The sequence below is a fragment of the Dokdonella sp. genome, assembly GCF_044227025.1.
In the GTDB taxonomy this organism is placed as follows: Bacteria; Pseudomonadota; Gammaproteobacteria; order Xanthomonadales; family Rhodanobacteraceae; genus Dokdonella_A.
The window spans coordinates 681,685-738,323 of record NZ_JBGAFX010000001.1; the positions used below are offsets into that span (position 1 = coordinate 681,685).

The 56,639-nt window shown below is 68.0% G+C and carries 49 protein-coding genes (2 of these 49 only partly in view); 23 read left to right on the forward strand and 26 right to left on the reverse strand.

Translation table 11 applies throughout. The features are described 5' to 3' along the window. Together ACILRJ_RS03005 and ACILRJ_RS03010 are read left to right on the forward strand one after the other, a co-directional pair. On the forward strand, nt 1-224 hold the 3' portion of the coding sequence (locus tag ACILRJ_RS03005; RefSeq protein WP_395680239.1) for a LamG domain-containing protein. Its footprint begins 1,081 nt before the window's first position; the window shows 224 of its 1,305 coding nt (coding positions 1,082-1,305); its start codon lies beyond the left edge, outside the window; the stop codon is at nt 222-224. 29 nt (nt 225-253) lie between these two features. Continuing rightward, entirely contained in the window at nt 254-1,450 is a 1,197-nt protein-coding gene (locus ACILRJ_RS03010) for a hypothetical protein (protein ID WP_395680241.1), read from the forward strand. Between the two features lie 33 nt (nt 1,451-1,483). Here the strand turns inward: ACILRJ_RS03010 and ACILRJ_RS03015 are convergent, their stop codons facing one another. After that, entirely contained in the window at nt 1,484-2,446 is a 963-nt protein-coding gene (locus tag ACILRJ_RS03015; RefSeq protein ID WP_395680243.1) for a hypothetical protein, read from the reverse strand. A gap of 130 nt (nt 2,447-2,576) precedes the next feature. On the opposite strand from ACILRJ_RS03015, the gene ACILRJ_RS03020 reads away from it, so the two are divergent. After that, nucleotides 2,577-3,176: a DUF1579 domain-containing protein gene (locus tag ACILRJ_RS03020; RefSeq protein ID WP_395680245.1), complete on the forward strand. Its 600-nt coding sequence runs from the start codon at nt 2,577-2,579 to the stop codon at nt 3,174-3,176. A gap of 158 nt (nt 3,177-3,334) precedes the next feature. Here the strand turns inward: ACILRJ_RS03020 and ACILRJ_RS03025 are convergent, their stop codons facing one another. Further along, a complete protein-coding gene (locus tag ACILRJ_RS03025; protein ID WP_395680247.1) occupies nt 3,335-5,593 on the reverse strand; it encodes a UvrD-helicase domain-containing protein in 2,259 nt (752 codons plus the stop codon). Between the two features lie 62 nt (nt 5,594-5,655). Here ACILRJ_RS03025 and ACILRJ_RS03030 point away from each other — a divergent pair, with 62 nt between their 5' ends. Next, entirely contained in the window at nt 5,656-7,029 is a 1,374-nt protein-coding gene (locus tag ACILRJ_RS03030; RefSeq protein WP_395680249.1) for a hypothetical protein, read from the forward strand. Between the two features lie 120 nt (nt 7,030-7,149). Here the strand turns inward: ACILRJ_RS03030 and ACILRJ_RS03035 are convergent, their stop codons facing one another. Together ACILRJ_RS03035 and ACILRJ_RS03040 are read right to left on the reverse strand one after the other, a co-directional pair. Further along, nucleotides 7,150-7,644 (reverse strand): hypothetical protein, encoded by a 495-nt coding sequence (locus ACILRJ_RS03035; RefSeq protein ID WP_395680251.1) that lies wholly within the window; start codon nt 7,642-7,644, stop codon nt 7,150-7,152. Nucleotides 7,645-7,653: 9 nt separating this feature from the next. Further along, nucleotides 7,654-9,150: an AAA family ATPase gene (locus ACILRJ_RS03040; RefSeq protein WP_395680253.1), complete on the reverse strand. Its 1,497-nt coding sequence runs from the start codon at nt 9,148-9,150 to the stop codon at nt 7,654-7,656. Nucleotides 9,151-9,265: 115 nt separating this feature from the next. On the opposite strand from ACILRJ_RS03040, the gene ACILRJ_RS03045 reads away from it, so the two are divergent. Together ACILRJ_RS03045 and ACILRJ_RS03050 are read left to right on the forward strand one after the other, a co-directional pair. Further along, a complete protein-coding gene (locus ACILRJ_RS03045; protein WP_395680255.1) occupies nt 9,266-11,332 on the forward strand; it encodes a tetratricopeptide repeat protein in 2,067 nt (688 codons plus the stop codon). Nucleotides 11,333-11,413: 81 nt separating this feature from the next. Beyond that, complete coding sequence (locus ACILRJ_RS03050) at nt 11,414-12,736, forward strand: aspartyl/asparaginyl beta-hydroxylase domain-containing protein (protein WP_395680257.1); 1,323 nt, start codon at nt 11,414-11,416, stop codon at nt 12,734-12,736. A 98-nt stretch (nt 12,737-12,834) separates the two neighbouring features. On the opposite strand, the gene ACILRJ_RS03055 is transcribed toward ACILRJ_RS03050, so the two are convergent. Further along, nucleotides 12,835-13,617 carry an undecaprenyl-diphosphate phosphatase gene (locus ACILRJ_RS03055; RefSeq protein WP_395680259.1) on the reverse strand — a complete coding sequence of 261 codons (783 nt, stop codon included), beginning with the start codon at nt 13,615-13,617 and terminating at the stop codon, nt 12,835-12,837. A gap of 201 nt (nt 13,618-13,818) precedes the next feature. Between ACILRJ_RS03055 and glnA the strand changes: the two genes are divergently transcribed. Then, the gene (gene glnA / locus ACILRJ_RS03060; protein ID WP_395680261.1) at nt 13,819-15,228 is read left to right on the forward strand and encodes a type I glutamate--ammonia ligase; all 1,410 of its coding nucleotides are present in this window, start codon (nt 13,819-13,821) and stop codon (nt 15,226-15,228) included. Between the two features lie 227 nt (nt 15,229-15,455). Here glnA and ACILRJ_RS03065 read toward each other — a convergent pair whose 3' ends face one another. Together ACILRJ_RS03065 and ACILRJ_RS03070 are read right to left on the reverse strand one after the other, a co-directional pair. Further along, nucleotides 15,456-15,653 (reverse strand): CsbD family protein, encoded by a 198-nt coding sequence (locus tag ACILRJ_RS03065; RefSeq protein WP_395680263.1) that lies wholly within the window; start codon nt 15,651-15,653, stop codon nt 15,456-15,458. Nucleotides 15,654-15,693: 40 nt separating this feature from the next. Beyond that, the gene (locus ACILRJ_RS03070) at nt 15,694-16,044 is read right to left on the reverse strand and encodes a BON domain-containing protein (protein WP_395680265.1); all 351 of its coding nucleotides are present in this window, start codon (nt 16,042-16,044) and stop codon (nt 15,694-15,696) included. A gap of 225 nt (nt 16,045-16,269) precedes the next feature. On the opposite strand from ACILRJ_RS03070, the gene ACILRJ_RS03075 reads away from it, so the two are divergent. The 6 genes from ACILRJ_RS03075 to ACILRJ_RS03100 all read left to right on the forward strand — a co-directional run bounded on the left by ACILRJ_RS03075 (nt 16,270) and on the right by ACILRJ_RS03100 (nt 22,711). Continuing rightward, nucleotides 16,270-17,274: a nitrogen regulation protein NR(II) gene (locus ACILRJ_RS03075; RefSeq protein WP_395680267.1), complete on the forward strand. Its 1,005-nt coding sequence runs from the start codon at nt 16,270-16,272 to the stop codon at nt 17,272-17,274. Next, on the forward strand, nt 17,271-18,668 hold the full coding sequence (gene ntrC, locus ACILRJ_RS03080) for a nitrogen regulation protein NR(I) (protein ID WP_395680269.1): 1,398 nt from the start codon (nt 17,271-17,273) through the stop codon (nt 18,666-18,668). Before ACILRJ_RS03075 ends, ntrC begins: the two co-directional genes overlap by 4 nt. Before the next feature lie 14 nt (nt 18,669-18,682). Further along, a complete protein-coding gene (locus ACILRJ_RS03085) occupies nt 18,683-19,147 on the forward strand; it encodes a GNAT family N-acetyltransferase (RefSeq protein ID WP_395680271.1) in 465 nt (154 codons plus the stop codon). Nucleotides 19,148-19,218: 71 nt separating this feature from the next. Next, nucleotides 19,219-20,151, forward strand: a complete 933-nt coding sequence (locus ACILRJ_RS03090) for a class I SAM-dependent methyltransferase (protein ID WP_395680273.1) — start codon at nt 19,219-19,221, stop codon at nt 20,149-20,151. A 74-nt stretch (nt 20,152-20,225) separates the two neighbouring features. Next, nucleotides 20,226-21,500, forward strand: coding sequence for an acetyl-CoA C-acetyltransferase (locus ACILRJ_RS03095; RefSeq protein ID WP_395680275.1), 1,275 nt, complete (start codon nt 20,226-20,228; stop codon nt 21,498-21,500). A gap of 41 nt (nt 21,501-21,541) precedes the next feature. Then, nucleotides 21,542-22,711 carry an RDD family protein gene (locus ACILRJ_RS03100; protein WP_395680277.1) on the forward strand — a complete coding sequence of 390 codons (1,170 nt, stop codon included), beginning with the start codon at nt 21,542-21,544 and terminating at the stop codon, nt 22,709-22,711. A 47-nt stretch (nt 22,712-22,758) separates the two neighbouring features. Here ACILRJ_RS03100 and ACILRJ_RS03105 read toward each other — a convergent pair whose 3' ends face one another. The 7 genes from ACILRJ_RS03105 to ggt all read right to left on the reverse strand — a co-directional run bounded on the left by ACILRJ_RS03105 (nt 22,759) and on the right by ggt (nt 29,566). Then, on the reverse strand, nt 22,759-23,337 hold the full coding sequence (locus ACILRJ_RS03105) for a YkvA family protein (protein ID WP_395680279.1): 579 nt from the start codon (nt 23,335-23,337) through the stop codon (nt 22,759-22,761). A gap of 186 nt (nt 23,338-23,523) precedes the next feature. Further along, the gene (locus ACILRJ_RS03110) at nt 23,524-25,362 is read right to left on the reverse strand and encodes a phosphatidylserine/phosphatidylglycerophosphate/cardiolipin synthase family protein (RefSeq protein ID WP_395680281.1); all 1,839 of its coding nucleotides are present in this window, start codon (nt 25,360-25,362) and stop codon (nt 23,524-23,526) included. Next, nucleotides 25,359-25,976 carry a YceI family protein gene (locus ACILRJ_RS03115; RefSeq protein ID WP_395680283.1) on the reverse strand — a complete coding sequence of 206 codons (618 nt, stop codon included), beginning with the start codon at nt 25,974-25,976 and terminating at the stop codon, nt 25,359-25,361. Before ACILRJ_RS03115 ends, ACILRJ_RS03110 begins: the two co-directional genes overlap by 4 nt. A 13-nt stretch (nt 25,977-25,989) precedes the next feature. Then, nucleotides 25,990-26,469 carry a SixA phosphatase family protein gene (locus tag ACILRJ_RS03120; RefSeq protein WP_395680285.1) on the reverse strand — a complete coding sequence of 160 codons (480 nt, stop codon included), beginning with the start codon at nt 26,467-26,469 and terminating at the stop codon, nt 25,990-25,992. A 75-nt stretch (nt 26,470-26,544) separates the two neighbouring features. Beyond that, complete coding sequence (locus ACILRJ_RS03125; RefSeq protein ID WP_395680287.1) at nt 26,545-27,033, reverse strand: EF-hand domain-containing protein; 489 nt, start codon at nt 27,031-27,033, stop codon at nt 26,545-26,547. Between the two features lie 119 nt (nt 27,034-27,152). Beyond that, complete coding sequence (locus ACILRJ_RS03130; protein WP_395680289.1) at nt 27,153-27,785, reverse strand: P-loop NTPase; 633 nt, start codon at nt 27,783-27,785, stop codon at nt 27,153-27,155. 83 nt (nt 27,786-27,868) lie between these two features. Further along, complete coding sequence (gene ggt / locus ACILRJ_RS03135) at nt 27,869-29,566, reverse strand: gamma-glutamyltransferase (protein WP_395680291.1); 1,698 nt, start codon at nt 29,564-29,566, stop codon at nt 27,869-27,871. 157 nt (nt 29,567-29,723) lie between these two features. Between ggt and ACILRJ_RS03140 the strand changes: the two genes are divergently transcribed. Further along, on the forward strand, nt 29,724-30,416 hold the full coding sequence (locus ACILRJ_RS03140; RefSeq protein ID WP_395680293.1) for a putative 2OG-Fe(II) oxygenase: 693 nt from the start codon (nt 29,724-29,726) through the stop codon (nt 30,414-30,416). A gap of 7 nt (nt 30,417-30,423) precedes the next feature. Here the strand turns inward: ACILRJ_RS03140 and speE are convergent, their stop codons facing one another. Continuing rightward, nucleotides 30,424-31,299: a polyamine aminopropyltransferase gene (speE, locus tag ACILRJ_RS03145; protein ID WP_395680295.1), complete on the reverse strand. Its 876-nt coding sequence runs from the start codon at nt 31,297-31,299 to the stop codon at nt 30,424-30,426. 128 nt (nt 31,300-31,427) lie between these two features. On the opposite strand from speE, the gene speA reads away from it, so the two are divergent. Together speA and ACILRJ_RS03155 are read left to right on the forward strand one after the other, a co-directional pair. Beyond that, nucleotides 31,428-33,323, forward strand: a complete 1,896-nt coding sequence (speA, locus tag ACILRJ_RS03150; RefSeq protein WP_395680762.1) for a biosynthetic arginine decarboxylase — start codon at nt 31,428-31,430, stop codon at nt 33,321-33,323. An 86-nt stretch (nt 33,324-33,409) separates the two neighbouring features. Continuing rightward, nucleotides 33,410-34,276 carry an NAD(P)-dependent oxidoreductase gene (locus ACILRJ_RS03155; RefSeq protein ID WP_395680297.1) on the forward strand — a complete coding sequence of 289 codons (867 nt, stop codon included), beginning with the start codon at nt 33,410-33,412 and terminating at the stop codon, nt 34,274-34,276. Nucleotides 34,277-34,318: 42 nt separating this feature from the next. On the opposite strand, the gene ACILRJ_RS03160 is transcribed toward ACILRJ_RS03155, so the two are convergent. Both ACILRJ_RS03160 and ACILRJ_RS03165 read right to left on the reverse strand, forming a co-directional pair. Then, nucleotides 34,319-35,839: a PQQ-binding-like beta-propeller repeat protein gene (locus ACILRJ_RS03160; protein ID WP_395680299.1), complete on the reverse strand. Its 1,521-nt coding sequence runs from the start codon at nt 35,837-35,839 to the stop codon at nt 34,319-34,321. A gap of 101 nt (nt 35,840-35,940) precedes the next feature. Continuing rightward, complete coding sequence (locus ACILRJ_RS03165; RefSeq protein ID WP_395680301.1) at nt 35,941-37,527, reverse strand: PQQ-binding-like beta-propeller repeat protein; 1,587 nt, start codon at nt 37,525-37,527, stop codon at nt 35,941-35,943. A gap of 151 nt (nt 37,528-37,678) precedes the next feature. Between ACILRJ_RS03165 and ACILRJ_RS03170 the strand changes: the two genes are divergently transcribed. Together ACILRJ_RS03170 and ACILRJ_RS03175 are read left to right on the forward strand one after the other, a co-directional pair. Continuing rightward, nucleotides 37,679-39,013, forward strand: coding sequence for a PQQ-dependent sugar dehydrogenase (locus ACILRJ_RS03170; RefSeq protein WP_395680303.1), 1,335 nt, complete (start codon nt 37,679-37,681; stop codon nt 39,011-39,013). Between the two features lie 19 nt (nt 39,014-39,032). Beyond that, nucleotides 39,033-40,625, forward strand: coding sequence for a PQQ-dependent sugar dehydrogenase (locus ACILRJ_RS03175; protein ID WP_395680305.1), 1,593 nt, complete (start codon nt 39,033-39,035; stop codon nt 40,623-40,625). A 51-nt stretch (nt 40,626-40,676) separates the two neighbouring features. On the opposite strand, the gene ACILRJ_RS03180 is transcribed toward ACILRJ_RS03175, so the two are convergent. The 5 genes from ACILRJ_RS03180 to radC form a co-directional block, all read right to left on the reverse strand. Then, entirely contained in the window at nt 40,677-42,875 is a 2,199-nt protein-coding gene (locus tag ACILRJ_RS03180; RefSeq protein ID WP_395680307.1) for a PQQ-binding-like beta-propeller repeat protein, read from the reverse strand. 126 nt (nt 42,876-43,001) lie between these two features. Then, a complete protein-coding gene (locus ACILRJ_RS03185; RefSeq protein ID WP_395680309.1) occupies nt 43,002-43,613 on the reverse strand; it encodes an SPOR domain-containing protein in 612 nt (203 codons plus the stop codon). Beyond that, complete coding sequence (argS, locus tag ACILRJ_RS03190) at nt 43,613-45,298, reverse strand: arginine--tRNA ligase (protein ID WP_395680311.1); 1,686 nt, start codon at nt 45,296-45,298, stop codon at nt 43,613-43,615. The genes ACILRJ_RS03185 and argS overlap by 1 nt, the downstream gene beginning before the upstream one ends. Nucleotides 45,299-45,479: 181 nt before the next feature. Then, nucleotides 45,480-46,544 carry a hypothetical protein gene (locus ACILRJ_RS03195; protein WP_395680313.1) on the reverse strand — a complete coding sequence of 355 codons (1,065 nt, stop codon included), beginning with the start codon at nt 46,542-46,544 and terminating at the stop codon, nt 45,480-45,482. Between the two features lie 94 nt (nt 46,545-46,638). Then, a complete protein-coding gene (gene radC / locus ACILRJ_RS03200; RefSeq protein ID WP_395680315.1) occupies nt 46,639-47,301 on the reverse strand; it encodes a DNA repair protein RadC in 663 nt (220 codons plus the stop codon). Between the two features lie 212 nt (nt 47,302-47,513). On the opposite strand from radC, the gene coaBC reads away from it, so the two are divergent. The 3 genes from coaBC to ACILRJ_RS03215 are packed head-to-tail and all read left to right on the forward strand — an operon-like array spanning nt 47,514 to nt 51,705. After that, nucleotides 47,514-48,773, forward strand: a complete 1,260-nt coding sequence (gene coaBC / locus ACILRJ_RS03205; protein WP_395680317.1) for a bifunctional phosphopantothenoylcysteine decarboxylase/phosphopantothenate--cysteine ligase CoaBC — start codon at nt 47,514-47,516, stop codon at nt 48,771-48,773. Continuing rightward, the gene (dut, locus tag ACILRJ_RS03210) at nt 48,770-49,264 is read left to right on the forward strand and encodes a dUTP diphosphatase (protein WP_395680319.1); all 495 of its coding nucleotides are present in this window, start codon (nt 48,770-48,772) and stop codon (nt 49,262-49,264) included. Before coaBC ends, dut begins: the two co-directional genes overlap by 4 nt. Nucleotides 49,265-49,311: 47 nt before the next feature. Beyond that, nucleotides 49,312-51,705, forward strand: a complete 2,394-nt coding sequence (locus tag ACILRJ_RS03215) for a phosphomannomutase/phosphoglucomutase (protein ID WP_395680321.1) — start codon at nt 49,312-49,314, stop codon at nt 51,703-51,705. Between the two features lie 18 nt (nt 51,706-51,723). Here the strand turns inward: ACILRJ_RS03215 and ACILRJ_RS03220 are convergent, their stop codons facing one another. Genes ACILRJ_RS03220 through pyrE form a run of 3 tightly spaced genes read right to left on the reverse strand, consistent with a single transcriptional unit; the run spans nt 51,724 to nt 53,359 of the window. After that, nucleotides 51,724-51,960, reverse strand: a complete 237-nt coding sequence (locus ACILRJ_RS03220) for a hypothetical protein (protein WP_395680323.1) — start codon at nt 51,958-51,960, stop codon at nt 51,724-51,726. Nucleotides 51,961-51,992: 32 nt separating this feature from the next. After that, entirely contained in the window at nt 51,993-52,658 is a 666-nt protein-coding gene (locus ACILRJ_RS03225; RefSeq protein ID WP_395680325.1) for a DUF4124 domain-containing protein, read from the reverse strand. Between the two features lie 53 nt (nt 52,659-52,711). Continuing rightward, a complete protein-coding gene (gene pyrE / locus ACILRJ_RS03230; RefSeq protein ID WP_395680327.1) occupies nt 52,712-53,359 on the reverse strand; it encodes an orotate phosphoribosyltransferase in 648 nt (215 codons plus the stop codon). A 143-nt stretch (nt 53,360-53,502) separates the two neighbouring features. Here pyrE and ACILRJ_RS03235 point away from each other — a divergent pair, with 143 nt between their 5' ends. Further along, on the forward strand, nt 53,503-54,306 hold the full coding sequence (locus tag ACILRJ_RS03235; protein WP_395680329.1) for an exodeoxyribonuclease III: 804 nt from the start codon (nt 53,503-53,505) through the stop codon (nt 54,304-54,306). Nucleotides 54,307-54,322: 16 nt separating this feature from the next. Then, the gene (locus ACILRJ_RS03240; protein ID WP_395680331.1) at nt 54,323-55,603 is read left to right on the forward strand and encodes an AmpG family muropeptide MFS transporter; all 1,281 of its coding nucleotides are present in this window, start codon (nt 54,323-54,325) and stop codon (nt 55,601-55,603) included. On the opposite strand, the gene ACILRJ_RS03245 is transcribed toward ACILRJ_RS03240, so the two are convergent. Then, on the reverse strand, nt 55,570-56,639 hold the 3' portion of the coding sequence (locus ACILRJ_RS03245) for an anhydro-N-acetylmuramic acid kinase (protein WP_395680333.1). It continues 106 nt past the right edge of the window; only the last 1,070 of its 1,176 coding nucleotides appear in the window; its start codon lies beyond the right edge, outside the window — the gene reads right to left on this strand; the stop codon is at nt 55,570-55,572. The genes ACILRJ_RS03240 and ACILRJ_RS03245 overlap by 34 nt on opposite strands.

The following is a 56,639-nucleotide window of genomic DNA, read 5'->3' on the forward strand; positions in this document are numbered from 1 at the left end:
TCGTGCCGGTCTATGACAGCCCGGTGCGCACGCCCTATCCCGTCATCGGCGGCGACTATCGCCTGCATCGATGCGCGAAGGTGCGCCCGCGCGTCGCACAGGATTTCCGCGCCCAGTTCATCCAGCACGGCGAGGGGCCGTTCTTCGGGCCGCGCGTGATGGAACTCGACGGCTTCGCGCCGGACCTGATCTTCGCCGACGCGTTCGAGTCGCCCGCGCCATGAGCCCGCCTCGTCTCTTGCTGGGGAAACCGATGAACGCATCGCTCGCATGCGCACTGCTTGCAACCTCGCTGTGCTGCGCCACCGGCGCGAGCGCCGCGCAACCACCGGCCGTGCTGACGACGTTCGGCGACGGCGACATCGCGGCCGTGCTCGCCCATCCGGATGCCGGACTGCCGGCGCCGGCGCAGACGGTCGGCAGCGGTTTCGGCAGCGCGGTGGATCCGCACGGCCTCGACTTCGTGCGCGTCGACGAAGTGCTCGTCGCGGATTTCACGCTGCCGCAGCTCGCGCGCCTGCGCGTCGGCGACGCCAGCGTGCGCGGCGTGATCACGCTCTCGACGCGCACGAACGCGAACGGCACGCTCGCGGTGTCACCGAACGGGAACTATGCGCTCAGCTTCGGTGAAAGCAGCGGCGGCGTCGCCGAGTCGGCGGTGGTGAGCGGATTCGGCAGCGGTGCGATCCGCGTGCAGGCCGGAGCGCCGAACCTGCGCGTACGCCGCTTCGTCACCGCGGCGATCGACTTCGATCGGTCTGGGCGAGCCTATGTCTGCCATACCACCGGCGTCGCCGCGCTCGATCCGCCCTACGCCGCTACGCTGTTCGACGTCGCCTTGCCGACGACGACCTCGACGTCCGTGTGCCGGCTGAGTCGCGACGGCCAGCACCTGTTCGTCACGCGCGCGAGCGCCGGCATCGGCATCGCGACCGCTCCGTTCTCGGCTGCAACGATACCGACCGTGATCGCCGCACCCGCCGGTGTCGGCGCGCTCGGTGCGATCGGCGTTTCGCCGGACGGCAACGCGGTGCTGGTCGCGCAGACGAACCCGGCCAACGCAGGTGCAACCCGTGCGCGGCTGTTCCTGCTGCGCGCGCCCTATACCCCTGCGGCGACGATGCAGGAGCTGGTCTTGCCGGCGGCCGTCAGTGGCAGCACCTGCACGCCGGCCAGCGGCGGCACGTCGCAGTGCCCGGGTTTCGAGGACATCAGCGTGAGTCCGGACGGTCGCCTCGCGATCGTCACCGGCAACAGTTCGGTGCAGGACACGGGTTTCAGCGGCCGCGCTCCCCTGCTCGTGATCACCGATCCGTTCGAGGACGCCACGCGCGCGATGCATGCGGTAACGATCGGTACCGCGGCCAGCGCGAACGAGGGGCGCGGCACCGGCAGCGTGCGCATCGAACCGGCGGACCTGCGCATCTTCGCGGACGGCTTCGAGCACTGACGCGCCGGGGCGAGCCGCGCCTGCAGTCTTGCTTCATTCCGCCGCGGCGACGCGCAGGTAGATCGTCCACAGCGCGATGTCGTTGGCCTTCTCCGCCGTGCCGCCAGCGGCGGCCATCTGGCTGTCCTGCAGCGCGAGCCCGGCGTCACTCCACGCCGCGCCCTGGCTGAAATCGGTCAGCGCACGCGAGAACACGTTCACCGGCGACTCGCGTTCGAGTTGCGCCGCGCCCGTGAAGTCGACGCCGGCCTGGGCAATCAGCACGCGGCAGGCACCGCTGCGGCAATCGATGGAGATCAGCGACGGGTGGCTGTTGTCCATGTGCAGGTTCGCGAGCCAGTTGGCGAAGACGTCGTGCACGATCGCCTGCGTGGCCTTCGCGCCATCGCCGCCTTCGTCATGCGCTTCGTAGGCCTGCTGTGCGGCGACCGCACGCGCGTCCTGCGCGTCGTTGCCGTGCGGATCGTCGAGGGCTTCGATGCGCTGCGCGAACAGGTCGGCTGCACGCTCGTCGTGCGGATCGGGCTTTGTCGCCGGTGACTGCGCACCATGCGCATCCTCGCCGGGCCGCGATCCGGCATCGGCTGCGCCGGCAGGCGCGTCTGCCGACGGCGACATGCCCGCGATCTCTTCGGCCGTGGCCGGTTGTGCAGGCGCCGCATCGCGGGGCGCCGCATCGTCGGGCGCGACAGCCGGTGCGGGATCGACGGGTGTTTCATCCGCGCCGTCCTTCGCTGCATCGACTTGGGCCGGCGTCGCCATCGAGGGCGGGCGCGGGGCAGCGGCTACGGGTGCGGGCGGGGGCAATGCCGGCGCAGGCTCGGGCATCGCCGTTGCCGGCACTGCGGGGGGCGCCGACCGTGCCGGCGACGGCGACGGCAGCTGCACGAGCGGCGCGCGCGTCCCGGATGCCGGCTCGCGCGGAAGCAGGAACCAGGCCGCACAGGCGAGCAGCGCGAAAACGGCGGCGGATACGAGCAGGGTCTGGCGCTGCATGCGGGTCTCGGCGTGCGACGACGGTGGATTGTCGCCCACGCGGCGCGCGCCTGCACGCCTCGTGTGCACGCCGGCGCGTCCGGGACTACGATGGCTGCGCCATCGCCTGGCGCAACCTTGGGGATCGACCATGAAGACGACGTTTTTCGCCGCAGTCACGTTCGCGTTCGCAATCGCGGGTCCGGCCGGCGCGGAAGAGCCCGCGCAGCCGAAGATGAGCAAGGAACAGCAGGAAATGATGGCCGCGTACGAGCGCATGGGCGCGGTACGCGCCGAGCAGCACCAGCTCGAATACTTCGTCGGCGACTGGAGCACGAAGAGCACGATGTGGATGGACCCGAAGGCGCCGCCGCAGGTCAGCGAAGGCAAGTCGCACAGCGAGGCGATCTTCGGCGGCCGCTACATCGAGACGAAGTTCGAAGGCAACATGATGGGCGAATCGTTCAGCGGCCGCGGCACGATGGGTTACGACAATCTCGGTGGCCGCTTCTTCATCACCTGGATCGACAGCATGTCGACGGGGTTCTGGCTCTCGTACGGCAGCTACGACAAGGCGAGCAACAGCTACACCTATCGCGGCTCGATGCCGGATCCGATGGCACCGAAGACGAACGTCGCCGTGCGCGTGGTCGTGCGCATCATCGACCCGAGCCATTACACGTTCGAGTGGAACGAGACGCACAAGGGCAAGGAAGCGAAGACCATGCAGATCGAGTACACCAAGCTTTGACCGGCACGGAAGGATAGCGAGCAGTGCGGCCAAGCCCCGCCTTTGCGCGCGGCTTCGACGGAACGTTGTAGGGCGGTACGCGCTTTGCGCGTGCCGCCGGTTCGTTTCGACCGAAGGTCGCCGCGGCGGCGGGACTCGCGCGATGCGCTCGACCCGCCCTACAGGGACGAGAGGTTCGCGTAGGCGAGCACGAGGCGCTTGCGCCCGGCTGCGGCGAAATTCACTTCGACCAGGGTGTGCGCGCCGGCGCCCTCGTAGGCAAGCACGACGCCTTCGCCGAAGCTCGCATGGCGCACGCCCTGGCCGAGCTTGAACGGCATCGCCGTTTCCTGCAGCACGGCGCGGCCGGCAAATGCGGGGCGGCTGACCTGCACCTTCGGGCGCACCTCGTGCAACAGCTGCGGCGGGATCTCGCCGAGGAAGCGCGACGGCCGCGCGTACGACTCGACCCCGTGCAGGCGGCGCGATTCGGCGTAGGTCAGCACGAGGTTTTCGCGCGCGCGCGTGATGCCGACATAGGCGAGCCGCCGTTCCTCCTCCAGCCGCCCCGGTTCCTCGGTCGACTTCTGGCTCGGGAACAGGCCGTCTTCAAGTCCGACCAGGAACACGTGCGGGAACTCGAGGCCCTTGGCCGAATGCAGCGTCATCAACTGCACGCAGTCCTGCCACGCCTCGCCCTGTCCCTCGCCCGCTTCGAGCGCCGCGTGCGAGAGGAATGCGGCGAGTTCGGACAGGCCGGCTTCGAGATCCTCCGGCGTGCGCCGGAAGCGCGCAGCGACATTCGAGAGTTCGTCGAGGTTCTCGACGCGCGACTCGGCGCTGCCGCGGCTGTCCTTCTCGTAGAAGTCGCGCAGGCCCGAACGCGCGAGCGCGTGTTCGATCTGCTCGGACAGTGCGAGCGGTTCGTCGACGTCCGCACTTTCGTTTGCGGACGCCGGCGTCGATCCTTCCAGCAGGCGTGCACCGGCAAGCGAAAACTCCGGCGTTCGCGAGGGCGCGAGGCAGTCGCGCGCGAGGCCCTCGATCAATTGCAGGAACGCGCGCAGCGCGTTCTTCGCGCGTCCGGCGAGCTGGTCGGCGCCGAGTTCGGCCAGCGCGGCTTCCCACAGCGACGCGTCGTCGCGGCGAGCGCGCTGGCGCAGGCCGTCGAGCGTGCGGTCGCCGATGCCGCGCGGGGGCGTGTTGACCGCGCGCTCGAACGCGGCGTCGTCGTGGCGGTTCGCGACCAGGCGCAGGTAGGCGAGTGCATCCTTGACCTCGGCGCGGTCGAAGTAACGCAGGCCGCCGTACACGCGGTACGCGATCGAGTGCTGGTTCAACTGTTCCTCGAACGTGCGCGACTGCGCGTTCGAGCGATACAGGATCGCGTGGTCGGACGGTCGCGCGCCCGCGCGCAGGTGTTCGCGTACGCGCTCGACCACGTAGCGCGCCTCGTCCTGCTCGTTGTAGGACGCATACAGTTCGATCGGTGTGCCGGCTTCGCCGGCGGTCCACAGCTGCTTGCCGAGGCGGTCGGGGTTGTGTGCGATGACCGCGTTCGCGGCGGCGAGGATGTTGCCGGTCGAGCGGTAGTTCTGCTCGAGCCGGATCGTGCGCGCGCTCGGGAAATCGCGCAGGAAGTGCTGCACGTTCTCGACCCGTGCGCCGCGCCAGCCGTAGATCGCCTGGTCGTCGTCGCCGACGACGAACACCTGCCCGCTGGTTCCTGCCAATACGCGGATCCACGCGTACTGCAGCGTGTTGGTGTCCTGGAACTCGTCGATGAGCAGGTGGCGGAAGCGTTCGCGGTAGTGGCGCAGCAGCTCGTCGTTGTGCAGCCACAGCTCGTGCGCGCGCAGCAGCAGTTCGGCGAAGTCGACCAGGCCGGAGCGTCGGCACGCGTCCTCGTAGGCGCGATAGATGTCGATCAGCACGCGATGGTTCGCGTTGTAGCCGGCATCGAGCGCGTCGGGGCGCTTGCCTTCGTCCTTGGCCGCGTTGATGAACCAGCAGGCCTGGCGCGGAGGGAAGCGCGCCTCGTCGAGGCCCAGTCCCTGGATCGTGCGCTTGACCAGGCGCTGCTGGTCGTCCGAGTCGAGGATCTGGAACGTCTCCGGCAGCTTCGCCTCGCGCCAGTGGCGCCGCAGCAGGCGGTGCGCGATGCCGTGGAACGTGCCGATCGTCAGGCCGCGCGCGCCTCCTTCGACCAGCGACTCGGTACGCCCGCGCATCTCGCCGGCGGCCTTGTTGGTGAACGTCACGGCGAGCACCGACCACGGCGACGCGCGTTCGACCTGCAGCAGCCAGCCGATGCGGTGGGTCAGTACGCGCGTCTTGCCCGAGCCGGCGCCAGCCAGCACGAGATAGTGCCCGGCCGGTGCGGTCACCGCTTCGCGCTGTGCGTCGTTGAGACCGTCGAGCAGGTAGGAAACGTCCATCCGTGCGATTGTAGCGGCGGGGCGCGTGCAAGGAACCGTGCGTTTGCCCGATCATCCGTTGCATGCCGATCCTGATCGCGCTCCTGCTGCTGTTCGGTGCCACCCGCGCGGGCGCCGACGAGGCGCCGCACTACACGCTGCGCTACGACGCGAACGCGCGCACGATGGCGGTCGCGCTGTGCCTCGCGAACGCGGCGCCGGCGTTGCGCTTCTCGGGCGACGACAGTGCGCCCCGCAATGTCGAAGCACCGCTGCGCTCGAGCGGCGGCGTGCTCGAGCGTGACGGCGACGGCTGGCGCGCACGTGACTGGCGCGCCGGCGAATGCCTGCGGTACTCGGCGGACCTCGGCCGCATCGGAGATGCGCAGGCGCGTCGCAGCATGCTGCATGCGCGAGCAACCATCACCGACCCGGCCGGCTGGCTGCTGATGGTGGACGGCAGCGGCGACGCGCAGGCGCGTGTCGAGTTGCCAAAGGGCATCGCGATCTCGACGCCGTGGATACCGCTCGCGTCGAGCGACGGCGTGCGCCGCTTCCGCATTCCGCACACGCCCGCCGACTGGCTCGGGCGGGTCGCGCTCGGCGCATGCGACGAGCGCGTGATCGCGATGGGTGGGGGCCGCCTGCACGTCGCGCTCGGCGCCGGTGTCGACCTCGCGCAGCGCGACAAGCTGCTGCGCTGGCTGGAACGCGTGGGCCATGCGGCCATACCCGCCCATGGCCGCCTGCCGCTCACCGACGTGCAAGTGCTCGTGATCCCGGTCGGTCCGCAGCGCGAAGCGGTCGTGTTCGGCCAGTCCACGCGCGGCCAGGGCAACGGCCTGACCCTGTTCGTCGATCCGGCGCAGGGCGCCGGCGAGTTCGATCGCGACTGGGTCGCGGTGCACGAGTTCTCGCACCTGTTCCATCCGCACCTCGGCGCACGTGGTGCCTGGCTCGCGGAAGGCCTCGCGACCTACTGGCAGAACGTGTTGCGCGCGCGTTCCGGTTTGCTCACGCCGCGTCGCGCGTGGGAAGAGCTCGCCGACGGTTTCGTGCGCGGCGCCCGCGACACGCGCGCGCGGGCGCGGGAGCTCGAGGACGCGTCGGCAGCGATGGAGCGCGACCACGAATTCACGCGCGTCTACTGGTCGGGCACCGCCTATTGGCTCGACGCCGACCTCGCCTTGCGGCGCGCGAGCGATGGCCGCATGAGCCTCGACGAGGTCCTGCGCCGGTTCGCCAGCTGCTGCCTGCCGAGCAAACGCGCATGGGCGCCCGAGGCCTTCGTCGAAAAGCTCGATGCGCTCGCCGGCAGCGACGTGTTCGCGCGGCGCTGGCGCGAATACCGCGCACTGCGCGTCTTCCCCGCCGCACCCGACCTCGAGTCACCCGCCGATGCGGCGATCCGTGCGGCGATCATGCGGCCGCTGCCGGCGCCGAAGGTCGAAGGCTGACAGGGCATCTCGGCCGCTGTTTGGAGCCGAGCTTGCTCGGCTCATTCCGGGCCAGGTGCAGGAAGGAGCAACGGAGCAAGCTCCCCTGTGCAAAGCGAGGCCACCGCCCAATCCGCCACTTCAGTCGCGCAGCCAGCGCAGCATGTGCGGATACGGCGCCACGCCGCGGCGACGCGCGTCTTCGCCGACTGCGCACAGGCCGAGTGCGGCAAGGCCGGCGACGCCGACGTAGACGCCGAGCGAGTACGACTGTGCGAGGCCGTGCGACTGGCCGCGATAGCCACCTGCGTGGAACAGGTCGGTGAGCGGCAGCGCGAGCTGCACGCTCGCCGCGTACGACCACGCGATCGACTCGACTTCGCCGCCGTGCTCGAAGTGCTGCTCGCTGGTCAACGCGTCGTCGAGCGCGCCACGCTGCGCCGCCGGCACGAGCGCGACGTGGCCGGCCTCGTGCAGGAGATCGGCCGGCCAGGCGAGGCGCGCCGGGTCGTACACGAGTTCGCCGCGCGTGATGCGGATGCCGGGCAGGAACGTGTCGCCGTCGAGCGTCGCCGCGCGCGGCGGCAGGCCGATGCGGGCGAGGAACGGCACGATGCGTTCGAGCATGGAATCCATGTGCGGCGCTCAGTCCGCCGGCACCGTGCGACCGCGCGCCCACGAGCGCAATGCGCCGACCTTCTCCGCCATCAGCACCGACAGCGGACGCGTGTTCGCGCACTCGGCGAGCAGTTGCGCCTGGCTCGGCGCCTTGCTGCGTTCGGCCGCGGCGGCGTACAGCGCGGCGACGACGATCTGTTCGATCTCGGCGCCGGAGAAGCCGCCGCTTGCGGCGGCGAGTGCGTCGATCGCGTACTCGTCCGGGTCGAGTCCGCGCTGGGCGAGGTGCAGGCGGAACACTTCCGCGCGCGTCCCGGCGTCCGGCAGGTCGACGAAGAAGGTCTCGTCGAAGCGGCCCTTGCGCAGCAGTTCGGCCGGCAGCTGCTGCACTTCGTTCGCGGTCGCGACGAGGAACACCGGTGCCTTGCGCTCGGCCATCCACGTCAACAGGTAGCCGAGCACGCGGCGCGACACGCCTTCGTCCTCGCCCGAGGTCGACAGCGCCTTCTCGATCTCGTCGATCCACAGCACGCACGGCGCGAGCAGTTCGGCGCTCCGCAGCGCCTCGCGCAGGTTGCGCTCGGTTTCGCCGTGGTACTTGTTGTAGAGCGTGCCGAAGTCGAGCCGCACCAGCGGCACGCCGAAGCCGCCGGCGGTCGCCTTCGCGGCGAGGCTCTTGCCGCAGCCCTGCACGCCGAGCAGCAGCATGCCCTTGGGCGGGTCGACCTTGACCGAGAGTTTCTCGCCGAGGAAGGCCGGCTTGCGTTGCGCGATCCATTGTTTGAGGCGCGCGAGGCCGCCGACACGCGCGAACTGCGCGGTTTCGTATTCGAAATGCAGCAGGCCGTCGCGGTCGAGCAGGGCATGCTTGGCGCGCGCGAGTTCGGGCAGGTCGTTCGGACCGATCGCACCGTCGTCGTAGATCAGCTTGCGCGCGATGCGCCGCGCATCGTCGAGTGCGAGTCCGACCAGGTTGCGCACGATCGCGCGCGCGGCGTCGGCATCGACGGTGACGCGGCGGCCATCGTGGTCGCGCGAGTAGCGGAATGCTTCCTCTCGCAGCATCGCGGCGAGGGCTTCCTTGTCGGGCAGGGCGAACTCGAAGCGGGTCACGCTCGCCGCGAGTTCCTCCGGCAGTTCGATGCCGGCGCCGACCAGCACCAGGGTGTGTTCGGCCGAATCCTGCCGCTGCACGATCTCGCGCAGAAGGCGCAGCGTCATCGGGTAGCGCAGGTAGGGCTGGAAGTCGAGCAGCAGGTAGACGCCGGGATCGCGCGCGCGCTTGATCGCCTGCAGGCTGAGACTCGCGTCCGGTGCCTCGCGCATCGATTCGTCGTCGTCCGGGTCGAGCACGAGGTCGAGCCGCTCCAGTCCGCCGGTGATGCGCCAGCGCCAGAGCGGTCGCAAGGCCTGCGAGATCGCGTGGCGGAACCCCTCGATCACGCCGTTCTCATCGGCGGATTCGACCAGCAGCAGCGGCGTGCGGGCCCGGAGCAGGGTGGCGAGATCCTGGTTTCTGCTCACGATCGATGGCGCGCGACGCGTCGGGGAAAGCATGCAAGCCTAGCACGGGCGGATACGGCATAATTCGCGGTCCTGCGCGGCCATCGCCCGCCTCCCGCCCGTACGAAAACACGCCATGCTCAAGGAATCCATCGAACTGCAACGTCAGGGCCGCATCGACGAGGCCGAGGCCGGCTATCGCGCGCAGCTCGCCGCGCAGCCGGACGATGTCGACGCGTTGCACCTGCTCGGCATGCTGCGCTGTCAGCGCGGCGATTTCGCCGAAGGCGCGACGCTGCTGACGCGCGCGCACGAGCTTGCGCCGGACGATGCCGGGACCGAGCTCGCGCTCGCTTCGTTGAACTATTGCGCAGGCGACCACGAGGCCGCGCGGCGCGGCTTCCATCGCGCGTTGACGCTCGATCCGAATCTCGCGGGCGCCCACGCCGGCATCGGCCAGCTTGCCCTGCTGCGCGGTGACGCGGTCGAAGCGGAGCGCCATTTCCGCACCGCGTTGCGCGCCGGCGAAGAGCCGCAGGCACTGGCCGGGATCGGTGCGCTGCTGATCGCGCGCGGCGAACACGACGCGGCCCTGCGCCATATCGCGCGCGCCGCGGAACTGGCGCCGAACGATGCACTGATCCAGTTCATGCTCGGCCAGACCTTCGGGCGGCGCGGCAATGTCGCGTTCGCCGAGCAGGCGTTCCGCAACGCGCTGCGCCTGCGTCCCGACCTTGACGTGATCAAGCCGTGGCTCGGTTCTGCCCTGTTGCAGGGCGGGCGCAGCGCCGAAGCCGGCGCGGTCTACCACGAGTTGCTCGGCGCGCCCGGATTCGTGAACGCGGCGCTGATCGGCATCGCCGACGTCGCGCGCGTGGAAGGGCGTCTCGACGATGCGATCTCCGCCTACCACGACGCACTCCGGCAGCAGCCTGGCCAGGTCATGCCCGCGCTTGCGCTCGGCTGGTCGCTGGCGCAGGTCGGTCGTTTCGACGAAGCGCTCGCCGCGTACGATGCCTGCCTCGCGGTGACCCCCGACGACAACGTGCACTGCGCACGCGCGGAATTGCTGGCCGCACTGGGCAGGCTGCCGGAGGCCGCTGCGGAACTGAAGGTCGCGCTGGCGCGCAACCCGGCCAACCTGCGTGCGCACGGCGAGCTTGCGCAGATCAGCGAACGCCTCGGCGATTTCGCCTCCGCCGATGCGCATGCGAAGCTCGTGCTTGCCGCCGGCGACGAGCCGGCGATGCGGCTGCTGCATGCGCGCACGCAGTTGCGAGAGGGCGACGCGGCCGGTGCACGCGCGACCCTGGACGCGCTCGCCCGCCATCCGCTGCCGCCGCCGCTCGCGGCGCAACGCTGGAACTTGCTCGGTCGCGCGCACGATCGCGCGCGCGAATGGACCGATGCGGTGCGTTGCTTCGCCGAAGCGCAACGCGGCTTGCCGGTCGCGATGCCGGACTACACCGATCCGCCGGCACGGCTCGATGCGGTGCTGGCGGAAGCCACCGACGCGCCGTGGGCACAGGCGCCGATCCTGCTGCTCGGTCTGCCCGGCAGCCGGGTCGAGGAGGTCGCCGCGCTGTTGTCGCGCCAGGCGCAATTGAGCGTCCATCGCCAGCGTGCCGGCGTGCAGCCGCTCGATGACGACCTGGATCTGCCGGACTTCGACCAGGCGCTCGGCGAATTTTCCGCCGCGCAACGCGAGCGCGTGCGCGAGCGCTGGCTCGCTTCGCTGCGCGCGGGCGGCGTCGCGACGGATCGCCCGGTGGTCGAATGGTTGCCGCGCTGGGATGCGCGCCTGCTGGCGCTGGTGCATCGGGCGATGCCCGGAACGCGCATCGTCGTGGTCGAGCGCGACCCGCGCGACGAACTGCTGAACTGGCTCGCGTTCGGCTGGGCACCCGGTTTCCGCTGCGACGATCCGCAGGCGGCGGCGCAATGGTTGGCGCAGGCGCGTCGGCATCTGCATTGGGGTGGCGAGGGCGCCGATCCGCGACGGCTGGTCGTTTCCGCCGATGCGCTGCTGGCCGATCCCGCCGGAGCGGGCGCCGCGCTGGCGCGGTTCCTCGGCATTGCCGCACTCGAAGGCGAGCCGGTCACGCCGCGGGGCCTTGGCGGCTTGCCGCAGTCGTTCACGGCCGGACACTGGCGCGACTACGGCGACGCGCTGGCGGGCGCATTCGAGCAGCTGCGCGCCTAGAGGCATGCGCCGGGCGAGCCGGCCTTGCCGCGGAAACGACGGTGTTAGCATGCGCGTTTGCCGAAACCAGCGAGCCGATCGATGACCGAGCAGTTCCCCGCAGCGGATGCGGCCGCGTTGCGTGCATCCGCATTCGCGCTGGCCAATCAGGGCCGCATGCTGGAAGCCGAACGCGCGTTTTCGGATCTGCTGCGCGGTAGCCCCGGAGATGCCGACGCGCTGAATTTCCTCGCCGTCTGCGCGCACGGTCGCGGTCGCGCGGACGAAGCGATGGAGTTGCTGCTGCAGGCACGCCAGGCCAATCCAGGCGATGCCGCGACGCTTGTCAATCTCGGTTCGCTGCAGCGCGAGCGCGAACGCCTGGACGACGCGCAGGCCGCCTTTGCCGAAGCGGTGCGTCTCGCGCCCGATATTCCGGCGGCGCGCCTGCGTCTGGCCGAGGTGCTCGAGGCGCGGGGCTCGCTGCGCGACGCGCTGCCGATGTATTTCGGCGCGATCATGGCCGCGCAGAAGCGCAACGCGTGGCTGAGCGACGAAACCACCGAACCGGCCTTGCGCCCGCTGGTCATGCACGCGATGCGCGTGGTCGACAGCGGCCGCCGCGCGCTGTTCACCGGCCTGCTGGCTCCGCTGCGCGAAATGCACGGGGACCTGGCGCTGCGTCGCGTCGGCCGCTGTCTCGCGACGTACCTTGGCGAGTTGCGTCCCGCGTATGCGGATCCGGCGCAGCGGCCGACGTTCCTGTACATGCCGGACCTGCCGAGCACGCGCTTCTTCGAGCGCGACCTGTTCCCGTGGTACGGCGCAATGGAGGCGCAGACGGACGCGATCCGCGCCGAGATGCAGGCGGTGTTCACTGCCGACGGCAGCGGATTCGAGCCGTTCTTCGGCCACTTCGACGACAAGAACGCGCGCATCGAGGACCATCTTCGCAATGATCGCGGAGACACGCCGGTCTGGGACGCGTTCTTCTTCTATCGCCACGGCGTGCGGTATGACGCGAATGCCGTGCGTTGTCCGATCACCGCGGCGGCACTCGACGCGACGCCGCTGTGCCGCATCCGCGAACACGCGCCCGAAGTCTGCTTTTCCGTGCTGACGCCGGGTTCGCACATCCTGCCGCACCGTGGCGTCACCAATACGCGCGTGGTCACCCATCTGCCGCTGGTCGTGCCCGAGGGCGATCTCGTCCTCAATGTCAGCGGCGAACCCATGCATTGGCACGAGGGGCGATGCTTCAGCTTCGACGACACTTTCGAGCACGAGGCGTGGAATCGCAGCGACGAGACGCGCGTGGTGTTGCTGTTCGACGTCTGGAATCCCCATCTCACGCCGGTCGAACGCGATGCGCTGACCACGCTGATTGGCGGCATCGGCGATTTCAACCGCGCCGCGGGCCTGTAACCGGCCGGCAAGCAGCGTCGGTCGGCCGCGCAGGCCTATCGGAAACTGCTCGCGCGCGCGGCCGGGAGCGGATGTACCGCGCCGCTCGACGCGGTCGGCTACGTGCCGAACCCGAGCAACGCGACGCCGAGCACGATGCGGTAGATCGCGAACGGCGTGAAGCGGTGCGTGCGGATGTAGCCGAGCAGCCAGCGCACCACGACGAACGCGGTGATGGCGGAGACGACGAAGGCGAGCGCGAGTGCGCTCCAGTCCTCGTGCAGGCCGCCGCCCTTGAGCGCCTTCAGCAACTCGTAGCCGCTCGCGGCGAACATCGTCGGGATGCCGACGAGGAAGGCGAACTCGGTTGCCGCCGCGCGATTGCCCGTGCCGGCCAGCAGGGCGACGAAGATCGTCGCGGCCGAACGCGAGGTGCCGGGAAACACGCCGGCGATGACCTGCGCGAGGCCGACGAGCACGGCGACGGTCCAGGTGATTTCGACGTGCTCCGGGCGGCGCGCCGCGAACCATTCGGCGCCGAGCATCCACACGCCGCCGACGATCAGCGCCCATGCGACCGGCGTGATCGACTCGGGCAGCTTGAAGCCGAGCCGGGCCGCGGCGAATCCGAGCACGGCGGTGATCAGGAACGCGACGACGAGTTTCGCCGCGTACGCACGGTTCTCGGCCTGATGAAGACCACTGGCGAGGCGCCACAGGCGCTCGCGGTAGATCAGCAACACCGCGAGGATGGCGCCGGCCTGGATGACCACGTTGAACACATCCGAGCGCGCGCCAAGCCAGTGCTCGGCGATCAGCAGATGGCCGGTGCTCGAAACCGGCAGGAACTCGGTGATGCCTTCGATGAGGCCGAGCAGGATCGTGCTGGCGAGGTCCGTCACGGGCATTGGGAGGCAGTGGCAGGGGTCGGCATTGTAGGGCTTGAGGCGGATGCGCCAACCTGGGGATTCCCGGTCCGATTGACGCACCAAGTTGGTGCGAAAGGCCGGCTGGCCGCAGGCGCAACCGCGCAACCACGCGGATTCCGGTGCTGGCACGGGCATTGCTCTACAGGGTCGATCCCCATTTTTCGAAGGTTAGCCATGCCCGCCCAGAACGTGCTCAAGATGATCAAGGACCATGAAGTCGAGTTCGTCGACCTGCGCTTCGCCGACATGCTCGGCAAGCAGCACCACGTGACGTTCCCGGCGCATGCGGTCGACGAATCGCTGTTCGAGGACGGCAAGATGTTCGATGGCTCGTCGATCGCCGGCTGGAAGGGCATCAACGAATCGGACATGGTGCTGTTGCCGGACGCGGACGCGGTCTTCATCGACCCGTTCATGGCACACAAGACCCTGGTCCTGCAGTGCGACGTGCTCGAGCCGAGCACGATGCAGGCGTATTCGCGCGATCCGCGTTCGGTCGCCAAGCGCGCCGAGGCGTTCCTCAAGTCGACCGGGCTTGCCGATACCGCATTCTTCGGGCCGGAGCCCGAGTTCTTCATCTTCGACGGCGTGCGCTGGCAGAACGACATGCAGAAGACGTTCTTCGAGATCGAGTCCGACGAGGGCGCGTGGTCGACGAGCGCGAAGGTCGAAGGCGGCAACTCCGGCTATCGCCCGGGCGTGAAGGGCGGCTATTTCCCGGTGCCGCCGGGTGATTCGTTCCAGGACCTGCGCAGCGAGATGTGCAAGGTGCTCGAACAGGTCGGCATGACGGTCGAAGTGCATCACCACGAAGTCGCGACCGCGGGCCAGTGCGAGATCGGCACGCGCTTCAACACCCTGGTGAAGAAGGCCGATGAACTGATGGCGATGAAGTACGTCATCAAGAACGTCGCGCACCAGAACGGCAAGACCGTCACCTTCATGCCCAAGCCCATCGTCGGCGACAACGGTTCGGGCATGCATGTGCACCAGTCGCTGTCGAAGGGCGGGCAGAACCTGTTCGCCGGCGATCTCTACGGCGGCCTGTCGCAGACTGCGCTGTACTACATCGGCGGCATCTTCAAGCACGCGCGCGCGATCAACGCGTTCGCCAACGCGACCACCAACAGCTACAAGCGCCTGGTGCCGCATTTCGAGGCGCCGGTGATGCTCGCGTACTCCGCGCGCAACCGCTCGGCGAGCTGCCGCATTCCGTTCGTGCACAGCCCGAAGGCGCGTCGCATCGAGGTGCGCTTCCCCGATCCGATGCAGTCGGGCTACCTCACGTTCACCGCGCTGATGATGGCCGGCCTCGACGGCATCCTCAACAAGATCGATCCGGGCGCGCCGGCCGACAAGGACCTGTACGACCTGCCGCCGGAAGAGGAGAAGAACATCCCGACCGTGTGCCATTCGCTCGACATGGCGCTGGATGCGCTGGACAAGGACCGTGGCTTCCTCAAGGCCGGTGGCGTGTTCAGCGACGACCTCATCGATGCGTACATCGACCTGAAGATGCAGGAGGTCACGCGCTTCCGCGCCGCGACGCATCCGCTCGAATACCAGATGTACTACGCGATCTGAGGTTCGAGTCCTCCATTCAGTCCATCCCTGGACCTGCCGGAAATTGCTCCTGCATTTCCGGCATTCAGTCCATCCCTGGACCTGCCGGAAATTGCTCCTGCATTTCCGGCATTCAGTCCATCCCTGGACCTGCCGGAAATTGCTCCTGCATTTCCGGCATTCAGTCCATCCCTGGACCTCAAAAAAGGGCGGCGCATACAGCGCCGCCCTCAGGTTGCCAGAGGCAATTACAGCGTGCGATCGAATTCGTCGATCTGCCGTTTCGCCTCATCCTTGGCGACGCCGTAGCGTTCCTGGATCTTGCCGGCGAGGTACTCGCTGTTGCCCTCGGCGATCTTGAGATCATCGTCGGTCAGCTTGCCCCATTTCGCCTTGAGCTTGCCGGCGAGCTGCTTCCATTGTCCCTTGATCCTGTCATCGTTCATTCGGATTCTCCGTTGTGGGTCGTGATGGGTGGGGGCGCTATCAACCGCGTGACTTAAGGCCACTCGAGTCAACGTTCTTCACGCCCTTGATGCTCTTCGCGGCTGCGACCGCCTTCTTCACGGCGATGTCGCTGTCGAGGACGCCGGTCAGCGTGACGGTGCCATCAATCGTCTTGACGTCGATATCCATGCTCTTGACGCCATCCGTGGTCGCAAGCGTCGACTTCACCTTGGTCGTGATCCAGGTGTCGGTCACGGGCTGGTCCGACTCCGCCTTGCTATCCGTACCGTGCGACGCATCGCTCGGTGCCGCCATCACCAGGGACGACGCACCTACACTGAGCAGGGAAGCCAGGGCGACGGTCGGGATGCGGAAATTTCGCGTGTTCATGGGAACCTCCTTGCGAGACGAGCGCGCCGCCGTGGCGACGCGACGACCTGTGTGGTCGTGGGGAAACCTTCGCGCATGCCAGCCAACCCTCGGATGAACAACGGGAATTTCACCAGGGTTGCGGTTCAGCTCGCGGGCCTTCCATCGCCAAGGGGACACCACGAATCGCTCTTGCACTAAACTGGTGCAATGTCCGCACGGGTTCCTTCGACCATCGAAAACGCGATGCCGGCGAGTTGGGCGTTGTCGGAACAGTGCGCGACGCCGATGGCTGTCATCGACCGCGGGCTCGACCTGCGTGCGCTGAGTCCGGCCTTGATCGAGTGGCTGGGCGGAGCGCACGTGCGGCGCGGCGACGCGCTGGCCTTGCTCGACGCAACGCCACCGTCGTTGTGCGATGCCGCTGCGCGTGCCTTGGCGCAGGAGCGCCGCGTCTGGTTGCGCGAAGCGCGCCTGCACAGTGCGATCGGAGACCGTGTCGCCGACCTCGCCTTCACCCCGCTCGAACGTGACAGTCTGCTGCTCGAAGTGATGCCGGCGACGGAGCCGGCTGCAGGTGCGCGGCTGTCGGAATCGCTGCGCGGATTCGCCCATGAAGTGCGCGGGCCGCTCGCCGGCATGCGGGGCGCAGCGCAGTTGCTGCAGCGACGCCTCGACGCCCCCGACCTGCGCGAACTCGCCGGACTGGTCATCGGCGAGGTCGATCGCCTGAGCGGTTTGTCCGAGCGCCTCCTGCATGCAGGCGCCAAGCCGCGCCTCGCCCGCGTGAACGTGCACGAGATCGTCGAGCGTGTCGCTGCGCTCGCGTCGACCGGCGCGGACGCGCTGGAGGTACGACGCGACTACGACCCGAGCCTGCCGCCGGTGCGCATCGACGCCGATCGGGTGCTGCAGGCGTTGTTGAACCTCAGCCGCAACGCGCTTGAAGCCGGCGCGCGCGGACTTGTCCTGCGCACGCGCGTGGAGCATGCGGCGCGCATCGGCGATCAGGTCGTGCGCCTTGCCGCGCGAATCGAAGTCGTCGACGACGGCCGTGGAGTTCCAGCCTTCCTCGCCGGCACCCTGTACGAGCCGCTCGTGTCCGGTCGCGCCGACGGCAGCGGCCTCGGCCTCGCGATCGCACGCGAGATCGCGCGCGAGCACGGCGGCGAGCTAAGCCATGTCAGTCGGCCAGGCGCGACCGTGTTCAGCCTGTTGCTGCCAATCACCGACGACGGCGCGCACGCATGACCGGCATGCCGCTCGCCTGGATCGTCGACGACGACCGCGCGGTCCGCCTCGTGCTCGCCGCTGCCCTGCGCGAGGCCGGCTTCGTCGCGCGCGAATTCGCCGATGCCGAAGCGGCGCTCGCCGAACTCGCGCAATCACCGCCCGCGCTGTTGTTCACCGACGTGCGCATGCCGGGTGCGAGCGGCTTGCGCCTGCTCGAGCGCGTGGTTGCGCAGGTACCACGCCTGCCGGTGATCGTGATGAGCGCGTTCACCGACGTCGCCACGACCGCTTCGGCTTATCGTCTCGGCGCGTTCGACTACCTGCCCAAGCCGTTCGACCTCGACCAGGCGGTGGCGTCCGCGCGCCGCGCGCTGGCGCAGCATCCGGTGGTGCCGGCCGTGCCGCTCGCGGACTACGCCGAGCACGATCTGATCGGCCGCAGCCCGGCGATGCGCGAGTTGTTCCGCGCGATCGGTCGCGTTGCAGCGAGCGGCCTTGGCGCGCTGATCACCGGCGAGACCGGCACCGGCAAGGAACTCGTCGCACGCGCGTTGCATCGCGAAAGCCCGCGCGCGGCACAGCCTTTCGTCGCGCTGAACACCGCGGCGATCCCGACGGAACTGCTCGAATCGGAGCTGTTCGGCCATGAGGCTGGCGCGTTTACCGGCGCCGCGCGGCGCCATCCCGGCCGCTTCGAGCAGGCCGAGCGCGGCACGCTGTTCCTGGACGAGATCGGCGACATGCCGCTCGCGTTGCAGACGCGCCTGCTGCGCGTACTTGCCGCGGGCGAGTTCTACCGCGTTGGCGGGCGCGAACTGATCCGCGCCGACGTGCGCGTGGTCGCCGCGACCCATCAGGATCTGGATGCGAAGGTTGCGCGCGGCGAGTTCCGCGCCGACCTGCTGCACCGGCTCGATGTCGTGCGGCTCGAAGTGCCGCCATTGCGCCGGCGCGCCGAAGACGTGCCGCTGCTGGCCGAGCACTTCCTCGCGCGCGCGGTCGCGCTCGCCGGTGGCGAATCGAAATACTTCACGCCCGCCGCGCTGGGCGCGCTGCGCGGCTACGCGTGGCCCGGCAACGTGCGCCAGCTGGAGAACCTGTGTCGCCGCCTCGCGGTACTCGCGCCGGGGCGCGAGGTCGGGGTGTCCGATCTGCCGTCTCCGATCCTCGCCGACGTGGCGCCGGTGGACGCGACGGCCTGGCACGATGCCCTGCGCACCTGGGTCGAGCAACGACTTGCGGCCAATGCGACCGACATCCATCGCGAGGCGCTCGCGCAGCTCGAGCGGGTCCTGTTCGATGCCGCACTCGCGGCGCATGCCGGCCATCGGCAGAATGCCGCGCGTGCGCTCGGCCTTGGCCGCAACACGATGACGCGCAAGCTCGGCAGTTCGCGCCGGCCGCGGCGTTGACCGGAGGCGTACCGATGAACGAACCGCTGCGCATTCGTGACGCCGTCGCCACCGATGTCGCATTCCTCGCCGACTGCAACGCCGCGATGGCGCTGGAGACCGAGCACAAGGAGCTCGGACGCGATGTACTGGAACGCGGCATCGCCGCCGTGTTCGAACGGCCCGAGCGGGGCTTCTATCTGGTCGCCGAACGCAATGGCGAGCGGCTCGGTTGCCTGCTCGTCACGTTCGAATGGAGCGACTGGCGCAATGGCAACTGGTGGTGGCTGCAGAGCGTGTACGTGGTGCCGCCTGCGCGTCGCGGGGGGGTCTTCCGCGCCCTCCACGACGAGGTCTGGCGGCGCCTTCGACTGCGCCCGGATGCGGTCGGGCTGCGCCTCTACGTCGAACGCGACAACCAGCGCGCGCAGGCGACCTATGCCTCGCTCGGCATGGTGGAAACCGCCTATCGGCTGTTCGAGGCGGTCGGGCGGGCGTGACCGGGTCCTGAGCCGGGCGCGATCCATGTACCATCGTCGCCCCGCACCGCGTACGAAGCACGACGAACACGATGGAAGCGAAGAACTACAAATCATTCTGGGACAACAAGGCGAGCACGAAGATTGGCGCGTTCATCGCGGTCGATGGCAGTGCCAATGAAGACGTCGCCCGGCTGACCGGCGCGTACACCGCGCGCCAGGTCGATTGCGCGCTCGCGCTGACGGCGAGCGACCGCGTGCTCGAACTCGGTTGCGGCGTCGGTCGCATCGGCCGCGAACTCGCGCCGAAGGTGGCGCACTGGGAAGGCACGGACATCTCCGCCAACATGCTCGGTGTCGCACGCGAGCGGCTTGCCGACCACTCGAACGTCGGCTTCACGGAGCTCAAGCGCAGCAGCCTTGATGGCATCGCCACGGACAGTTTCAGCAAGGCCTATTGCGTCGCCGTGTTCATCCACATGGACAAGGAGGATTTCCTGCTCTATCTGGAGGAACTCGCGCGCGTGCTCGAGCCGGGCGGCCTGCTGTTCTTCGATACCTGGAATCTCGCCCACCCGGTCGGCTGGCGGCGTTTCGCGATTGAAGTCAGCCAATATCGCGGCGCGGATCCCGGCCAGCGCAAGGACGTCGCCCGCAACCAGTTCGCGACGCCGGAGGAGGTGCGCCTCTATCTCGAGCATTGTGGATTCGAACTGCTCGCGATGTATGCCGATTCGCCGTGGGTGCAGAGCGTTGCGATGAAGCGCGGCGGCAGTCGCGATGTCGTGGCCGAGCGCGCCCGCCTGCAACGCGATGCCGCGCGCATCGCCTACACTCCGTTGTGGACCGAATTGTTCGACATGATGGTCCGCGTGACTGGTGAAGGCCTGTCACCGCAGGCGGCGCTCGATGCGCTCGGCGACGACACGCGCGGCGAGGAGATCGCGATGTTCCGCGTCTGGTACCGCGAGCTGTGGCGTCACAACGAACAGCATTGGGGACCCTTGCCGGCAGGGCTTGCCTGAGCGTCCAAATGGGCGCACGCCGGCTTACAATCTCCGGCAATCATCGCGAGGCTTCATACACACGAGGGGCGAACTTGAAACGGGCAGGCATCATCGGCGGCGTGCGCATTCCGTTCTGCCGCAACAACACGGCGTACGCCGAGGTCGGCAACTTCGGGATGGCGGTCAAGACCCTGGGTTCGCTGGTCGAGCGCTTCGGCCTGCATGGGCAGGAGCTCGGCGAGGTCGCCTTCGGTTCGGTCATCAAGCACGCCTCCGACTGGAACCTCGCGCGCGAGGCGGGGTTGTCGTCCGGCCTCGCGCCGACCACGCCCGGCCTGACCACGGCGCGCGCCTGCGGCACCTCGCTCGACAATGCAATCCTGATCGCGCAGAAGATCGCGAGTGGACAGATCGAGGCGGGCATCGCCGGCGGCGCCGACACCACCAGCGACGTGCCGATCGTGTATTCGCGTGCGCTGCAGCAGCGCCTGCTGGCGGTCAACCGGGCGAAGACGCCGCTCGACAAGTTGAAGACCGCGTTCAAGGGCTTCTCGTTCGGTGAACTCAAGCCCTCGTTCCCGGGCGTGGCCGAGCCGCGCACCGGCAAATCGATGGGTGACCACTGCGAACTGATGGCGCGCGAGTGGCACATCGCGCGCGAAGATCAGGATCGCCTCACGCTGGCGAGCCACCAGAAGCTCGCCGCTGCCTACGCGCGCGGCTTTTTCAAGGACCTCGTGGTGCCCTTCCGCGGGGTCGAGCGCGACAACATCCTGCGCCCCGACACCACGCTCGAAAAACTCGCCGCGCTCAAGCCTGCGTTCGACAAGACCTCGGGGCAGGGCACGCTCACGGCGGGCAATTCGACCGCGTTGTCCGACGGCAGTGCGGCGGTGCTCATCGCGAGTGACGAATGGGCGGCCGCGCGCGGCCTCAAGGTGCAGGCGTACCTGACCCATGCGCAGGTGGCCGCGGTCGATTTCGTGCATGGCGAAGGCTTGCTGATGGCGCCGACCATCGCCGTGCCACGCATGCTCGCCACCGCCGGCCTCACCCTGCAGGACTTCGATTACTACGAGATCCACGAAGCGTTCGCGGCGCAGGTGCTGTGCACGCTGCGCGCGTGGGAGTCGACCGACTATTGCCGCAATCGCCTCGGCCTCGACAAACCGCTCGGTTCGATCGATCCGGCCAGGCTGAACATCAACGGGTCCAGCCTCGCGGCGGGCCATCCGTTCGCGGCGACCGGCGCGCGCATCGTCGCGACGCTGGCGAAGATGCTGGAGGAAAAAGGCTCGGGTCGCGGCCTGATCTCGATCTGCACCGCCGGCGGCATGGGTGTGACCGCGATCCTCGAACGGCCGTAGACTGCGCTGGCAGTCGCTGCGCGAACATCCCGGGAGAGTCGATGGACAACAGCCCCTATGCACTGGTCTTGACCGGCGACGTGTTGCCGGGGCATGCGGAGGAAACCGTGTGGCCGGCGCTGGCGCACTTTTTCCGCATGGATATCGACAAGCTGCGCGCACAACTCGTCGCGCGTGCGCCACTGACGATCAAGCAAGGCGACGACCTCGGCAAGCTGCAGACCCTGCAGGCGGGCATCGCCGCGGTCGGCGCCGAAGCGGAAGTGTGCGCGCCGGATGAGCATCCCAACCTGTTCGTGGTGCTCGAGAACACGCCGCGCGGGCCGATGCCGCGCGTGTTCGTGGACGACCGCATCGAGCGTGGCCTGTGGTCGGCGCGACTGTCGGTCGCCGAAGTCGGCTCCAACGTCTGGCATGCCTACGCCGAAATGAGCATGCCGCCGGTCGCTGCGGTGGCGGCGGAGCCCGCGCCGGCGTTCGATGCGAACGCGATCGCCGCGCGCGACACCGCGCGTTCCTACAAGCCGACCTCGAAAGCCGACTACGGACACAACCTCGCTGGCGTCGCGACGCCGACCGCCGCTGCACCGCAGCGTCTGCCGGCGGGGGCGGCGATCCAGGCCGGGTTCTGGCGCCGCTGCGCGGCGATGCTGATCGACGGTCTCCTGCTCGGCGTGGCGATGGCGGTGGTGCAGGTCGTGGTCGGTGCCGGCGCAATCGGTGCGTTCGCATCGTCCGGCGACTCCGGCGCGGGCCTGCTCGCGCTCGCCGGCTCGATGATGCTGCTGTTCGTGATCGCGTTCGTCGGCCAGTGGCTCTATTTCGCCCTCTTCGAAAGCGGTGCGATGCAGGCCACGCCAGGCAAGCGCGCGCTCGGCCTCAAGGTCGTCGACGACGAGGGCGAGCGCATCGGCTTCGGCCGCGCCAGCGGGCGCTTCTTCGGCAAGATCGTGTCCGGCGCGGTGCTCTACATCGGTTTCCTGATGGTCGGCTTCAGCGAGCGCAAGCAGGCGCTGCACGATATGATGGCGAACACCCTGGTCGTGTTCCGCGAAGTGCAGGCGGGCCAGCCGATGCCGACCGTGATGCCGCCGATGCCATGGTATGGCTGGCTGGTGAACATCCTCTGCCTCGGCCTGCCGCTGGCGGGATTCATCGCCGCGCTCATGTTCAGTGGCCCGTTGCTGTCGTCCCTGACCGGCATGCAATGAAAAAGGGCCGCCCAGGGCGGCCCTTTCGATCGTCGCAGCGGTTTCGCTCAGCCGCGGAACGCGAACAGCATCGGCTTCCAGCCGCTGCCGCTCTGGTAGCTCTGGCCGCGGCGCTTGCGCATGCGGTCGATCAGCTCGAGCCGACGCGCTTCCGCCCATTCGACGCGCTGCGTCTTCAGCGCGGACGGATCGACGCCGTGTGCGGCCGCTTCGCTCTTGCGATAGGTGACGAAGTCCTCGTAGGCCTCGATCTCGTGCTGCAACTCCTTCACGCACAACTCGATCATGATCGCGTCGTCGAGGAAGCCGAGCACCGGCACGCTGTCGGGAATGATGTCCTGCGGGTTCGCGAAATAGGTCAGGCACGCGAGCACGCGCTGCTTGTCTTCTTCCGGCAGTGCGAAGCCGTTGTCGTTGACCATTGCGATCATGCTGTCGAGCTTCTTCAGGCGTTCGGCGATGAACTGCGGCACCGCTACCTTGTGGCCTTCGACGAGCAGCTGCGAAGCCGCTTCGGCGACCTGCTGCGCGGAAAGATGTTTCGATTCCTCCTGCGCGCGCTTCATCGCGTCGATGAAATGCTGGAGGTCGGCATCGCCGAGCTCGATGGTGATGGCGAGCGACATGTAACGACTCCATGGAGGGCAGGCGGGACAGACTAGCCAGCCGGGCAGGGGGCGTCAATGTGTTGGTCAAGGGTCGAGGGCTCGAAGCGAGGGCGGGGCGCGGCCGTCTGCATACGCGTTCCGCTGTCCGGCTTCAGGCAGGCGCGAACGATTTGCACCGCTCCTTCTCAGGCTCGGCCGTCGGCCTCAAAGAATCCCCTCCAGCCCGGCGCCAAACGCGGTGACCATGCGCGTGTAGATCAGCTTCAGCGGCAGGTCGACTTCGGGAAAGTCGCCGACGTCGACATGGCACTCGTAAAAGCCGGGCGTGCGCGGCGGTGACGGTGCGCAGCCGGGCTTCAGCTCGAAGCTGCTGGCATAGCGGAATGGCCACAGGTCGAACAATGGCAGCCAGGTCGACAGGTCGGCGACCACGTTGTTGAGGCGCCCGATCAGGCCCGCGCGCTGGCGCTTGGCGATGATCCACGCGTTCTGCGGTTGCGCGTCGCGTTCGATCGCCGCGCGCACGCGTGCGGCCACTCGCGGGTCGTGGATGATGAAGCCCGATTCGGTGTTGTAGTCGTCCGAACGCGGATCGAAGTTGTGCGAACCGATCAGCGCGACGCGATCGTCGATCACGATCGACTTCGCGTGCAGGCCGAGGCGCACGCCACCGCGCTTGAGCGGCGCCTGGCCGTAGCGCTGGTAGCGGCCCGCATTGCCGCCGCCGGGGAGTGTTTCGTAACCAGCAACGAACGCCGGCGCGTCGGCCGGAAATGGCTTGAATTCGTGGATATCGAACCCGTAGCGCTTGAGGTAGCGCTTCTTGTACTTGTAGGAGAGCGCATAGACGTAGAACGCATCGGTTGCCGCCAGCGAGTTCGTCGACACCAGCACCTTTACCGACTGCGGGCGTTGTTGCAGTTCCTGGAACACTTCACGCGCGCGCTTGCTCAGCACGAGATAGGGGGTCTCGAACGCGATGCGCTCCCGCGCGCCGCGCAGCAGGCCGCTGATGTGCGTGGTCAGTTCGAGCAGGGCCGGGTCGTCCGGCCGCGCGGCCTTGTCCGGCGCGTCGGAGAAGTAGTCGACGCGCGCGACGCGCAAGGCGTCGTCGGCGAACTGCTGCTTGATGGTGGCGAAGTCGGTCGCGCGCGCGCGCAACACGTCGATGCGGGTGCGGTCGAGCGTGTCGGGCAGTTGCAGCGGCAGCGGGTCGCCGGCATCGGCCACGAGGCGCCGATTGACGTCGTTCAGGCGCGTCAGCGGCGCCGCGCGCGGATGCGTCCAGAAACGGTCGAAGGACGCCTGCATCTCGGCGCCGGCGGCGGGGCCGAGCACCAGCACGTCGCGGTCGCGATAGTTGAATTCCTCGTCCCAGTCGAAATAGCGGTTCTCGTAGTTGCGCCCGCCAGCGATGCCGATTTCGCCGTCTACCAGCAGCAGCTTGTTGTGCATGCGCTGGTTGAAGCGCGAGAAGCAGCACAGCAGGCTGGCGGCGAACTCGATCGGCTGGGTGACCGCATCGTCGAAGGTCGGGTTGTACAGGCGGAACTCGAAATTCATGTGCGCGCGCGCGATGCGCGCGAGCCATTCGACATCGTCGAGCGAGAACAACTGGTCGGCCAGCACGCGCACGCGCACGCCGCGGCGCGCCGCGGCCGCGAGTTCGTCGAGCACCAGCCAGCCGGCCTCGTCGTCGGCCCAGATGAAGGTCTGGATGTCGATGCTGTGGCGGGCGGCGCGGATCAGGTGCACGCGCAACAACAGCGAATCCTCGCCGCGTTCGATCACGTTGACGTAGTGCGCAGGCGCGTCGGGCCGGCTCTGCGCGCGTGCCTGTGCGGCGAGCGCCATGTACGGCGAGTCGATCGCGCAATGGTCGGCGCGCGCACATTCGATATCGTTCGGGCGCGTTTGCGCGACCAGCGCCTCGGCGCGACGCGCGAGCGGGCGGTTGACGCCGCAGCCGGAGAGCAGTGAGGCGCCGAGCGCGATGCAGGCGAGTCGTCGGGCGATGGCGCCAATGCGGGGCCGATCGCTCATCCCGGCGTCGGCGGCGCGGTGGTGCCGCGCTCGGGCGGTACTGCGTAGACGATGAAATCGAGCTCGACCGTGTCGGCGATGGTGCCGCGGTGCGAGCCCATGCCGAACATCGAACGGCGGATCTCGCCGTTGACGCGGATCGGGCAGTCGAATGCCGGGCGCTCGCAGGTCGAGGGCTGCAAGTCGAAGCGGACCGGCTGGCGAATGCCGCGCACGGTCAGTTCGCCGGACAGGTCGCCGCCAGCGCGCAGGCGTGCGCGCGGGAACGGTGCGGATGCGAACGTGATCTGCGGATGTGCGGAGGCGTCGAAGAACTCGTCCGACTTCACCCAGTCCTCGTAGGAGCGGCTGTTCATGCGCACATTGGCGACGTCGATGCGGGCGTCGACGCGCAACTGGTTGCGGAACGGGTCGACACTGACACTGCCGTCGACGCGTCCGAAACGCCCGCGCACGCCGAGCAGCCACATGACCTTCACCCTGAATCCGACTTCCGAACGCGTGGCGTCGAGTCGCACAAGCTCACCGCTCGCGGCCGGTGCGGCAAGCGCGATCGACGTCCATGCAGCCGGCAGCAGGCAGCAGGCGGTCAGCAGCAGACGAAGGGCGGGCACGACGGCGTGCCCTTCACGGCCACCAGAAGTGCCGCACCTGCGCAGTGCCGGGTTCGATCGCGCCCGCGGGCAGGCTGAGCCAGGCGACCGCGCCCGGCGGCATGCCGCGGCCGGAATCGGAAGCGCCCTCGGTCAGCAGCGCGACCAGGGTCTCGAGGCCGGGGTTGTGACCGACCAGCATGACCGTGCCGGCGTCGGCATGATCGTCGAGCACGCGGATGAGGCTGGCCGGCGTCGCGTCGTAGATGCGCGGTTCGTTGCGCATGTCGGTGTAGCCGAGCGCGGCGAGCACGCGTTCGCAGGTCTCTCGCGAGCGCGCGGCCGGCGAGCACAGCACCCGCTCGGGCGCGGCCGCGTGCTGCTTCAGCCAGGCTCCGGCTGCGTCGGCCTCGGCTTCGCCGCGCACGCTGAGGGCGCGGGCGATGTCCTCCTGACCGGGGTCGGCATTCTCCGCGTGCGCGTGGCGGAGCAGGATGATCTCGCGGGTGGCCATGGCCGTTCCTTTCGGGTCTGTGTGCCCGGATGATGCCCGAACCGGGACCGCCATGGTCAAGCCGTGTCGCGGCATTCACTGCGCGCTGGACGGGTCCCTGGCCGAATCGTGCCGGCGACCGCGGATCCCGGGCCCGCCGAGCTGGTCGGCGCCGATCGAATCGGCGCCGCTGGCGAGGCGGTCGAAGCGGGCCATCGCCTTCGCTTCGAAATCGGCTTTGCTGACCTTGCCGCTGCCGTTGGCGTCGAATCGCCGCACGAAGCGTTCCGCGCGCTTGTGGACGCGCTCGAGTGCCTGCGGCGAAGTCGCGATCTCGTCTGCGTCGATGCTGCCGTCGCGGTTGCCGTCGAGGCGCTCGAAGCGGCGATCGATCCAGGCGCGGTATTCATCGCGACCGATGCGGCCATCGTGGTTGGCATCGATCTGGTCGAACAAGCGCTGCTTCATCTCGGCGCGCCGGTTCGCGCGCGTGTCGGCGGTGGCCGGGTCGGGCGTGGCGGCGATCGCCGACAATGCCGTGCCGATGGCGGCGGCGGCGAGCAGGGCCTGGAAATGCCTGCGCATGGGGATTCCTCCGTTGCGTTCGCGGCGACGTTGCCGCAAGCGGTTGAACGCATCGGACAGTCGAACGTTGACCTTTGCGCTGCAAAGACCGCGCAAAGACACGTCAAGGACGTGCCGGATCAGGAGTGCTTCTTCAGCCAGCGCAGCAACTTGGCCCAGTCTTCCTGGTGCGATCGCACCTGCTCGGAGTGGTAGTCGAAGATGCTCTTGCCAAGCGCATTCGCGAGCACGTAGCCCTGCGTGTCGCGCAGTTCCGCGACCAGCGGAAACGGATACGCCTTGATGTCCTCGACCGCCAGTTGCGAGGCATTCGTCCATGGCTTCAGGCGATTGGCGACGAGGCCGACCGCGACCTTGCCCTTCTTCACTCGCGGCAGCGCGGCGACTTCGGCGAGGAACGGCTGGGTCGCTTCGAGGTCGATCGCGGACGGCAGCACCGGCACGATCAGCACGTCGGCCTGCTCCAGCCAATCGCCGACCTCGCCGGGGCGAATGCCGGCGGCACTGTCGATGACGACGCGCTGCGCATCGGCGGGAATCTGTTTTTCCCAGTCGCGCCGCAGGCCGGATACGCCGAGCACCGCGTTCGCATGCATCGAGCGCTTCTCGCTCCAGCGCAGGGAGGATCCCTGGCGGTCGGCATCGACCAGCACGGTGTTCTTGCCTTCGACCGCGAAATGCGCGGCCAGATTGGTCGCGATCGTGCTCTTGCCCGCGCCGCCCTTCGAACTCGCCACCAGGACCTTCAGCATGAACGCCTCCGCGGGTACGCAAAGTGGCGGGCAGGTTACACCGTCATGGCGCCCGCTCAAAACGCGGGTTCGCGAGGCTCCGTTCAGTATCCTGCCGCTTGCCCGTCCTTGCGACCCTCCGAGGCGCCGATGTAGACGCGATTCTTCGCGTCCCAGCCGATCGCCTGATAGCCGCCGTACGGACCATTCGCGTAGCGCACGCTGTGGCCCTTCTGCATCAGGCCGCGCACGGTGTCGTACGGGAACCCGGATTCGAGATCGACGAAGCCGCCGTCCGTCATCGGCTCGGCCTGGCCTTCGGGCGAGGTCGAGCCTTCGTGCTGGATGCGCGGCGCGTCGCCGGCCTCCTGCACGTTCATGTGGAAGTCGATCAGGTTCTGCACGATCTCGACGTGGCCTTGCGGCTGCATGTCGCCGCCCATCACGCCGAAGCTCAGCCACGGCGCGCCGTCCTTCGTGATGAACGCGGGGATGATCGTGTGGAACGGGCGCTTGCCGGGCGCGTACGTGTTCGCGTGGCCTTCCTTCAGCACGAACAGTTCGCCGCGATCCTGCAGGATGAAACCGAGCCCCGGCGGCGACATGCCCGAGCCCATGCCGCGGTAGTTCGACTGGATCAGCGAGACCATGTTGCCCCAGCGATCCGCGGTGGTCATGTAGATCGTGTCGCCGTCGAGCTTGTGCGTGCCGGGTTCCACCGCCTTCATCGCGCGATCGGGCGAGATCAGCTTGCGCCGCTCGGCCGCGTATTCCTTCGACACGAGCCAGTCGACGGGCGCCTGCGCGAACGCGGGATCCGCGTAGAACTTCGCGCGGTCCTCGAACGCGAGCTTCTTCGCCTCGACGAACAGGTGCACGTGCTCGGTGCTGCCGAACGGGATCTTCGAGAAGTCGTAGCCCTCGAGGATGTTGAGCATCTGCAGCGCGGCGAGGCCCTGGCCGTTCGGCGGCAGCTCCCACACGTCATAGCCGCGATAGTTCGTCGACACGGGTTCGACCCACTCGCCCTGGTGTGCCGCGAGGTCGTCGTAGGAAAGGAAGCCGCCCTGCGCCTTCATGTAGTCGGCGATCGTGCGCGCGATCGCGCCCTTGTAGAACGCGTCGCGACCGCCATTCGCGATTGCCTCGAGCGTGTGCGCGAGGTTCGGGTTCTTCCAGATCTCGCCTTTCGCGGGCGCCTTGCCTTGATGCGTGAACTGTTCGGTGAAGCCCGCGAACGTCGACAGGCGCGGTACCGACAGCGTCCAGTAGTAGGCGATCAGTTCCGTCACCGGGAAGCCTTCGCGCGCGTACCCGATCGCCGGCGCGAGCACGTCCTTCATCGACAGCTTGCCGAAGCGCTCGTGCAGCGCGAACCAGCCATCGACGCAGCCGGGCACGTTGACCGGCAGTGGGCCGAGCGGCGGGATCGCCTTGTAGTCGTGCTCCGCGAACCATTGCAGCGTGAGCGACTTCGGCGAGCGGCCGGAGCCGTTGTAGCCGTAGAGCTTCTTCGTCTTCGCATCCCATACGATCGCAAACAGGTCGCCGCCGACGCCGTTCGATACCGGCTCCATCAAGCCGAGAGCCGCGTTCGCGGCGATCGCCGCATCGACCGCGGTGCCGCCCTTCTTCAGTACGTCGAGGCCGACCTGGGTCGCGAGCGGATGCGAGGTCGCGACGATGCCGTGCTGAGCGATGACTTCCGAGCGCGTCGCGAACGCCGCGCCGGTGATGCGGTCGCCGGCTGCGGCGGTGGTGGCGAGCGTGGTGATGAAAAGCGCGAGTGCGATGCGATGCATGCGAGGTCCCCCTTGGCTCGGAAGCGCCGAGCATACGCCGCTCCTCGCGGCGCGGATGCAAGGACGTGCAAGCGCGGCGCAACGCCGCAGGTCGCCTGCTCGGCAGTTGCGCCCCGAGCAAGCATAATCAGCCACTCACGAACCCGAAGCGCCGCCCATGAAGATCTTCCCGATGTTCGCGGTCCCGTTCATGCAGACGGAACTGCCCGATTGCGCGGCGCTCAACCGCGAATTGCACGCGTTGTTCCTGCAGCGCGAGGGCGAGCCGTGGCGCAACCCGAAGCCGAGCATGTCCATCCTCCCGGGGTTGTTCGAGAGCCGCTTCGACCTGTTCTCGTGGCCGGACGCATGCGTGCAGGAGCTGCACGATTTCTGCATGGGTACGCTGTTGCGCACCGTCGCCGAACTCAACGCCTATTCGATCGACGACATGCGCCAGCTCGAGATGCAGAACCATGCCTGGTTCCACATCACCAGGCGGGGCGGGCGGTTCGGCTCGCACAACCATCCGCTCGCGTCGTGGTCGGGCGTGTATTGCGTGAGCGCGGGTCGCAGCGATGCCGGGCAGGCCGACTCCGGTGACCTGCATTTCCACAACCCGCACCAGCACGCGAACATGTTCAACGACCCCGGCAACTGCCGGCTGAATCCGTTGTATTCGCTCGAGGGACGCAGCTTCTCGCTCGTTCCGGGCCAGCTCGTGCTGTTCCCGTCGTGGGTGTTCCACGAGGTGCTGCCGTTCCACGGCGAGGGCGAGCGCGTAACGGTCGCGTTCAACTGCTGGTTCCGCCCGCGCGGCGTGGCGCAGGCGCGTCAGGGCGGCATGCCGCTGCCGCCGCCGTGGGGGTGACGCGCGGTTACTGTTCGCCGAGCGCGTCGCGCATGAACTCCGGCAGCGCCAGCGCGGCCTTGTGCATGTCGACGTTGTAGTAACGCGTGTCGAACTGCTTGGTCGACGCACCGCGCTCGCGGAAGCCGCTGAGGTCGGCGCCTTTGCGCGCCATCGTGCAGCTCCACCAGCCGGTCGGATACAGCGGCTGCGGGAAGGTCAGCGTCTTGACCGACTGGAAGTCGGCAACGCGCATCGCGCTGCGCATCGTCTTGATCAGGTCGAGATGCACCAGTGGCGACTCGCTCTGCTGCACGAGGATGCCGCTCGGGCGCAGCGCGCGCCAGCAGCTCGCGTAGAAGTCCGCATTGAACAGGCCTTCGGCCGGGCCGACCGGATCGGTCGAATCGACGATGACGAGGTCGATCGACTCGGGTTCCTGCTCGGCCATGTACTTGATGCCGTCGATGAACAGCAGCTCCGCGCGCGGATCCTTGTTCGACTCGCACAGCTCCGGGAAATACTGCTCCGCCAGGCGCGTCACGCGCTCGTCGATCTCGACCTGCACGGCGTGCTCGACTTCCTCGTGCTTGAGCACTTCGCGCAGCGTGCCGCAGTCGCCGCCGCCGATGATCACGACGCGCTTGGCGCGCGCGTGGGTGAACAGCGCCGGGTGCGACATCATCTCGTGGTAGAGGAAATTGTCGCGCGTGGACACCATCGTGCAGCCGTCGATCACCATCAGCTTGCCCCAGTCGGTGGTGTCGTAGATCTCGATCGACTGGAACGGTGACTGTTCGGCGTGCAGGCGCTCCTTCACGCGCAGTCCGAAAGACGAGCCGGAGCGGCCGTGCTGTTCGGTGAACCAGTTCTGCGAGGTGGCGTTCGGCGTGGACGCGGACATCGGTGCTTCCTGCTGGTGAGGATTCGGAACCCGGGCGACCCCGGGGTCGCGGATTGTAGCCGGTCCGCGCGGAGGCGACACACGCCGATCGCAACAGCTCGTTACACTATGAGGATTGGACGTTGTCGATGGAGCACCTGGTGAACAAGCAGCGCTGGACCACCGACGAGGCCCGCCATGCCTGGGCGGTGCCGCATTGGAGCGAGGGGTATTTCGACGTCGGCGACGGCGGCGACCTGCGGGTGCGTCCGCGTCGCGGCGACGGCCCGTCGCTGTCGTTGCCGGCAATCGTCGACGCGGCGTGCGCGCTGGGTTCGCGCCTGCCGCTGCTGGTGCGCTTCGCCGACATCCTGCAGGACCGCCGCGCGCGCCTGCAGGCCGCGTTCGCCAAGGCGATGGGCGACTGGGACTACGCCGGTGGCTACACCCTGATCTACCCGATCAAGGTCAACCAGCAGAACAACGTCGCCGGCGAACTCGCCGGCAATGCCGCGCCGGGCTTCGGCCTCGAAGCGGGTTCCAAGCCGGAACTGATGGCGGTGCTCGCGCTCGCGCGGCGCGGCAGCACGGTGATCTGCAACGGCTACAAGGATCGCGAGTACATCCGCCTCGCGCTGATCGGGCGCAAGCTCGGCCTCGACATCTTCATCGTGATCGAGAAGCCGTCCGAGCTGCGCTACGTGATCGAGGAAGCAGCGGCGCTCGGCGTCGAGCCGCTGCTTGGCGTGCGCATGCGCCTCAAAAGCCTCGGCGCGGGCAAGTGGCAGAACTCCGGCGGCGACAAGGCGAAGTTCGGCCTCACGCCGCGCCAGCTGCTGACCCTGCTCGACGAGCTGAAGGCGGCGAACCTGTCGCACACGCTCAAGCTGCTGCATTTCCACATGGGCTCGCAGATGTCGAACGTCCGCGACATCGCGACCGGCATGCGCGAGGCAGTGCGTTATTTCGTCGAGTTGTCGCGCATGGGTCTGCCGATCACCCACATGGATGTCGGCGGTGGCCTCGGCGTCGACTACGAAGGCACGCGCTCGCGTTCGGATTGCTCGATCAACTACGGCCTCGACGAATACGCTTCGGCGATCGTCGGTGCGCTCGCGGAAGCCTGCAACGCGAACGGCCTGAATGCGCCGCACGTGCTGACCGAATCCGGGCGTGCGTTGACCGCGCACCACGCGGTGCTGGTCGTCAACGTCAGCGAGATCGAGGAGGCGCCGCTCGGCGCGATCCCGCCGCCGCGCGCGGACGAGCCGGCGGTGCTGCGTCGTTTGCGCGACGTGTGGGCGGAGATCGACCAGACGCCGCCGACCGAGCTCTACCATGAAGCGCAGTATCAGCTCGCCGAAGGCTATTCGCTGTACGCGCTCGGCCAGCTGTCGCTGCAGGACCGCGCGCGCCTCGACGATTTCTACTACGCGATCGTCAACGCGGTGCGTTCGCGCCTCAAGCCGGACGAGCGTACCCACCGCCAGGTGCTCGACGATCTCGCCCAGACCCTGGTCGACAAGTATTTCGTGAATTTCTCGGTGTTCGAGTCCGCGCCCGACATCTGGGCGATCGACCAGGTGTTCCCGATCGTGCCGATCTCGCGCCTCGATGAGGCGCCGGATCGGCGCGGCGTGATCGCGGACCTCACCTGCGATTCGGACGGGCGCATCGACCATTACGTCGAGGCCGATGGCGTCGACGTCAGCCTGCCGCTGCACATGCCGCGCGCGGGAGAATCGTACCGCCTCGGCGTGTTCATGGTCGGCGCGTACCAGGAGACGCTCGGCGACATCCACAACCTGTTCGGCGACACCGATGCGGTCAGCGTCAAGCTGACCGCGGACGGCTATGCATTCAGCCATCGCCGGCGCGGCGACAGCACCGACCTCATGCTCGACTACGTCGGTTACGACCTCGCCGCGTTGCGCGCCGCGTATCGCGACAAGATCGTCGCCGCCGGGATCGGTTCCGACGAGGCGCCGCGCCTCGAAGCCGCGCTCGAACATGGCCTCACGGGTTACACGTACCTGGCGGAGTAGGCGGCATACGGCCAGACCCTGACGCATGGAGCGCCGTGTGCTCCGTGCTTCGATCTTCCAGTACCAGCGTTCCGGAGAAGCATGCGATGAATGAAATCAGGGCCGGTTTCGTCGGCCTCGGCGCGATGGGCTTGCCGATGGCCGGCCATCTCGCGCGCGCCGGTCTGCTTGCGGCGGTGTGGAACCGCTCGCACGACAAGGCCGTCGCGGCGGGGCGTGAGCTCTCCGTGGCGGCACCAGCAGACATCGTCGAACTGGTGCGATCCTGCAACGTGATCGCACTGTGCGTGCCGGCCGACGCGGATGTGCTCGAACTCGCGCGCACGATCGCGACGCATGCGCCGTCCGGGATGGTCGTGATCGATCATTCGACCGTGTCGTCGGTGACAGCGAAGGACGCGCACGCGATCCTCTCCGCGCACGGCTGCGCGTTCATCGACGCGCCGGTTTCGGGTGGCGTCGAAGGCGCGAAGAACGGCAAGCTGTCAGTGATGGTCGGCGGCGACGCGCGGGCGCTCGAGCGCGCGCGGCCAGTGCTCGACTGCTATGCGGCGAAGGTGAGCCACATGGGCGATGTCGGCGCCGGCCAGAACACCAAGGCGGTCAACCAGGTGCTCGTCGCCGGCATCGCGCAGGCCGTGTGCGAAGGTCTGGCGCTGTCCGAAAAACTGGGCCTCGATCCCGAGCGCCTGCTGCCCACGCTCGGCGCCGGCGCGGCCGGCAACTGGTTCCTCGACAAGCGCGGCGCGACCATGCTGCGCGACGAGTTCAAGGTCGGCTTCAAGCTCGCCCTGCTGCACAAGGACCTGAAGATCGTGCGCCAGCTCGCGCTCGACGCCGGCACCGATCGGTCGGTGATCGAGAAATCGCTCGCGGACTACGCCGTGCTGCTTGCGCAGGGGCATGGCGACGAGGACATCTCTGCTTTGATCCGTCTTAAGCGTCCGCGTTGAACAGCGGATGGCGGCACGCCGCCATCCGTGCTGTGCGTGCTGTCAGCCGTCGAAACCGTTCGCAAAGATCGTGTCGCTGATTGGCAGCGCGAACTTGTACAGCTTGCTGTTGCTGCTGTAGTTGGCGACGTACAGCGCGCCGTTGACGAGGATCGGGCTGCCCCACTTGAGCGACCCGATCGATGGTGACGTCCAAAGCAGCGCGCCGCTGGTCGGATTGCGCGCGAGCAGGCAGGTGCCGGCCGCGCATGAGCCGACGTGGTAGACGACGTCGTTTGCGACGACCGCCGAGGTCGCATTGGAGTTCTGCTGCCAGGTCGGTTGCAGGTGCGGCACGTTCGCGCCGGTCAGCGTGAGTTTGAGGCCGGAAATGCCGTTGCCGTTGCCGACGTAGACCCACGCAGCACCATCGCCATGTGTGTTGACCCAGACGACCGATTGCGTCTTCATCCAGAATTCGCTGATCGGCACGTCGATGACTTCGATCTCGCCGCCGACGCCACCGGGCGCGCCGATGCCGCCCATGTCGTCGAGGTCGATGAGGTGCAGCATGGAGTCCTTGCCGGTCTGCACGCCGATGTGCGCGACGGCGCTGCCAGCGGGAGCCGGAAGGATCGACAGCGAAGCCGAGCCGAGATCGATGTCGCTGCCATCGAGTTGCGCGTAGTTCGTCGGAGTATGGCTGTCGAGCGGCAGGCCCGCGCCCGCGCCAGTGCCGTCCGGATGCAGCGCGAGTACGCTGTCACCCCAGTTGTGGCCGCCCGTGTTCGCGTTGAACTCGCCATTCGCGGTCGTGATGTAGACGCGGTCCGTACCGGCATCGTAGACCGCGCCCGGACGGCCCCAGATGCCGCTCTGCGGGCTGTTGCAGCCACCCGAAGCGATCAGCGTCGTGATCGTGCTGCACATCGAATTGAACACGCGCGACGTCCCGGTCGCGAGGTCGATCGTGACGAGGTGGCCCTGGTAGTCGCCGCCGTCGCCAACATAGCCGTTGGTGACCGCGTACAGCCGCGCGACGCCGCCGGATACCGCCGTCGCGAGCGCGGACGCGCCCTTTTCGACGCCCGGCTTCAGCGTCACGGTCACCGGCCAGCCGCCCGTCGTGGTCTCGCTGCCGTTGCCGATCGCGTACTTGTGCACCTTGCCGTCGGCGCCATAGCTGTAGACATGCTGGCGGTTCGGATCGATCGCGGGCGAGCTCTCGATCGGCGTATGACCGCCTGTCGTGGTCATCGTCCAGACCACGCTGCCATCCGCCGCATCCAGTGCGGTAATGCGGCCGCTCTGCGCCGTCACGAACAAGAGATCCTTCGTGCCCGATGCGGTCACGATGCCTTGCGCGAACACCGGCGCAGCATTCGTGCGACCGGTCAGCGTCACCGCGTACTTTTGTTCGAGCTGGGCGACGTTCGCCGCGGACACCGCAGTCTCCGCGGTGTTGTTCGCGCTGTGCGCCGGATCGAAACCCCACTGCGGCCAGTCCGTGGCAATGGCCTCCGCGGTGGCCAGCGAGCCCGCGGCGAGCAGGGCGGTGTGGAGCAGGGCGTGCGAGCGCGACATGGCGAGTACTCCGTGGCGCGACGAGGCGCCTTCAGGGAAGGCGCATCCTACGCCGGGTGCGGGGTGGAACGACGTGCTGCGTGTCGAACCTGTGGAATGGATCACGTCCCCGATGGCGCGCCTCGACGGGCCGCGCCGTCGAAGCCGTTGCGGAAGATCACGTCACCGGCGGGCAGTGCAAACTTCCACAGCTTGGCATTGTTGTCCGTCACGTAAAGCGCGCCGTCGACGAGGATGGGACTCTGCCAGTGCACGTTGCCGATGTGCGGCGAACTCCACAGCACGTCGCCGCTGGGTGGATCGTGCGCCGTGACGCAGATGCCGGCGTCGGCGCAAGGGCCCGCGTGGTACAGCACGCCATTCGCGACGATCGGCGAGGTGGACGCGTTCGACGAGCCGGTGCGGTTCCAGCGCATCGCCAGCGCGGGACGGTTGCTCGCGTCGAGGCCGAGCTGCAGGCCCGACAGGCCGCTTCCATTGCCCGCGAACACCCAGGTCGAGTGGTCCGACGGATTCACCCATACCGCCGGCTGCTCGCGCATGCGATCGCCGGGAAAACCGTTGCCACCCTGCGGCACGTCGACGAGCTGGATCTCGCCGCCGACGTGCGCGGGCGCACCCTGTCCGCTCATGTTGTCGAGGTCGATCAGGCGCAGCTTGCCGTCCTTGCCCGCCTGCATGCCCAGGTGTGCGACCGTGCTGCCTGTGGGCACGGGCAGGATCGCCATCGAGACGGAACCGAGATCGGTGTCGCCGTTCTGCAGGCTCTGGAAGTTCGACGGCGTGTAGCTGTCGAGCGGCAGGCCGTTGCCGGCGCCGGTGCCGTCCGCGGCGAGCGCGAGCACGCTGTCGCCCCAGTTGAAGCCACCCGTGTTCGCGTTGAACGTGCCGTTGCCGGTAGCGATGTAGACGCGATTCGTTGCCGCCGAATACGTCGCGCCGCCGCGACCCCAGATGCCGCTCTGCCGGCCGGCGCAATCGTCGGTGCCGGGCGTACCGTTGAGCACGAAATGGATCGTCTTGTCGCTGCACATGACGTTGAACACGTGCTGCGTGCCGTTGGCGAGGTCGATCGAGACCAGGTGGCCCTGGTAGTCGCCGCCATCGCCGATGTAGCCATCCGTGACGACGACAAGATGGTGCGTGTTGCCCGAGCTCGCAATCGTCAGTCCGGAGGCGCCCTTTTCGACGCCCGTCTTCAGCGTGATCGTCTGCGGCCAGCCGCCGGTCGTGACTTCGCTGCCGCTGCCGATCGCGTACTTGTGCACCTTGCCGTCGACGCCGTAGCTGTAGACATACTGCAGGCCTGGATCGATCGCGGGCGATGCAGTGGTCGGCTGCGGCCCGCTCGTCGTCTGGTGCCACACTTCGCTGCCGTCGGCCGCGTCGATCGCCATCAGGCGTCCGTTCTTGCTGAGCAGGAACAGCAGGTTCTTCACGCCGCCGGCAGTGGTGACGCCGGACTGGTACACGGGTGCGCTGTCGACCGACGAGGCGAGCGTAGCGCCGTTCGCGTACACCGAGGCGAGCAGGGAGAGATTGGCGGCGCCAAGCGTCGTCTCGCTGGCGTTGAAACCGCTGTGCGCGGCGTCATAGCCGAACTGCGGCCAGCTCGCGGCATGCGCATGGGCGAAGCCGAGCGCGATCGCGGCGGCCGGCATGAAACGAAGAAGGGCAGCACAGTGCATGGTCGGGCTCCGGGAGATCGGTAGATCGTCCGCCGCATCGTACGTCGCCCGGTTACATCGAATGATGACGCGCGCCACGGATGCGCCCTTCACGTACGCGAACGCGCCTTCGTGGTACAAGGCGCACTCCCGTCCTTCCGGAGTGCCAACCATGCTGCGTCGGATCGGAAAATTGCTGCCCGCTCTCGTCGCCAGTGCGTCATTGCACGCGGCGATCAATCCCGCCGACCTTGCCCTCGTGCCGTGGCCGGACGCGTCGACGACCTTCTCCGAACCGGTCGGCGTGCGTGCGCCCGCCGGCGACAATCGCGTATTCGTGGTCGAGCGCTGCGACACCCCCGGCAGTTCGAACACGTCCGGGCACGTACGCATCGTGAAGAACGGCGTGGCGCTGCCGACTCCGTTTCTCGAAGTCAACGTCAGCTGCAGCAGCGAACAGGGCCTGCTCGGACTCGCATTCGATCCGCAATTCGCCAGCAACGGCACGTTCTACGTCACCTACACCGCGGTCGGCGCTGGACTTGCCGACAGCGAAGACCAGGTGCTCGCGCGCTACACGGTCTCGGCGAATCCCGATGTCGCGAATCCGAGCGGCACGGTGATCCTGCGCGTGCCGGACATCGCCGGCAATCACAATGGCGGCGACCTGCATTTCGACCATCAGGGTTATCTCAACTGGTCGATGGGTGACGGCGGCGTGCAGAACGATCCGAACGGGTTCGCGCAATGCACCGGGCGCAAGAAGGCCGACAACAATCCATCGAGTTGCCATTCGGTTTCCGGTTCCGGTCCGACGTACTACCTGCTCGGCAAGATCATCCGTCTGGATGTGCACGCGACGACCGCCTCGGCGCCGGCGAATTTTTGCGGCGCGAGCGCCGGGCAGCCAGCGCCCTATGCGATCCCGCCCGGCAATCCGTTCCGCGATGTCGGCCTGTATCCGCAGGAGTGCGCGGAAATCTTCAACTGGGGTTTCCGCAATCCGTACCGTTTCAGCTTCGACCGGCAGACCGGCGACCTGTTGATCGGCGACGTCGGGCAGAACGCATGGGAGGAAGTCAGCTTCCAGGCGGCAGGCAGCGTCGGCCAGAACTTCCAGTGGAACGCCTGCGAGGGCCTGCACACGTTTCCGGGTGGTTCACTTGGCTGCAATGGCCCGGCGGGCAGCGTGAAGCCGAAGCTCGACTACTCGCACAGCATCGGCTGCGCGGTCAGCGGCGGCTATGTCTATCGTGGCCCAATCGCACCGTTGCGCGGGCAATACGTGTTCAGCGACTACTGCTCGGGCGACATCTACGTCGTCGCGAACACGGCGACGACGCAGTGGACATACGAGACGCTCGCGGGTACGCCGTCGATGAACACCTACGGCTTCGGCGAGGACGCCGACGGCAACCTGTACGCGACCACTGGGGGCGGTACGATCTATCGCTTCGAGTCGGCGAGCGGTGGCGATCTCATCTTCGCCAACGGTTTCGATGGTTGACTGGCCACACGGAGGCGGGATGCGTCATTCGATTCGCGCGGCGGCGATTGCCCTCGCAGCAGGTACGGCGGTTCATGCACAAACGGTGCCGTCCGACCTCGCTCTCGAGGTCGTCACCAACGCGGTCACCGCGCCGATCGGCGTGCGCGCGCCGCACGACGGCAGCGGTCGGCTCTTCATCCTGAGCCAGGCCGGCACGATCCGCATCGTCAAGAACGGCGTGCTGTTGCCGACGCCGTTCCTGACCGTGCCGGTCACCTATCCCGGCTCGGGCGGAACGAGCGGGCTGCTCGGCCTCGCGTTCCATCCCAACTACGGTCACGTCGGCGCGCCGCACAACGACGAGTTCTACGTCGTGTCGATGCGACCACCCGGCTGCACGCCGGCCGGTACCTGCCTCGGCAGCGGTCCGGACGAAGTGCTCGAACGCTACACCGTGTCGGCGGACCCGGACGTCGCGAACGCCGGCGGGACCGTGGTGATGCGCTTGGCCGACAACTCGCCGCCGTCGTACCACAACGGCGGCGACATTCATTTCGGTCCGGACGGCTATCTGTACATGTCGTCCGGTGACGGCGGACAGGAAAGCGGCACGCACTGGCTGGCCGAATGCCTGTGGAAGAAGCCGAACGACACCACCTCCACCAGTTGCGGCAGCAGCGCGGCCACGCCGCAGTATTTCCTGCGCGGCAAGATGTTGCGCATCGATGTCGACACACGCGGCGCGACGGCGACCGACGAGATGTGTGGCGCCACGCCCGGCCAACTGGCCGAGTATTCGATTCCGCCAGGCAATCCGTATGTCGGCAGCAGCCAGACCTGCGACGAGATCTTCCTGTACGGCTTCCGCAATCCGTGGCGCTGGAGCTTCGACCGCGCCACGGGCGACATGTGGATCGCCGACGTCGGCCAGGTGCAACGCGAGGAAATCGACTTGCGCCTCGCCGGTTCGAGCGAGCCGCCCTACTACGGCTGGCATTGCATGGAAGGCTCGCTCGTGTTCAGGACCACCGAGGTGTGCGCGCCGCCGCTGCCGCCGCAGGTATTGCCACTGATGGAATACGGGCACAGCGGAGGACGCTGCGCGATCACCGGCGGTTATCGCTTCCGCGGACCGATCCCGGCGTTCCAGGGCATGTACGTGTTCGCCGATTCGTGTTCCAGCGAGATCTTCTTCGCCAAGCCCGACGCGCAGAACCAGTGGAGCTGGTCGGTCTGGCGCGACGACGCGAACGGTTACGGTACCTATTCGGGCTTTGGCGAGGACGAAGCCGGCAACCTCTACGTCGCCAATACCGACACCGGCGTCGTCTACCGCTTCCATTCCAGCCAGGGTGTCGTGACGCATGTGGTCACGCCGCACGCCGGCCCCGGCGGCGCGATCGCTCCGCCGACGCCGCAGACCGTCGCCGAAGGCGCCACCGCCGCGTTCGATGTGCAGGCCGCCCCCGGCTACGCGATCGCAGGCGTCGATGGCTGCGGCGGCGCATTGACCGGCAACATGTTCACGACAGCGCCGGTCGTCGCCGACTGCGACGTGACGGCGACGTTCGCGGTTGCCGATCGCATCTTCGCCGATGGCTTCGAGCCTTCGGCGAAAAGCGTGCGCTGAGCAAGATTTGGTGTAGCGACCCGCGGCAGCGCGCCGCGGGTCGTCGCCGACTCAGCGCGTGGCGGCGTCGAAACCGTTGCGGAAGATCAGGTCCGGATCCGCCACGAACGTCGCGGACACGGTGCAGTCGGTGGCGATCGGTGCAGTGGTGTAGGTCGCACCCGCAAGCACGCCGCCGCAACCTGTAACCTGGCCGATAACCTGCCCGGCATCCGGCGTCAGCGTGAAGCTCGTGCTGGTCCCTTCGTCGATCGTCTGCGGCTGGTCCGGTGCGATCGTGCCGCCCGCTCCCGCCTGCGGCGTCACGACGTGGGTGATCGGCGTGAACGCGGCAGTGACCGTGCAGTCCGCGCTGATCGCGGCGGTCGTGTAGACCTGTCCCTGGAGGCTGCCGCCGCAACCGCCGACCGTATCGATGCGGTAGTGCACATCCGGCGTCAGCGTGAAACTCGTCGTCGCGCCATCGGCGATTGTCTGCGGCGTGGACGGGGCGATGCTGCCGTTCGGGCCGGCGATGGGGGTGACGACATGGCCAACGAGAGCGAAGCTTGCGGTCACGGTGCAGTCGCCCGTGATCGGTCCGGTCCGGTACGTGGCGCCATTCAGTTGTCCATTGCAGCCGCTGACGGCATCGATCGCGTAGCCTGCATCGGCGATGATCGCGAACGGCTGGGTCGCGCCGTCGTCGACGAGTTGCGGCGTCTCCGGAACGATGCGCCCGTGCGCACCGGTGCTCGGCGAAACGCTGTGCGTCACCGGCGGATTGCCGAGGTCGAAGCGCTGCAGTCGCGTGCCCGCTGCAACATACAGCGCGCCGTTGACGAGGATCGGGCTCTGCCACTTGATGCCGCCGATCGTCGGCGACGTCCACAGCACCGAACCGTTGAGCGGGTCGCGCGCGTACAGGCAGTTGCCGCCGCTGCAGGAGCCGACGTGGTAGAGCACGTCATTGACGACGATCGTCGATGTCGCGTTGGTGCTGTTCTGCCAGGTCGGTTGCAGGTAGGGCTTGTTCGTCGTGGCGTTCAGCGTGACCTTGAGGCCCGACAGGCCGTTGCCGTTCGCGATGAACACCCAGTTGGCGCCGTCGGGTGCGATCCATGATGCCGTCTGCGTCTTCATCCACGACTGGCTGATCGGCACGTTGATGACGTCGATCGCGCCGCCGACCGCGCCCGCCGAACCGGTGCCGCCCATCCGGTCGAGATCGATCAGGTGCAGCTTGGAATCCTTGCCGGTCTGCACGCCGAGGTGCTGCACGGTGCTGCCGGCCGGCGGTTCCAGGATCGTCAGCGTCGCCGAGCCGAGGTCGATGTCCTGACTATCGAGTTGCTGATAGGTCGTCGGTGTATAGCTGTCCATCGGCATGCCGCCGCCTGCGCCGGTGCCGTCCGGTTTCAGTGCAAGCACGCTGTCGCCCCAGTTCTTGCCGCCATTGTTGGCGTTGAACGGACCGTTGCCGGTCGTGATGTAGACGCGATCGGTGCCGGCGTCGTAGACGGCACCGGGTCGGCCCCAGATGCCGTTCTGGCGTGAAGAACAGTCGTTCACTCCGTTCTGGCCGTTCAGGATCATGTGGATCGCGACATCGCTGCACAGCGTGTTGAACACGGTCTGTGCATTCGTCGATAGGTCGATCGTGGTCAGGTGGCCCTGGTAATCGCCACCGTCGCCAACGTAGCCGTTGCTGACGACGTACAGGTAGGTGGTGTTGTGCGTGATGGCGAACGCGAGCGCCGATGCGCCCTTCTCGACGCTCGGCTTCAGTGTCGCGATCTGTGGCCAACCGCCCGCCGTTATTTCGACGCCGTCGCCGATTGCGTACTTGTGCACCTTGCCGTCGACGCCATAGGCATAGACGAACTGGCGGTTCGGATCGATTGCCGGCGAGCTTTCCGTTGGCGCCGTGCCGCTGGTCGTTGCGGTCCAGACGACCGAGCCGTCGAACGCATCGTACGCAGTGGTGCGGCCGCTCTGTGCGGTCACGACGAGCAGATCCTTCGTGCCGCCTGGCGTCACGACCGCGCGTGCGAGCACCGGCGCGGCGTTCGTCGTCGCAGTCATCGTCACGTTGTAGCGCCGAGTCAGTTGCGCGACGTTGTCGCGCGTGATCGTCGCCTCGTCCGGGTTGCTGCCGCTGTGCGCGACGTCGTACCCCCATTGCAGCCAGTCCGCCGCTGCCGCGGTGCCGAAGGGAGCCGCGCAGGCGGCAGCGAGAAGGCAGGTGCGCAGCAGGGGCGTGGTTCGCATGAGCGGCGGTCTCCGGGTCGGCGCCGGGCAGGCCGCCGGGCGAGAACGCCGGATCTTACGCTGCGCGGGCGATCCATGGCGTGCGCCGCAGCGCGCTTCGCCGTCGCGCGCCAGCGACGCGCGACCCTATTGCGCCGGCTGTTCCTTCAGCGCGATCGCGTTGATGCCGTTCTCGGACAGCGAGCGCTTCGCCGCCTCGAGCTCGCTCGCGCTTGCATACGGGCCCACACGCACTCGATGCCAGGTCTTGCCGTTGATCGTGACCGGCTGCACCTGGGCGACGAATCCCGACAATGCGAGTTTCGCCTTCGCTTCGTCCGCGGCCTTCGGCTCGGGGTAGGAACCGGTCTGCAATACGTAGCGACCGCCGGTGCCAGCCGCCGACGTGGTCGTCGTGCCCGGCGTGGCGGGATTCGCGCGCGCCTGCTGCTCCGCCTTTGCCTTCGCCGACAGTTCGGCATCGGGAATCACGACTTCGGCTTCCGGCAGCACCTGGTAGAAGTCGTAGTTCTTCTTCGGTTTTGCCTCGGCGACCGGTGGTTCGCTTTCCCTCGGCGCGGTTGCCTGGGGATTGGGTTGCGGCACGTCCTTCTTGCGCAGCAGCGGCGCCCAGTCCTTGGCCAGCACCAGCAGCATCAAGCCGATGCCGAGCAGCAGTCCGATCAGCACCCACAGCCATGCGGGTTTCTGTGCGCCGTTGCCGCCACGCGTTGCCTGGCGTCCCTTCTTTGCTGCCATCACATGCTCTCCGGGGCGGATACGCCCAACAGGTCGAGGCCGTTCGCGAGCGCCTGGCGCACCGCGGCGGCGAGTGCGAGTCGTGCGTCGCGCAGGTCGGCGTCGTCGACGATGAACTGGCTGGTGTTGTACCAGCCGTGGAACGCAGCCGCGAGTTCGCGCAGCCAGTTTGCGACGAGGTGCGGTTCGAGGCTTGCGCCTGCGTTCTCGACCACTTCGCCGAAACGTGACAGCTCCACCATCACCAGTTGTTCGGCCTCGCCGTCGAGGCGCGCGAGGTTTGCCAGGCCGTTCGCGCGATCCCAGGCGAGGCCGCGCTCGCCGAGCTGGCGCATCACGCTGGCGACGCGCGCATGCGCGTACTGCACGTAGTAGACCGGGTTGTCGTTGGTCTGCGCGCGCGCGAGGTCGATGTCGAACACCAGCTGCGAATCGGACTTGCGCGCGATCAGGAACCAGCGCGTCGCGTCGCGGCCGACCTCGTCGATGAGATCGCGCAGGGTGACGTAGCTGCCGGCGCGCTTGGACAGCTTCACTTCCTCGCCGCCGCGCATGACCGTGACCATCTGGTGCAGCACGTATTCCGGCCATCCCTGCGGGATGCCGCAGTCGAGTGCCTGCAGGCCGGCCTTCACGCGCATCAGGGAACCGTGGTGGTCGGAGCCGAGTTCGGTGATCGCACGCTCGTAGCCGCGCAGCCACTTGCTGCGGTGGTAGGCGACGTCGGGCAGGAAATAGGTGAAGGTGCCGTCGGACTTGCGCATCACGCGGTCCTTGTCGTCACCGAAATCGGTGGTGCGCAGCCACAACGCGCCGCCTTCCTCGTAGGTGTGGCCGTGCGCGACCAGCTCGCGCACGGTCTCGTCCACCTTGCCGTCGGCGTAGAGCGAGCTCTCGAGGAAGTAGACGTCGAAGGCGACGCCGAACGCGGCGAGGTCGCCGTTCTGTTCGCGCCGCAGCCAGGCGACCGCGAATGCGCGGAGCGCATCGAGGTCGTGCGGGTCTTTCGCGGCATCGACCACATGGCCGTCGACTTCGACGCGCGCACCGTCCAGATAGGCGCGTGCGACATCCTTGATGTATTCGCCGCGATAGCCGTCTTCGGGCCAGCCGGCGTCGTCCGGGCCTTTTCCGAGCGCGCGCGCCTGCACCGAGATCGCGAGATTGTTGATCTGCGCGCCGGCGTCGTTGTAGTAGAACTCGCGCCGCACGTTCCAGCCGTTCGCGGCGAGCACGCGCGCGATGCAGTCGCCGATCGCCGCAGCGCGGCCGTGGCCGACGTGCAGCGGACCGGTCGGATTCGCCGACACGAACTCGACGCCGGCGGTGCGGCCGGCGCCAGCGTTGGAGTGGCCGTAGCTGGCGCCGCCATCCAGCGCCGCCCGCACTTCGGCGTGATAGGCGGCCGGACTCAGGAAGAAGTTGATGAATCCGGGCCCGGCGATCTCGACTTTCGCGATGCCTTCGCGTGCCGGCAGCGCCGCGACCAGCGCGCTGGCGACGTCGCGTGGCTTGCGCCCGGCGGCCTTGGCCAGCAAGAGCGCCGCGTTGGTGGCGAAATCGCCGTGCTCGCGGTTACGGGTGCGTTCGACCGTGAAGGGCGGTGCCGCGTCGTGCGGCAAGCTGCCGTTCGCTTGCAGGGCGGAGATGGCGTCACGGACGCACTGGTGCAGGAAGGCTTTCACGGTCGCCGCAGAGTCGGAAAATCCGCCCATTGTACGGCCTGCGCGGCTCGCCGCGGACGGCTGTCACACGGATGTCGCGCGGGATCGGCACCATCGTGGCAAGGAACAGCGGTGGCGTGCGGGATGCGCACGGTGCCGGGTGCAGGGACGCACCGGTCCAAGGTCTCGCGCCGAACCGCCCTCAGAGGGTCAGGTCCGCCAGCGTCTCGCGGTAGGCTTCGATCACCTGCTGCCCGGTCTGCGGCGGTCCCTGCACCGCGATGCGTGCACGCACGCCGATGCACAGCGCCTTCAGTCGGGGGGCATTCGCTTCCTTGCCCGGGCCGAACGCAGCCAGTCCCGCTTCCGACTGGAAGCGATGCAACTCGAAGAAGAACCGGTCCTGGCCTTCGGTCAGGAAGCCGAGCACCGGCAGCGCGCTTTCACCGGCGCCGAGCGAACGGCCGCTGAGCATCTCGCGTTCGCGACACAGGTTTTCGGCGGTTGTCGCGAACTTCGTGAACGGTTCCGCCACGTTCGCCGTGTCCAGGTCGGCGGCGATCAGGGCGAGCTTCTGCGCAACCACCAGGGCCGGTCGGCTGCGCCAGTCGGGGCAGCGTGCGTCGAGCACCTGGTCGAGTCTCGAGGCGAGCGCGCCGCCGCTCTGCACGAGGTCGGCCGCGTTGTACTGGTAGCCGCCGGGCGAGGGTCGCGCGTCGAAGGTGCTGCCTGCGATCATCAGTTCGAGTGCGGCGTACAGGTCGGCGTCGCGCTCGCGCGAGAAGCCGCAGATGTCGAGGATGCGCTGGCTCTCCTCGATGCTGGCGCTCTCGTTCGCGCCGACGCCGTCGACGAGTTGCGGGGCCTCGCGCTGACGCAGGTCGTGGCAGGCGCCGAACAGCATCAGTGCGCACCATTCGCGCAGACCCAGCGCCTGCAGGCCGAGGCATTCGCGGAGCCGATCCATTCGCTCACCGCAGATCTCCAGCACATGCCCTTCGTTGTGGTAGGCGTGGAAGTCGTTGCCGAGGTGGCCATGGCGCAACGCGAGCCGCGCGTGTCCTAGGCGCACTGCGTCTTCGGTCGCGCGCAGCAGGGCCTCATCCGCGGGCAGCTTGAGCAGGCTCGCCCACGCCTCCCGCCGCCGCGCGAGCAGCGCCTCGAGTGCCGCCGACGCATCACCTGCCAGCGCGCGCGCCGCTGCGACATCCGGCAGGCGCCGTTCCGTTTCGTCGGCACCATGGTGCTGCGGGAACTGGAGGATCACGGCTCGGCGGTGATTCCGGTCAGGGGTGTCGCGAGTATAGATTTGAAGTCGAGGCCGCGTGCAAGTGGCTCCGCGGTGCGGGGCTCCACGTCGATCAGAGCCAGCCGCGCTGGGCGAGCGAGGTCGGGGTGCCGTGGCCGATCACGAAGTGGTCGAGCAGGCGCACGTCGACGAGTTCGAGCGCTTCGCGCAGGCGCTGGGTGATCGCGCGGTCGGCCGCGCTCGGCTCCGCCACACCGGAAGGATGGTTGTGGGCGAAGATCGTCGCGGCGGCATTGTGGACCAGGCAGCGCCGCACGACCTCGCGCGGATGCACGCTGGCGCCGTCGATCGAGCCGCGGAACAGCTCTTCGAACGCGATCACGCGGTGACGGTTGTCGAGGAACAGGCAGCCGAACACCTCGTAGGGATAGCCGGCGAGACGGGACTTGAGGTAGCGCGCGCTTGCCAGCGGGTCCGTCAACGCCTCGCCGAGGCGCAGTTCCGCGTCCAGATAGCGCCGGCCGACCTCGAGCGCGGCGCCGAGGCGGCACCATGCGACCGCTCCGAGTCCGGGCAGGGCATGCGGCGCATCCAGCAGGGGTTTGAGGCCGCCGGCGTTCGTCAGCAGCTGCCGACCGAGGTCGACCGCGCTCTGGCCGCGTCGACCGGAGCCGAGGAACACCGCGAGCAATTCGGCGTCGGACAGCGCCCCGGCTCCGTGCGCGAGCAGCTTCTCGCGCGGACGTTCGCCATCGGGCCAGTCGCGGATGCTCATGCGCGGCACCCGGTCGAGGCAGCGCAAGGGAGGACGATGCGGTATGTGCGCTCGGCAGTGGCGGTGTGCATGGCGAACAGCCTAGGTCGCCGGCGCGCACGCGCACAGCGGCGTTCGCCGCGATTTTGAGTAAGCTAGCGGTTCCCTGTCCTGTCAGCGGTTTCCTACATGCTGGTTCGGTCCGACCGCCCGGGTTGTCCATGGAGCGCGCGATGACGCGCCGCGAGGCGCATGCGCCGGAGCGCTTTGTTCCTGTGCGCGAAGGCGGCCTCGCAGGCGTGCGCGTGCTGCTCGGCGTGTCGGGCGGCATTGCGGCGTACAAGGGCGCCGAACTCGTGCGTCGCTTGCGCGATGCCGGTGCCGAGGTGCGCGTGGTGCTGACCGAAAACGCGGCGCGATTCGTAACCGCGCTGACGTTCCAGGCACTGTCCGGTCATCCGGTCCGGACCAGCCTGTGGGACGAGTCGGCGGAAGCGGCGATGGGACATATCGAGCTCGCCCGCTGGGCTGACGAGGTCGTGATCGCGCCGGCCTCGGCGGATCTGCTGGCGCGGCTCGCTCAGGGACAAGCGGACGACCTGCTGACCACCCTGTGCCTGGCAACGGCGGCGCCGGTTTCGGTCGCGCCGGCGATGAACCAGCAGATGTGGGCGCACGCGGCGACCCAGGCGAATGCGACCCTGTTGCGTTCGCGTGGCGTGAACGTGTTTGGTCCAGCTTCCGGCGGTCAGGCCTGCGGCGAATTTGGTGCCGGTCGTCTGCTCGAGGCGGACGAGATCGTGAGCCTGCTCCAGGCTCGGCGTGGGCCGCGCGAACTGGCCGGCGCGCGCGTGCTGGTCAGTGCCGGTCCGACCTACGAGGACATCGATCCGGTTCGTTTCATCGGCAACCGCAGTTCGGGCCGGATGGGCTTCGCGGTCGCCGAAGCGGCCGCCCGCGCGGGTGCCGAGGTCGTGCTGGTCGCGGGTCCGGTCGCGCTGGCGACGCCGGTCGGAGTCGAGCGCATCGACGTGCGCAGCGCGCGCGAGATGCATGAGGCGGTGCTGGCACGCGCGAAATCAGCCGATGTCTTCATCGCGGCAGCGGCGGTCGGCGACTTCCGTCCGCGCGACATCGCTGTGCACAAGCTCAAGAAGGCGAGCCGCGACAGCGGTCTCGAACTGTCGCTGGTACAGAACCCGGACATCCTCGCCGACGTCGCCGCGTTGGAGCCGCGGCCGTTCGTGGTCGGCTTTGCAGCCGAGACCGAACAGGTCGAGGCGCATGCTCGCGCCAAGCTGGAACGCAAGCGTCTGGACCTGATTGCGGCGAATGAGGTGGGCGCGGGCCTCGGCTTCGAAAGCGCCGACAATGCGCTGCTGCTGCTCTGGCCGGACGGGCGCGAAGCGCTCGAGCGCGCCGGCAAGGTCGAACTCGCGTGCGCGCTGGTGTCGCGTATCGCCGCCCTGCGCGCGGCGCGCGCATCCGCATGACAGGCCGGACCAAAGCGGCGAGCGCGCCGCACGCCGGTTGCACGATCGAGATGAAGATCCTCGACGCGCGCCTGGGCCGCGAATTCCCGTTGCCGGCGCCCGCGACTGCGGCCTCCGCCGGGGTCGACCTGCGTGCGATGATCGACACGCCGCTGACGCTCGATCCGGGCGCCAGCCAGCTGATTCCGAGCGGGATCGCGATCCACATCGGCGATCCGGGGTTGTGCGCGATCGTGCTGCCGCGCTCGGGGCTCGGCCACAAGCACGGTATCGTGCTCGGCAATCTGGTCGGATTGATCGACGCGGACTACCAGGGGCCGTTGATGATTTCCTGCTGGAACCGTTCCGACGCGGCCTTTACCATCGCGCCGGGCGAGCGGATCGCGCAGCTGGTGATCGTGCCGATCGTGCGTGCCGCGTTCGAGGTGGTGGCCGATTTCGCGCCGAGTGCGCGTGGTGAAGGCGGCTTCGGCAGTTCGGGGCGGCATTGAGGGTGCGCGTTGCGGCTGATGCGCCGCGCGATGCGACGGAGGAAGGCATGGGCGACGACCACCACAAGATGTCCCCGAAGGAGCAACTGGCGCGGTTGGGCGCGCGCGTGTTGCCGGGCCTGCGTTCGCTCGGTCCGTTCGCGCTCGGAACCTTCCTGCTCGTATTCGGTTCGTTCATGGCATGGCAGGCATGGCTGCTGTGGCTGGCGCAGCGCGGTGTTGCGAATGCGGACGAGGCGCGTGCGCAGGTGATCGGCACGCTTGCTGGCTATGTGCGTGAACAGCAGCAGGCGGTCCAGGTTGCGCTCGATGAACCGAATGTGCAGCAAGCGCTGCAGCAGGGCGCGGAAGGTCGGCCGGCGGCTGCGGCGGCGTTGAAGCAGCTGTTGCAAGGCGCCACCGATGCGGAGTTCTTCAGTCCCAATCTCGACGAGGTGCTGTCGGGGGACCTGCATGCGATCGGCTACGCCAAGGCCGCGGCGCTGATGCAGGCGAAGATCAACCCGCGCCAGCCGCTTGCGGAAATGCGTGTCGAAGGGGAGGCGGGACAGCAACTGATGGTGACGCTTCCCGCGCGCGTAGCCGGCCAGGTGGTTGCGTTCGCGGTGGTCGAGCTGCCGTTCAAGCCCGTGCTGACCCGCTTCAATCGCACCTCGGTCAGCGGTGCGCGCCTCGACCTGCGCCAGGGCGACGGCCATGGCGACCTGATCATCGCGAGCATCGGCGAACACACCGGCAACACGATCGGCGACGTCGGCGAACCGATCCCCGGCACCCGCCTGCGCATCGGCAAGGCGGATCCGGGCTACTTCATTGTGTTCAGCGAAAGCCTGCCGATCACGGCGCTGGTCAGCCTGCTGAGCCTGCTCGCCGGCGGCGCGTTGATGTGGATCCGGCAGGTCGGCAGGGAACGAGCGATGGAAGTGTTGCAACGCAAGCCGAAAACGAACGAGCCCGAGATGACCCTTGCCCAGGCGATGAAGGTAAAACCGGACGCACCCGTTGCCGCGGCCGCCAATGCGTCCGTGCCGGCGGTACGGGCGAAGATCAAGGACGAAGTCGTCGACGTCGATCCGAGCATCTTCCGCGCCTACGATATCCGCGGCGTGGTCGGAACGACGCTGACGACCGGTGTTGCGCGTCTGATCGGCCGCGCGATCGGCAGCGAGGCGCGCGATCGCGGCCTCAGCGAGATCGTGGTCGGTCGCGACGGTCGCCTGTCGGGTCCCGATCTCGTGTTCGCGCTGATCAATGGCCTGCGTTCGACCGGCATCGATGTCATCGACATCGGGCCAGCGCCGACGCCGGTGACCTACTTCGCGGGCTACCACTTGCGGACCGGGTCGGGCATATCGGTGACCGGCAGCCACAATCCTCCCGACTACAACGGCTTCAAGATCGTGCTCGGTGGTGAGACCTTGTCCGAGGATGCGATCCAGAACCTGTACCGACGCATCGAGGCCGAGCGCTTCGTCGATGGCATGGGCGGCCTGCAGACGATCGACGTGAGTCAGGACTATCTGCGCCGCATCACCGACGACATCCAGATCGAGCGCAAGCTCAAGGTCGTGGTCGATTGCGGCAATGGCATCGCCGGCGCGATCGCCCCGGCGGTGCTCGAGGGCATCGGTTGCGAGGTCATCCCGCTCTACTGCGATGTCGACGGCACCTTCCCGAACCATCACCCCGATCCGTCGGACCTGCACAACCTGCAGGACCTGATCCTGTCAGTGAAGCAGGTCGGCGCCGACATCGGCCTCGCCTTCGATGGCGACGGCGATCGCCTGGGCGTGGTCACCGCGAGTGGCGAGGTGATCTTCCCCGATCGCCTGCTGATGCTGTTCGCGAGCGACATCCTGATACGCAATCCGGGCGCCACCATCATCTACGACGTCAAGTGCACCGGCCACCTGCAGCCGCTGATCTTGCAGCAGGGCGGCAGCCCGCTCATGTGGCGCACCGGGCATTCGTTGATCAAGGCGAAGATGCGCGAGACGAATGCGGCGCTCGCCGGCGAGATGAGCGGCCATTTCTTCTTCGGCGAACGCTGGTACGGTTTCGACGACGGAATCTATTCGGCCGCGCGCTTGATGGAAATCCTGGCCAGCGACATCGAGGAGCGCAAGCCCGAGCAGATCTTCGCGACACTGCCGAAGGGAGTGTCGACGCCGGAGCTGAAGATCCCGATGCGCGAGGGCGAGCACTACGCGTTCATCGAGAAGTTCCGCGCGCGCGCGCGCTTCGAGGGCGCACGCCTGACCACGATCGATGGCGTGCGTGCGGACTGGCCGGACGGCTGGGGCCTGGTACGCGCATCGAACACGACGCCCGTTCTGGTGCTGCGCTTCGATGCCGACACGGCGACCGCGCTCAGGCGCATCCAGGACGTGTTCCGCGCGCAGTTGCTGGCGCTGGATTCTTCGTTGCCGCTGCCATTCTGACGGCGGCGCGCCGCGCGTCTATCGGAACCACTCCTCGACGCCGTCGGACTCGTCCGGCGCTTCGCCGCTCGCGGCGGCATCGTCGTCGCGCAGTTCGATCGATTCGACGTCGCCTTCCGCCTGCGTGTCGACCGGCACCATCCATTGTTCGCCGCAGATCGCGCACTCGCGCCGGTCGGCGGCCTGGCCGGCGCCGAAATGCACGCGCTCGAGCAGCGCGCTTTCGGTGGATTCGCAGGATGGACAGCGGATCATGCGTACCGCCCCCCTGGGCGGCGCCCGGCTCGTCAGGGTTGTTGGGCCGCTTGCGGCTTGAGCTTGGCCTTGAGCTCGCGGTAGTGCGCCACCTGTGCCTCGAAATGGCTGCTGGCCTCGTCGCGGTCGCGTTCGCGTTGCGCGACGGTCAGGCGTTGGTCGTCGACCTGCTTGCGCATGCGACCCAGTTGCGTGGTCTGCTCGGCCGGCAGCTCCTTGCCGGTACGCTCCGCTTCCGCCGCGCGATCGAGCAGGTCCGCGAGTGACTGTTCCTGGTTGCGCAGGCTCGCAGCCGCGGCCTTGACCTGCTGCTCGAGCATTTCCAGTTGCTGTTGCTGGGCATGCTTGAGATCGTCTTCCTGCGGATAGTTGCTCAGCAATTGCTCGTCGTCGCGTGCGCTCTGTTCGGCGACCCTGCGCTCGGCCGCCTGCTTGGCCGCCTCCACCTTCGCGGCGGCGAGCTCTGCGTCGGTCTTGGCGCGCTCGACGTGCTTGATCACGATCCCTTGCGGATTGACGACGTCGTAGCCGAACTTCGCGGCTTCGGGTGGAACCGAGTCGGAGTAGTGCAGGTTGCCCTGGGCATCGCGCCACTTGAACCGATTGTGATCGAGCGCGGTCGGGGCAGCCGTCGCGAGTTCGCAACCGGCAACTAGGGTCAGCGCCAGTACCAGCGGCCGGGACAATGGAATGCGCATGGGTGATCCTCCAAGCCGCAGTATATGGGAGCTTGCCGTTGGCAACGGGGCGATCAGGCGTGTACTCCGTAACGCTCCCGATATGCGGTCAAGCGTGGCCGATGATCGGCCAGTTCGGGGCGATCCGCCGCATAGGCGAGCAGGTCGGTCAGGCGCGCGATCGCGACGGTCGGGATACCCTGCTCGGCTGCGAGCTCCTGGGTTGCGGACAGCGATCCCTGCCCGCGCTCCTCGCGGTCCAACGCAAGCAGCACGCCCGCCGGTTGAGCGCCGGCGGCGCGGATCAGCGCCAGCGCTTCGCGGATCGCGGTGCCCGCGGTGATCACGTCGTCGACGATCAGCACGCGCCCGCGCAGCGGCGCGCCGACCAGCAGGCCACCCTCGCCATGATCCTTCGCCTCCTTGCGGTTGTACGCGAACGGCACGTCGCGCGCATGCCGTTCGGCCAGCGCAGCGGCGGTAAGCGCGGCCAGCACGATGCCCTTGTAGGCCGGTCCGAACAGCATGTCGAACGCGATGCCCGAGCTGGCCGCCGCCTGTGCGTAGGCGCGGCCGAGCGTGGCGAGCGCCGCGCCGCTGTCGAACAGGCCGGCATTGAAGAAGTACGGGCTGACGCGGCCGGACTTCAGGGTGAACTCGCCGAAGCGCAGGACATTGCGAGCTACGGCGAGGTCGAGGAATTCGCGCTGGCTTTGCGACATGGCAATCGGCAATCGGCAATCGGGATCCGGATTGTGCAAGAGGCGGCGAACAAGTGGAATGCGCGGGCGTCACCGCGAGGCGGCTTCCTGCACTGCCGACTTCGGGTAGGCTTGTCCGATTGCCCCGGCTTGCCGATTTCCGAATGAAGGTCATCAGTTTCAACGCCAATGGGATCCGCTCTGCGGCCACCAAGGGATTTTTCGACTGGCTGCGCGCGCAGGACGCCGATGTCGTCTGCCTGCAGGAAACCAAGGCGCAGGAGGACCAGCTGTCCGATCCGATGTTTCGCCCGGACGGTCACCACTGCTTCTATCGCGACGCGACGACGAAGAAAGGCTACAGCGGCGTCGCGATCTATTCGAAGCGCGAGCCCGACGAGGTGCTCACGACGCTTGGCCTCGACCTGTTCGAGCAGGAAGGCCGCTACATCGAGGCGCGCTACGGCAAGCTCAGTGTCGTGTCCTTCTACATCCCGTCCGGCTCGTCGGGCGATGAGCGCCAGGCGATCAAGTTCGATGCGATGAAGCGGCTCAAACCGATCCTCGATCATTGGCTCGCGAGTGGCCGCGACTACGTGCTGTGCGGCGACTGGAACATCGTGCGCAGTCGCAACGACATCAAGAACTGGACGTCGAACCAGAAGAACTCCGGCTGCCTGCCGAGCGAGCGCGAGTGGTTGAATGCGCAGCTCGGCGAAGACGGTGGCAGCGATGGCACGCCGCCGGCGCACAATGGTTGGGTCGACACCTACCGCGTGCTGCGTCCCGAAGGGCAGGATTACACCTGGTGGAGCCATCGCGGCGCGGCGCGCGCGAACGACGTCGGCTGGCGCATCGACTACCAGCTGGTGACGCCGTCGCTGCGCGATCGCCTGCGCGCGTGCGCGATCACGCGCGAGCCGCGCTTCTCCGACCATGCGCCGTACCTCGTCGACTATCGGACATGAGGCGGTGGGTGAAGCGATGACCGCGCCAAGGCCTTCGGTGTGGAGGGCGTTCACGCAACCGGCCGCATGGACGATGTTCCTGTTCGGATTTTCCTCAGGCCTGCCGTTCCTGCTCGTCGCCGGCACGTTGTCGTACTGGCTCAAGCAGCACGGCATCGTGCTGCGCGAGATCACGGTCATCGCCAGCGCGGGCATGCTGTACGTGTTCAAGCCGCTGTGGGCGCCATTGCTCGACCATTGGCAGGTGCCCGGGTTCGCGCGGTTCGGTCGCCGCCGCGGCTGGCTGCTGCTGGCGCAGCTCGGCGTCGCCGCCGGGCTGGTGGCGATGGCGCTGCTGACTCCAGCGAACCTGCCGCCGTTCGTCGTGGCTTCCTTGGCGGTGGCGTTCTTCGGGGCGACGCAGGACATCGCAATCGATGCGTACCGGATCGAGATCGCGCCGCCGGACCAGCAGGGTGCGCTGATCGCCACTTATTCGCTCGGTTACCGCATCGCACTGATGGCGGCGGGGGCGTTCGCGCTGATCTTCGCCGACCACGTTCCGTGGGCGCACATCTATCTTGCGCTCGCAGCCGGCATGGCGGTGCCGATCATCGGCAATCTGCGCGCGCCGGAACCGGCGATGTCCCAGCGGAAACCGCCGGCATGGGGCGATGCGTTGCGCTATGCGGTCGCCGATCCGTTCGTCGATTTCTTCCGTCGCTACGGCGTCGTGCTGGCGCTCGCGACGCTGGCCTTCCTGCTGCTGTTCAAGATTCCGGAACAGGCGACTATCGGCGGCATCATGGGCCCGTTCTATCTCGACATGGGTTTCAGCCAGACCCAGATCGGCGCGATCACGAAGATCTACGGTATCTGGATCGGCATCGCGGGTGCGTTCGTCGGCGGCGCGATGGTCGTGCGCTGGGGGCCGTGGAAGCCGTTGTGCGCGATGGTCGTGCTGTGCGGCAGTTGCAATCTGCTCTACCTGTTGCTGATCGCGTTTCCGGGAAACCTGTGGATGCTGGCGGTGGTGATCTCGGCCGAAAACTTCACGCTCGGGATGCTCGGGCCGCCGACCGTCGCGTTCCTGTCCGCACTGGTCAACCGCGAGCACACCGCGACGCAGTACGCATTGCTCAGTTCGCTGGTGAACCTGCCGGGCAAGGTGCTCGGCATCTTCGCCGGCGGCATCGCGATGTCGGTCGGCTATGGCACCTATTTCGTGATCACCGTGGTGGCGCTGATCCCGGCGACCCTGTTGCTGGTGTTCCTGTGGCCGCGTTACCGCGACATCGGCAAGGACGGCGCCGAATAGAGCGCGCCCAATGCGCGCGGCCCGCGCGCGCCAGTGACCGAGGGCAGATTGCCGGGCAACCCCGCGAGGCGCGCGCGTGCGAGCCAGGCGAAGCCGGCGGCCTCCACGAAGTCGGGATCAAGACCGAGCGCGGCGGTCGTGTCGATCCGCAGGGCCGGCAATTCCGCGCGCAACGCGGCCATCAACGCCGAGTTGTGTACGCCGCCGCCGCAGGCATAGACCTCGGCCACGCCACTGCTGTGCAGTGCGTCGGCAATGCTGCGGGCGCTGAGCGCGAGCAGCGTCGCCTGCACGTCCGCCGCGTCGGCGCCGGCAGGGAGGTGTGCCGCGAGCCAGTCGAGATTGAAATACTCGCGCCCGGTGCTTTTCGGCGGCGGCGCGGCGAAATATGGATCCCGCAGCAACGCGGCGAGAACATCAACGCGGATCCTTCCGTTCGCGCTCCAGGCGCCGTTCTCGTCGCGCGCCGTTCCGAGATGGCGCGCGGCCCACGCATCGAGCAGGCAATTGGCGGGCCCGGTATCGAAACCGATCACGTCGTTGCCCGGACGCAGCAGGGTCGCGTTGGCAATGCCGCCGAGGTTCAGGATCGCGCGCGGAATCTGCGCATCGGCAAACACGGCAGCATGCAGCGCGGGCAACAGCGGCGCGCCCTGGCCACCGGCGGCGACGTCAGCGCGGCGGAAATCGGCGATGGTCGTGATGCCGGTCTGCTCGGCAATGACGCAGGCGTCGCCGATCTGCAGCGTGAACGGGCGCGGTCCGCCAGGACGATGGCAGACGGTCTGGCCGTGCGAGCCGATCGCCGTGACGTTGCGTGGATCGATGCCGGCGTCGCGCAGCAGCGCGGTCGCGGCATCGGCGAAGCAGGTGCCGATCTCGACGTCGAGGCGGCCATAGGCGTCGAGCGCGATTTCCGCGTCACTGCGTGCGAGCGAGACAATGCGTTCGCGCACGGCGGCCGGATAGGCGAACGTCCGTGCTGCGACAAGCCTCGGCGGCGCCGGGCTCTTCTTGAAATGTCCGGCCATGGATG

Coding starts and splice junctions, on each gene's coding strand:
- speE (WP_395680295.1), bottom strand. CDS start 31,299: ATGTCCGCGTCCACGCCGAACGCCACCTCGCAGAACTGGTTCACCGAA.
- ACILRJ_RS03170 (WP_395680303.1), top strand. CDS start 37,679: ATGCTGCGTCGGATCGGAAAATTGCTGCCCGCTCTCGTCGCCAGTGCG.
- ACILRJ_RS03130 (WP_395680289.1), bottom strand. CDS start 27,785: ATGCTGAAGGTCCTGGTGGCGAGTTCGAAGGGCGGCGCGGGCAAGAGC.
- ACILRJ_RS03050 (WP_395680257.1), top strand. CDS start 11,414: ATGACCGAGCAGTTCCCCGCAGCGGATGCGGCCGCGTTGCGTGCATCC.
- dut (WP_395680319.1), top strand. CDS start 48,770: ATGACAGGCCGGACCAAAGCGGCGAGCGCGCCGCACGCCGGTTGCACG.
- ACILRJ_RS03035 (WP_395680251.1), bottom strand. CDS start 7,644: ATGGATTCCATGCTCGAACGCATCGTGCCGTTCCTCGCCCGCATCGGC.
- ACILRJ_RS03155 (WP_395680297.1), top strand. CDS start 33,410: ATGAATGAAATCAGGGCCGGTTTCGTCGGCCTCGGCGCGATGGGCTTG.
- ACILRJ_RS03175 (WP_395680305.1), top strand. CDS start 39,033: ATGCGTCATTCGATTCGCGCGGCGGCGATTGCCCTCGCAGCAGGTACG.
- ACILRJ_RS03215 (WP_395680321.1), top strand. CDS start 49,312: ATGGGCGACGACCACCACAAGATGTCCCCGAAGGAGCAACTGGCGCGG.
- ACILRJ_RS03165 (WP_395680301.1), bottom strand. CDS start 37,527: ATGCACTGTGCTGCCCTTCTTCGTTTCATGCCGGCCGCCGCGATCGCG.
- ACILRJ_RS03090 (WP_395680273.1), top strand. CDS start 19,219: ATGGAAGCGAAGAACTACAAATCATTCTGGGACAACAAGGCGAGCACG.
- ACILRJ_RS03015 (WP_395680243.1), bottom strand. CDS start 2,446: ATGCAGCGCCAGACCCTGCTCGTATCCGCCGCCGTTTTCGCGCTGCTC.
- ACILRJ_RS03140 (WP_395680293.1), top strand. CDS start 29,724: ATGAAGATCTTCCCGATGTTCGCGGTCCCGTTCATGCAGACGGAACTG.
- ACILRJ_RS03235 (WP_395680329.1), top strand. CDS start 53,503: ATGAAGGTCATCAGTTTCAACGCCAATGGGATCCGCTCTGCGGCCACC.
- ntrC (WP_395680269.1), top strand. CDS start 17,271: ATGACCGGCATGCCGCTCGCCTGGATCGTCGACGACGACCGCGCGGTC.
- ACILRJ_RS03240 (WP_395680331.1), top strand. CDS start 54,323: ATGACCGCGCCAAGGCCTTCGGTGTGGAGGGCGTTCACGCAACCGGCC.
- speA (WP_395680762.1), top strand. CDS start 31,428: ATGGAGCACCTGGTGAACAAGCAGCGCTGGACCACCGACGAGGCCCGC.
- ACILRJ_RS03225 (WP_395680325.1), bottom strand. CDS start 52,658: ATGCGCATTCCATTGTCCCGGCCGCTGGTACTGGCGCTGACCCTAGTT.
- ACILRJ_RS03030 (WP_395680249.1), top strand. CDS start 5,656: ATGCCGATCCTGATCGCGCTCCTGCTGCTGTTCGGTGCCACCCGCGCG.
- ACILRJ_RS03220 (WP_395680323.1), bottom strand. CDS start 51,960: ATGATCCGCTGTCCATCCTGCGAATCCACCGAAAGCGCGCTGCTCGAG.
- ACILRJ_RS03075 (WP_395680267.1), top strand. CDS start 16,270: ATGCCGGCGAGTTGGGCGTTGTCGGAACAGTGCGCGACGCCGATGGCT.
- ACILRJ_RS03065 (WP_395680263.1), bottom strand. CDS start 15,653: ATGAACGATGACAGGATCAAGGGACAATGGAAGCAGCTCGCCGGCAAG.
- ACILRJ_RS03100 (WP_395680277.1), top strand. CDS start 21,542: ATGGACAACAGCCCCTATGCACTGGTCTTGACCGGCGACGTGTTGCCG.
- glnA (WP_395680261.1), top strand. CDS start 13,819: ATGCCCGCCCAGAACGTGCTCAAGATGATCAAGGACCATGAAGTCGAG.
- ACILRJ_RS03180 (WP_395680307.1), bottom strand. CDS start 42,875: ATGCGAACCACGCCCCTGCTGCGCACCTGCCTTCTCGCTGCCGCCTGC.
- ACILRJ_RS03110 (WP_395680281.1), bottom strand. CDS start 25,362: ATGAGCGATCGGCCCCGCATTGGCGCCATCGCCCGACGACTCGCCTGC.
- ggt (WP_395680291.1), bottom strand. CDS start 29,566: ATGCATCGCATCGCACTCGCGCTTTTCATCACCACGCTCGCCACCACC.
- radC (WP_395680315.1), bottom strand. CDS start 47,301: ATGAGCATCCGCGACTGGCCCGATGGCGAACGTCCGCGCGAGAAGCTG.
- ACILRJ_RS03020 (WP_395680245.1), top strand. CDS start 2,577: ATGAAGACGACGTTTTTCGCCGCAGTCACGTTCGCGTTCGCAATCGCG.
- ACILRJ_RS03125 (WP_395680287.1), bottom strand. CDS start 27,033: ATGCGCAGGCATTTCCAGGCCCTGCTCGCCGCCGCCGCCATCGGCACG.
- ACILRJ_RS03120 (WP_395680285.1), bottom strand. CDS start 26,469: ATGGCCACCCGCGAGATCATCCTGCTCCGCCACGCGCACGCGGAGAAT.
- pyrE (WP_395680327.1), bottom strand. CDS start 53,359: ATGTCGCAAAGCCAGCGCGAATTCCTCGACCTCGCCGTAGCTCGCAAT.
- ACILRJ_RS03160 (WP_395680299.1), bottom strand. CDS start 35,839: ATGTCGCGCTCGCACGCCCTGCTCCACACCGCCCTGCTCGCCGCGGGC.
- ACILRJ_RS03070 (WP_395680265.1), bottom strand. CDS start 16,044: ATGAACACGCGAAATTTCCGCATCCCGACCGTCGCCCTGGCTTCCCTG.
- ACILRJ_RS03105 (WP_395680279.1), bottom strand. CDS start 23,337: ATGTCGCTCGCCATCACCATCGAGCTCGGCGATGCCGACCTCCAGCAT.
- ACILRJ_RS03185 (WP_395680309.1), bottom strand. CDS start 43,613: ATGGCAGCAAAGAAGGGACGCCAGGCAACGCGTGGCGGCAACGGCGCA.
- ACILRJ_RS03010 (WP_395680241.1), top strand. CDS start 254: ATGAACGCATCGCTCGCATGCGCACTGCTTGCAACCTCGCTGTGCTGC.
- ACILRJ_RS03045 (WP_395680255.1), top strand. CDS start 9,266: ATGCTCAAGGAATCCATCGAACTGCAACGTCAGGGCCGCATCGACGAG.
- ACILRJ_RS03085 (WP_395680271.1), top strand. CDS start 18,683: ATGAACGAACCGCTGCGCATTCGTGACGCCGTCGCCACCGATGTCGCA.
- ACILRJ_RS03025 (WP_395680247.1), bottom strand. CDS start 5,593: ATGGACGTTTCCTACCTGCTCGACGGTCTCAACGACGCACAGCGCGAA.
- coaBC (WP_395680317.1), top strand. CDS start 47,514: ATGACGCGCCGCGAGGCGCATGCGCCGGAGCGCTTTGTTCCTGTGCGC.